Origin of the sequence: Caballeronia sp. LjRoot34 (assembly GCF_964253815.1) — a bacterium.
Taxonomy (GTDB): Bacteria; Pseudomonadota; Gammaproteobacteria; order Burkholderiales; family Burkholderiaceae; genus Caballeronia.
Map to the genome: position 1 here is coordinate 3,226,543 of NZ_CAXUSB020000001.1, position 57,671 is coordinate 3,284,213.

Here is a 57,671-nt window from a genome sequence, read left to right on the forward strand (position 1 = left end):
CCTTCGGCGCGGGCATCGCGGGACTGGGTGGTTGCGCACTCTCGCAGATCGGCAATATCGGGCCGGATCTGGGGCAGAGCTACATCATCGATTCATTCATGACGGTGGTGCTGGGCGGTGTTGGACAACTGGCGGGAACGGTGATCGGCGGCTTTGGACTGGGGCTGGTCAGCAAGACGATCGAACCGTTCTGGGGCGCGGTGCTCGCGAAGATCGCGGTGCTCGTGCTGATCGTGTTGTTCATCCAGAAGCGTCCTCAGGGCATGTTTGCCCTGAAGGGCCGTAGCGCCGAGGTTTGAGATGACTACACCCAACGTCTCAGCCAACCTCGATGTTGCGCCGCAACCCGATGAGCAAGCCCGGCGCGAAGGTTTTGCATTGGGCCTGCCGCCGCGTGCGGCGCTTTTACCCCGCAGCGGCTGGATTGCGCTGATCGCGTTCGTGATCGCAATGGGCATCTGCGTGCCTATCGCCGCGCTCGTGCTGCCGGAGTCGAGCACGTTCCACCTCTCCGCGTATTCGATGACGCTCGTCGGCAAGCTCATGTGCTACGCGATCGGCGCATTGGCGCTGGATCTCGTGTGGGGCTATTGCGGCATCCTGAGCCTCGGGCACGCGCTGTTCTTTGCGCTCGGCGGCTACGCGATGGGCATGTACCTGATGCGCTCGATTGGCCGCGAGGGCAACTACCAGAGCGACCTGCCCGACTTCATGGTGTTCCTCGACTGGCACAAACTGCCGTGGTACTGGCAGGGCACGCAACACCTCTGGTATGCGCTGTTGCTGGTGATTGTTGTACCCGGCGTGCTCGCCTGGATATTCGGTTTCTTCACGTTCCGCTCGCGCGTCAAAGGCGTGTACCTGTCGATCATCACGCAGGCGATGACGTTCGCCGCGATGCTCCTCTTCTATCGCAACGAAACGGGCTTTGGCGGCAATAACGGTTTTACCGATTTCAAGCGTATCGCGGGCTTTCCGATTACGTCGGCCAGTACGCGCACGGTGTTGTTCCTGATGACGCTCGGCGTGCTGATTCTGGCGTTTATCGCGGCACGGGCGATTGTGACGTCCAAGCTTGGGCGCGTGGTGACGGGCGTGCGCGATGGCGAAGCGCGGCTGATGTTCTTAGGTTACAGCCCGCTCGCTTACAAGCTATTTATCTGGACCGTATCGGCCATTTTATGCGGCATTGCGGGCGCGTTGTACGTGCCGCAGGTGGGCATCATCAACCCAAACGAGATGTCGCCGGGCAACTCTATTGAAATGGCGATCTGGGTAGCCGTGGGTGGACGGGGGACCTTGATCGGGCCGATCATCGGGGCGTTCGCGGTGAACGGTGCGAAGAGCTTCTTTACGGCGAACTTCCCTGAATACTGGCTGTTCTTTCTCGGCCTGATCTTTACGCTGGTGCCCTTGTTGTTGCCGAACGGCATCATGGGGCTCATTGATATGGCGCTGCGCCGGAAGAAAGCGGGAGGACATTCACATTGACCGCCTCATTGACTCACTCGCCTAACTCACCTAACGCCTCCAACGCCTTGATCGTGGACCTGCCGCCGCTGCCGGAAATCAACGAACGCAACCAGAACGGCATCACGGGTCTGGGCCACGTGCTCGAACCGGGCGAAATCGATGTCTCGCACGGCACGATCCTGTATCTGGAAGACGTGACCGTGAGCTTCGATGGTTTCCGCGCGCTGAACAAGCTGACGCTGTCTATCGATGTGGGCGAACTGCGTTGCGTAATCGGACCGAACGGCGCGGGCAAGACCACGATGATGGACGTGATCACCGGCAAGACACGGCCCGATTCGGGCAAGGTGTTTCTGGGCCAGACGCTTGATCTGACGCGCATGTCGGAGCCGGTGATCGCGCGCACGGGTATCGGCCGCAAGTTCCAGAAGCCGACCGTGTTCGAGAACCATCCGGTGTGGGAGAACCTCGAACTCGCGATGAAAACCGACAAGGGGTGGTTAGCCTCGCTCAGGTCGAAACTGGACCGCGAGGCACAAGCAAGGATTGAAGAGACGCTGGAATTGATTCACCTTGAAGCCGATGCCACGCGTTATGCCGGCGAGTTGTCGCATGGTCAGAAACAGCGGCTGGAGATTGGCATGTTGCTGATGCAGCAACCAGCACTTCTGTTACTCGATGAACCGGCCGCCGGCATGACCGACCATGAAACCATGCAGCTCGCGGAATTGCTGAACAAACTGCGCGGCACCTGTTCGATGATGGTGGTCGAGCACGACATGGAGTTCGTCGCGGCGCTCTCGGGCGACACGGGGCGGGTGACGGTGATGGCCGAGGGCAGCGTGCTCGCGCACGGCACGCTCGATGAAGTGAAGCGCAATGAGAAAGTGATCGAGTCGTACCTCGGTCGATAGAGGAAATACACATGCTCGAAGTTGATTCCCTCAACCAGTTCTACGGCGGCAGCCACATCCTGCGCGATGTGAAGATGACCGTGCCCGATGGAAAACTCACGGTGCTGCTGGGTCGTAACGGCGTGGGCAAGACGACGTTATTGCGCTGCCTGATGGGCGTGGTACCCACCAAAAGCGGCACGATCTCCTGGCGCGGCGCGAAGATCTCATCGATGCCCACTTACAAGCGCGTCTCGAGCGGCCTGGCTTACGTGCCGCAAGGACGCGACATCTTTGGGCGCCTGACCGTAGAAGAAAACCTGCTGGTGGGCGCGGCGAGTCGCCGAGCGCCATCGAAAGTCCCGGACCGGATCTACGAGCTGTTCCCGGTGCTCAAGGAAATGAAAAGTCGACGCGGTGGCGATCTGTCGGGCGGCCAGCAACAGCAGTTGGCCATCGGCCGGGCGCTGATGAGTGAGCCGCAGCTGCTCATTCTCGATGAACCGACAGAAGGCATTCAACCGTCGATCATTCAGGATATCGGGCGCACGCTGCGTCAACTCGTCGATGAAATGGGCATGACGGTGCTGCTGGTCGAACAGTACTACGACTTCGCGCGCGAGCTTGCCGACCGGTATTGGGTGATGAGCCGCGGAGAAATCGTAGCGGGTGGCGCAGGCGCGGATATGGAAGCGCAGGGCGTGCGGGAGTTGATCGCGGTCTGACGCTCGCCGTAACATGGCGACTCGCTCCCAATCCCAAAAGCCTCATGCATCACGAACCTATAGCCGCACTGCTGCCAGCTACCGTCTCCGATTCCGATTCCGCCGAGTGGCATGGCAAGCTCGAACTCGGCTTCACGCATCAACCGGGGCGCACGGCGTTGACGCATCGGAAACACATAGGGCCTTTGCGCATGCAGCGGCCCTTGTATCCCGAAGGCGAGACCATCTGCCACGCGGTGATCGTGCATCCGCCAGGCGGTGTCGCGGGCGGCGACCGGCTGGCAATTGACATCGACTTAGGCGCGCAAACGCACGCGGTCATCACCACGCCGGGCGCGACCAAGTGGTACAAGGCGAACGGCAAGCTCGCCACGCAACGCATCGATATCCGCGTCGGCGCGAACGCAAAGCTCGACTGGCTGCCGCAGAACAACATCGTGTTCGAGTCATCGAACGTGGCGCTGGATTTCACGTTGACGATAGACCCAACTGCAACCGCCATTGGCTGGGACGCGATGCAACTCGGCCGTCAGGCAGCCGGTGAACGATGGTCGGACGGGCGGCTTGCATCAACGGCACGGATCAAAGACAGCCAGGGCCGGCTGCGCTGGTTCGAACGCGCGCTGCTCTCCGCCGACGACCCTTTACGCCTCGCCCCCCAGGGTCTTGCAGGCTTTCCCGCCTACGGCACGCTCTGGGCGATCGGCCCGGCTTGCGACGACGCGCTGGCGGAATCCCTGAGTGCACGCCTTCCGTTCAATGAAACGCTGCGCGCCGCCGCTTCCTGCGTCGCGCCGGGCGTATTGATCGTCCGCGCAGCCAGCCATTCGATGGAGCCACTCCAACAATTAATGATCGAATGCTGGACTACGTTGCGCCCACTGATTCACGGCGTCGATGCCAGACCATTACGGCTTTGGACAACGTAGCCGGGTAATGCCTCAGAAAATGCGCACCACAAAAGCGCACCATTACGCCCATACTTTGTGCATTGCCAAGACGGGTATCTCGCTAAAGCCTACCCAGAAAGGCGCAAAGGCAATGGCACGACTCTCGCTTTACTCCCTTTCCGACGAGCGCGTCCGTGAATGAGACGCGCCGCGCCAAATCGCGATCCAAGGAAAGACAATCAGATGACCAACACGCTTCGCCGTAACGCTCTTGGCACCGTAGTCGCCGCCCTCCTCGCCATCCCGGCGCTTGCTCTAGTCCCGCTCACCGCCCACGCAGACGCGCTCGATAACATCGCGAAAGCCGGCGTACTGAAAGTCGCCGTGCCGGAGGATTACCCGCCGTTCGGCGCGGTCGGCGGCGATATGCAGCCGCAGGGTTATGACATCGATATGGCCGCGCTGCTCGCCAAGTCGCTGGGCGTGAAGCTGGAACTCGTGCCGGTCAACAGCGCGAATCGCGTGCCGTACCTGACGACGAACAAGGTGGATCTGGTGATCTCGTCGCTGGGCAAGACGCCGGATCGCGAGAAGGTGATGGACTTCTCCGCGGCTTACGCCCCGTACTTCCAGGGCGTGTTCGGCCCCGCCGATATCAAGGTCACCGGCCCCGCCGACCTCACCGGCAAGACGGTCGGAGCCACGCGCGGCGCGCTCGAAGAAATCGCGCTCACGCAAATGGCGCCAAACGCGACCATCAAGCGCTTCGAAGACAACAACGCGACCATCCAGGCGTTTCTCTCCGGCCAGGTTCAGTTGATCGCAGCGGGCAACATTGTGGCTGCAGCGATCCTCTCGAAGAATCCCCCGCGCCGTCCGGAACCGAAGTTCGTGATCAAGAACTCGCCGTGTTTTGTCGGCATGAACAAGAACGAACCGCGCCTGCTGGCTAAAGTCGATGCGGCTATCGCCCAGTCGAAAAAGGACGGTTCGCTCGAAGCCATGTCGCAGAAGTGGTTCAAGGCGCCGCTGCCGGCCGGTTTGTAGTCTCGCGCGTCATTCCGAATAAAGCTTAAATAACAAGGCGCCGATTTAATGGCTTATCAACTCCAGTTCGGCGATCTCGGGCAATACGCCGGGATGTTTGCGAGCGGCGCGGCGGTAACCCTTGGGCTGACCGCCGTGTCCACCGTGCTCGGCCTCGCGGTCGGCATACTCGGTGCGGCGGGCAAAGGCAGCAAGTACCCGGCGGTGCGCTCGCTTGTTGGCGGCTACGTGGAAGCGATCCGCAATACACCGTTCATCGTGCAATTGTTTTTTGTGTTCTTCGGGCTGCCGGCGCTGGGTATCCGTATCGATGAATACGTGGCCGCCGTGCTCGCCATGACACTCAATCTCGGCGCGTATTCGGTGGAGATCATCCGCTCGGGTATCGCGGCCGTGCCGAAGGGGCATCTTGAAGCGGCGGCGTCGCTTGCGATGACACGTGGCGAGACCTTCAGGCACGTGGTCTTGCCGCAAGCCATCGCAAAAGTGTTTCCGGCTCTCACCAGCCAGATCGTCATTACGATGCTGGGCTCGGCGGTGGTTTCCCAGATATCCGTTGCTGACCTGACCTACGCCGCGAGCTACATCCAGTCGCGCAACTTCCGCGCGTTCGAAACGTATTTCCTGATCACGGCCGCTTATCTCGTGATGGCGATCCTCTTGCGCTTCCTCCTCAACGAAGCAGGCAAACGCCTGTTCGCGCGCAATCTGCGAGGTGCCCGATGATCGAATTCACGTTTGAACAGATTCTCACGAACCTGCTGCTTGCTGCGCGCTGGACCATCGTGCTGTCGATTGTTTCTTTCGTGGCCGGCGGCATCGTGGGCTTCGTGCTGCTTGTGATGCGCGTGTCGAGTTCGCGTGTGTTACGGACCATCGTGAAGGTCTACATCGAGATATTTCAGGGCACGCCGCTCCTGATGCAACTGTTCCTCGTGTTCTTCGGTCTGCCGCTGCTCGGCATCGAAGTCCAACCATGGATTGCCGCAACCGTCGGCCTCACGCTGTTCACCAGCGCCTACCTCGCCGAGATCTGGCGCGGCTGCGTTGAAGCGATTCCAAAAGGTCAATGGGAAGCGTCATCCAGCCTTGCGATGAACTACCTCGAGCAACTGCGTCACGTGATTCTTCCGCAAGCCACGCGCATCGCCATCGGGCCGACGGTCGGCTTCGGCGTGCAAGCCGTGAAGGACACGGCGCTGGTCTCGATCATCGGCTTCACCGAACTCACCAAAGCCGGCACGATGATCTCGAACGCGACCTTCAGGCCGTTCGTGGTCTATGGCTTGGTCGCCGTGATCTATTTCGTGATTTGTTATCCGCTTACCCGCTACGCGCGCACGCTCGAAAGGAAATGGAATGCCGCTCGTTGAAACGCAAAACCTCAAGAAGCAGTTCGGCGCGAACCAGGTCCTGAAGGGCATCGATTTTTCGGTGGAGTCGGGACAGGTGGTGGCCATCATTGGTCGTAGCGGCTCGGGTAAAAGCACCTTGCTGCGGACCTTGAACGGACTGGAAAGTATCGACGAAGGGTCGATCGAAATTGACGGCGAACACATGGACGCTCGTCATGCCGATTTGCGCGCGTTGCGCTTGAAAGTCGGCATGGTGTTCCAGCAGTACAACCTGTTCCCGCATCTCACCGCCGGACAGAACGTGATGCTCGCGCAAACGGTGGTAAAGAAGGTTCACAAGGCAAAGGCGCGCGCGACCGCTGAACAGGTGCTTGAACGCGTCGGCCTCGCCGATAAATTCAACGCCTACCCCGAACAACTGTCGGGTGGACAGCAGCAGCGTGTGGCTATCGCCCGAGCGCTCGCAATGAAACCGACGGTCCTGCTCTGCGATGAAATCACGTCCGCGCTCGACCCCGAACTGGTGGGCGAAGTGTTGGCAGTAGTAGAAAGCCTCGCCGCCGATGGCATGACACTCATCATGGTCACGCACGAGATGCGCTTTGCGCGCCGCGTGTCGAACAAGGTCGTGTTCATGCATCAGGGCCGCGTGTGGGAAAGCGGCACGCCGGAGGAAATTTTCGAGCGACCGACGACCATCGAGTTGCGCAAATTCATCCAATGATTCGTCCAATGAAATCGTAGGGTTGCAATGCTAGGATTCTTGCAACACTGACGTTAGCAAAATCGGCCTAATCCGAGACACATTCCGATCCCATGAAGCTCACCCACCGCGAAAAAGACAAGCTGCTGATCTTCACCGCCGCGCTGCTCGCCGAACGTCGACGCGCACGCGGGCTGAAGCTGAACTATCCGGAGGCCATCGCGTTCATCTCGGCGGCGCTCATGGAAGCAGCACGCGACGGCCGTACCGTCGCCGACGTGATGCACTACGGCACCACGCTCCTCACACGCGACGACGTGATGGACGGCGTGCCGGAAATGATTCCGGACATCCAGATAGAAGCCACCTTCCCCGACGGCACCAAGCTCGTGACCGTCCATCATCCGATTCCCTGAACTTGCAGCACTCTTATAAAAGGAGCCGCGCATGATTCCCGGCGAATATCTCATCGACGATGGTGAGCACGAACTCAACGCGGGCCGCGAGACGGTGTCCGTGACGGTATCGAATACAGGTGACCGGCCGGTGCAGGTCGGTTCGCATTTTCATTTCTTCGAAGTCAACACGGCGCTCATATTCGAACGCGACAAGGCGAGAGGCTTTCGGCTGAACATTGCATCGGGTACGGCCGTGCGCTTCGAGCCCGGCCAGGAACGCACGGTCGAACTCGTGGCGCTAGCGGGCGATCGCCGGGTCTACGGCTTCAACGGCCTCGTCATGGGTCCGCTTTGATCTCAACTTCAGGATTATCGAAATGACGCTACGCATCGGACGCCGCGCCTACGCGGAGATGTTCGGCCCGACCACCGGCGACCGCGTGCGTCTCGCCGATACCGACCTGCTGATCGAAGTCGAACGCGACTTCACGACCTACGGCGAAGAGGTCAAGTTCGGCGGCGGCAAGGTGATTCGCGATGGCATGGGCCAGTCGCAACGCGTGCACGCCGACGTGGTGGATACGGTCGTGACGAACGCGCTGATCCTCGATCACTGGGGCATCGTGAAGGCGGATATCGGCATCAAGAACGGGCGCGTGTTTGCGATCGGCAAGGCGGGCAATCCGGATATCCAGCCGGGCGTGAACATTGCAATCGGCGCGGCCACCGAGGTCATTGCCGGCGAAGGGATGATCGTGACGGCGGGGGGTATCGACTCGCATATTCACTTCATCAGCCCGCAGCAGATCGATGAAGCCATAGCTTCAGGCATCACGACAATGCTCGGCGGTGGCACCGGCCCCGCGACCGGCACGAACGCGACGACCTGCACGCCGGGGCCGTGGCATCTCGAACGCATGCTGCAAGCCGCCGATGGTTGGCCGGTGAACCTTGGCTTTCTCGGCAAGGGCAACGTGAGTTTGCCCGCGCCGGCGATCGAACAGATCAAGGCCGGCGCGATCGGGCTCAAGCTGCATGAAGACTGGGGCACGACGCCGGCGGCTATCGATAACTGCCTGTCCGTCGCCGACGATACCGACACACAAGTCGCCATTCACACGGACACGCTGAATGAAGCGGGTTTTGTGGAGACGACGGTCGCCGCATTCAAGGGCCGCACGATCCACACGTATCACACCGAAGGCGCGGGCGGCGGTCATGCGCCCGACATCATCAAGGTCTGCGGCGAGTTGAACGTGCTGCCGTCATCGACGAATCCCACGCGTCCGTACACCATCAATACGCTCGATGAACACCTCGACATGCTGATGGTCTGCCATCACCTCGATCCATCGATTGCGGAAGATATCGCGTTCGCCGAATCGCGGATTCGACGCGAGACGATTGCCGCCGAAGACATCCTTCATGACCTGGGCGCGCTGTCCATGCTGTCCTCTGATTCGCAGGCGATGGGGCGTGTGGGCGAGGTTGTCATGCGAACCTGGCAGACCGCGCACAAGATGAAAACGCAGCGCGGCGCGTTGCCCGAAGACTCATCGCGCAACGACAATTTCCGCGCGAAACGCTACATCGCCAAGTACACGATCAACCCGGCGATCACGCATGGCATCGCGCATGAAGTGGGTTCCATCGAACCGGGTAAATGGGCCGACCTCGTATTCTGGGAGCCCGCATTCTTCGGCGTGAAGCCGTCGATGATCCTGAAAGGCGGCATGATCGCGGTCGCGCAGATGGGTGACCCGAACGCATCGATTCCGACGCCGCAGCCGGTGCATTATCGCGAGATGTTCGCGACTCGCGGCGGCGCGTTGGGAAAGACCTCTCTGACCTTCGTCTCGCAGATGGCGCTGGACGACGGTATCGGCGAACGGTACGGATTGAAGAAGCAAGTGGTCGCGGTGAAGAATTGTCGGAACATATCGAAGGCCGACATGGTTCACAATGCGTACAGGCCGTCCATTACCGTCGATCCGGAAACGTATCAGGTTGTAGCCGACGGCCAGTTGCTCACCTGCGAGCCGGCAACCGTTTTGCCGATGGCTCAGCGCTACTTCCTTTTTTGAGACTTTCATGCGCACGATCGATAAACGTATCGAAGCGAAACTTGCCGCACCACTGATCAAACGCGCGCCTACCTTGACCCTTGCCTTCGATGACCGCTGCAAGAGCCGCCTGGCCGCCACGCTGGATAATGGTGAGGAAGTGGCGCTGGTGCTGCCGCGCGGCACGGTGCTGCGCGATGGCGACATGCTCGTTGCCGACGATGGCGGCCTGGTACGTGTGATTGCAGCGCCGCAAGATGTGCTGGTTGTGCATGCTCACGATCCTATTACCCTGACTCGTGCCGCGTACCACTTGGGCAATCGCCACACGCCGGTTGAAGTGGCTGCGGGACAGTTGAAACTGGAAGCTGATCCCGTGCTCGAAGACATGCTCAAGCGTCTGGGCGCGCATGTGGATCACGCGACGGCGCCGTTCCAACCAGAGACTGGCGCATATGGCGGCGGTCACAAGCATGGGCATGACGAGACGTTTGTGGAGGACTACGCGCTCGCGCAAAAGGTCTTCGATGAACATCATGGGCACTCGCACGGGCACGATCATGGACACGCGCACGGCGCGGGCCACGATCATGGCGACCATTCGCAGTGCGCGCATGGGCACGCGGACCACGAAACTCGCGACCACGCCGCACACGACGACGGCAAGGGCCATGACCACGAAGGCCACGATCACGACCACGGTCATGCGCATCGCTGAACTCACTGCCCTGCTTCATCTGGCATCGCCGGCACTGCCTATTGGCGCGTTCAGTTACTCGCAGGGTCTTGAATCGGCGATAGAACATGGTTTGATCCACGATGGCGACACCGCCCGCGAATGGATCACGAGCGGCTTGACCAATGTGCTCGCACGCGGCGAGTTACCGTTCCTTGCGCACCAGATGGCCCGCTGGCGCAATCACGATGCAGCCGGACTCGCCGCCGCCGATGAAGAATTCCTCGCCAGCCGCGAGTCCTCGGAATTGCGTCGCGAGACGCAGCAGATGGGCTGGTCGCTTGCGCAGTTGTGCACGCAGCTCGAATGGGGCGACGCCGCGCGTTTAGCTACGCTAAACGCTATCAAACCGATCTCGCAGCCCACAGCATTCGCCTTCGCCGCCTATGCTCACGATGCCGCCACCGACGCCGCCCTCGCCGCCTACGCGTTCTCCTGGGTCGAAAATCAGGCCGCTGCAGCGTTAAAAGCCGTACCGCTAGGCCAGATCGCGGGGCAGCGGATCATCGTTGCGTTGCGCGTTGCTATCGATACCGCTGTGGAAAAAGCGCTCGACACATCGCCCGGTGAAATCAACACCTTCGCGCCGCAACTCGGCATTCTCTCGGCGCGCCACGAATCACAATATTCACGCTTGTTCCGCTCTTAAAAAACATGAACGCACCCGTCTATTCCGCCGCTGCCCGCCGCTCCAAGAAACTGCCGCCCTTGCGCGTGGGCGTGGGAGGTCCGGTCGGTTCGGGCAAGACCACGCTGCTCGAAATGCTCTGCAAGGCGATGCGCGAGAAATACGACCTCGTCGCGATCACCAACGACATCTACACAAAAGAGGATCAACGCCTGCTGACGGTTGCGGGCGCGTTGCCGGCCGAACGTATCATGGGCGTGGAAACGGGCGGCTGCCCGCACACGGCGATCCGCGAAGATGCCTCCATCAACCTGGAAGCCGTCGACCAGATGATCGAGCGTTTCCCGGACGCGGATATCGTGTTCATCGAGTCGGGTGGGGATAATCTCGCGGCCACCTTCAGCCCGGAATTATCGGACCTGACCATTTATGTAATCGATGTCGCCGGCGGCGAAAAAATTCCGCGCAAGGGCGGTCCGGGCATCACGAAGTCCGATCTGCTGGTGATCAACAAGATCGACCTTGCACCGTATGTCGGCGCAAATCTCGACATCATGGCCTCCGATGCCAGGAAGATGCGCGGAGAACGGCCATTTGTCATGTGCAACCTGAAAGCGCTGGAAGGGCTCGACGTGGTGGTTCGCTTCATCGAAAAAAAGGGGCTGCTCGCGGTCTGAGTGCTGGTTTCGGCCCCGGGAAGAAACTGTTCCCGGCCGATCGAGTGCGTTAACATGTCGCCTTGCCCTTTTTACGGCCATAGGCCCGCTTCCGGAGACCTCTGATCGATAGTCCCGACACGCTTCTAACTCGCGACGCCGCCGTGCGGCCGACCCCGTCGCCCACAGCGTCCTCGACACTCATGGCGCAACCCTCCAGGCGCATCGCGGTGCTGTTTCACATCGCAGATTTCAACGATGGCGGCATCGAATCGTCGCTGATGCAATGGCTGCGGATCTACGACCGCGCGCGCTTCACGGTGACGCTGTCCGTGATGTTTTCGTCCCCCGCGTTCGAACAGCGCTTTCGCGCGCAGGTTCCGGCGGACGTTGGCGTCGAGATTCTCACCGACAAACCCTGGCTCAACGTGTTCCAGGCACGTCGCTACGCGCATCGGCTGAGCAAGCTCGGCCGTGTCGGGCGCGACGTGTTCAACACGCTCGCCGTGCGTCCCTACGTGAAAGCGCGTGTGGCCGCGCTGGCGCAGCGTCACGACATCATCATCGACTTCGACATGTCGCTGCGCCGGCTGGCTGGCCGCTTCGGCGTGGCGTGGCTCGGCGTGAACCATTTCAGTTTCGATGCACGGCTGGGCGGCCGACGCCGGAAAATGAAACGGCTGCTCGCACAATACGGCCGCTACGACGGGATTGCCGCGCTGAACCGCCAAATGGCCGATGAAGCGAGCGAACTGTTCAATGGCCATCTGCGCAACGTGTTTGTGCTGCCGAATGCGATCGATATCGACCGGATTCGCGAGAACGGCGCGGCTGTGGAAACGCCGCCGTGTTCCGCGCCGTACATCGTTTCCGTGGCGCGGCTCGACGAGATCCAGAAGGATCACCGGACCTTGCTGCGAGCTTATGCACAGCTTGTCGGGACGCGGGATGACGGTGGGGTGCGGGAAGACCTGGTAATTGTCGGCGACGGCGGTTTTCGCCGCGAGCTGGAAGCGCTGGCGGTGGAACTGGGGATCGGGGAACGCGTGCATTTCACGGGGTATCGGAACAATCCGCACGCGGTCGTGGCACATGCGAGTGCGCTGGTGCTCAGCTCGCGTTATGAAGGCATGCCGATGGTGTTGCTCGAGGCGCTGGCGCTTGGCAAGCCGGTGATTTCGACCGATTGCCCGACCGGGCCGCGAGAGATCCTGGACGATGGCCGATTCGGGCTGCTGGTTCCTATCGGCAATGTAGACGCCATGGCAGAGGCGCTGTTGCGGTTGTTATCGGACCACGATCTGCGCGATGGCTTCACGCGCGAAGCGCTGGAACGGGCGCGGGCGTATGGCGTGGAGGCGAGCAATGAGAGGTTCGTTGCTTGCGTGACGCGGATTTTGCAGGAACGCGGTTAGGCAGGGAGGGTTGTTCGCCCCTGCCGCTGAAAGTCACGGTTCCTCTGCTGGCGTGCGCAACAACGCCCCCAGCACCGCCACCGTCCTCGCCGTCGCCCCGCGATGCTTCGCCGCGAACGCCGACGCCGCTGCGCTCATGGCGAGCCGGCGGGGTTTATCGGTGAAAAGATCCCGCAGGCCGCGCGCCAACGCCGCCGGATCGCTCACGCGCAACGCCGCGCCTTCCGTGATCGCATCGTTCGTCGCTTGCGTGAAATTGAAGGTGTGCGGGCCAATCAGCACCGGCACGCCCGCCGCACACGCCTCGATCAGGTTCTGCCCGCCCAGCGGCAGCAAACTCCCGCCAACGAATGCCAGGTCCGATGCCGCGTAATACGCGCTCAGCTCGCCCATCGAATCGCCGAGCAGCACGTTGACGTTCGCTGGCAATACCGGCGCGGCATCGATTCCCGATCCCGCTGCAGCAGTCCTTCCCGCCCAGGCGGAACGCCGCACATAGGACTGCGCGGCGGCATCGATCAACACGGCGACTTCGTCGAACCGCTGCGGATGGCGTGGCACGAGGATCAGCAACGCGTCGGGTAGGCGAGCCCGCAAGGTCGTGAACGCCTGCAGCACCAGCGCTTCCTCGCCCTCGCGCGTGCTTGCCGCCACCCAAACCGGGCGCTCCCCAATCGCCGCGCGCCACGCATGGCCGCGCGCATAGAGTTCGGGCGGCGCGGCCATATCGAACTTCAAGTTGCCGAGCACCGCGACATTGCGCGCACCCAGCGCGCTCAGGCGGTCTGCGTCGGACTGCGTCTGCGCCAGCACGCGCGTAAAACCGCCAAACACTTCGCGCGTCGCATTGCCGAACTTCGCCGCGCGCTTGAACGAACGCGCCGACATCCGCGCGTTGGTCAGCACCAGCGGGATATCGGCCCGTTTGCATTCGTCGATGAGCGTTGGCCACACTTCCGTTTCCATCACGATACCCAGCGACGGCCGCCACGCGCGCAAGAACCGCCGCACGAGCGACGGAGAATCGTAGGGAAGATAACTGCGCGAAATCCGATCGCCGTATAGCTCCACGCCGGTCGCGCGGCCACTCGGGGTCATGTGCGTCAGGAGGATACGGGCATCGGGATGCGCTTGCTGCAACGCTTCGATCAGCGGCTGAGCCGCCCGCGTCTCTCCTACCGACACCGCATGAACCCAGATCAACGGCGCGAGATCGTCAGCTCGGTGAGCGGGGCCAAAGCCAAACCGTTCGCCGATATGCTCGCGATACCCCCGCTCCCGCCGCGAGCGGATCAGCAGGCGCAACACCGCGAGCGGCGCGACGAGCCACCATAACGCGCGATACACGAGCCTCAGCATCGAACGCCCTCGCGGTAGGCGCTCGACAACAATGGCAACGATCGCTCGCCGCGCACGTGAAGCCCCGCGCAAAGGACCGAACCTGCGAAACACTCCCACCGGGCTGCGGCGCTCAAACCAGCGCCCTGCCTTTCAGGCGTTGCAGGATTCCGAGCGGCGCACAGTCTGGCTGGGCCATGGCGCTGACAGGGAGGAAGAAGGTTTGCTCGAGCATGTACTGGCCGGACATGACGGCGTGCGAGGTTTGATCGGAGAAACACACCCACACGCAACCGGGCGGAAACGGCATCTGCTGCTGCGGCGATTTCGCTTGATAGTCGAGATCGGCCTTCATTGCGTCGTGCAGATGGAGCATCAGGTGGTCGTATTCGCTGCGTGGCGTCTTGGTGATATGCAGGAGATTCATGAGCCACGCCGCGCCGGGAACCGGGGCTTGGATTGCTGGCAAGAAGCGTTTTGCCATGTCCTCGAACGGCTCGCCGACGCGCCACACACGCGGCACGCCATCCGGATTGACGTTGGTGAACACGCGCAGGATGCGCTCGCCATAATTCGGCCGCGATGGAAAAGCATCGACGTGAAGGCGGCTGTCGTCCTTGCGCCACGACGTCTCGCGCGTTTCCACGCGATGCAGCCGCAGACTGGTGGGCGCAACCCTTAATTTGCCGCGATATTCAGGGAACAGCCCGTCGACCAGCGAGCGCGCGTTCGCCTGATAGCGCGCGATCAACGCCCGGACGGCAGATTGCGTGACGGCGTCCCCAAGTACACCCGCGAGCGCCCCGCCATTGGGCGCAAGGCTGATGTTCTTGCGCTCGGGGTCGGCGACCTTCGGGTCCAGGAGCGCCCGTTCGCCGCCTTCCACGGTAAATGCCAGATGCGGGAAATACAGGACCTTGCCGCGCTCGACGCCGGCCAGCAACGCCTCGCGCGGCACGGAAAGCTGCTGGCCCTCCCAGTCGGCGGAGGCAACTTCAATAATTTGAGATTCGGTCATGTGCATTCGATTTGTTTTGATAAGCCAGTGAGCGGGCCGATTATCGTCAACCGGCTTCAATGGGCATCAATCGGCTTCAATCAACCTCGATTGGCTTCGATTGACGCATCGGGAAACGTCGCGCCCGGCGAGCGCGGTGCATTTTCGCTCAAACCGACTGCAAAATCCGCCGCGTGAAAGGCTGGCAGTTGATGGACCTCAAACCGCCGGGTTTCACTTGGCATCGCTTGGCTTCGTCAAACGCGCCGCCGGTTTGTCCCGGCGATTGAGCCGATCCTTCGAAGCCGCCTCCTTACCGCGCGCGCTGCGCCGATACCGCTGCTGTGCTCATGCATCAAAGCAACCCGAAGCCTGCGAGGGTCGCTTTGACTTGTTGCAACGTCGGGTGCTGGCTTGCGCTGCCCAGATTCACCACGCGCGGCGACCAGTAACCGCCGGTGCGCCAGGCGGTTGAGAAATTGTACAACTCGATGGTCGGCCGCTTCAGGGCTGCCGCGATGTGCACAAGTCCCGTGTCCACGCCCACCGTCGCCACTGCGCCGTCGATCAAGCCGACCACGGCCGGCAGCGAGAGTTTCGGCGGCACGACCGCTGCTGCGCCGAACTCTTTTGCCAGTTTGTCGCTGGTTTCGCGTTCGGTTTCGCTGCCCCATGGCAGCACGATTGATACCCCGCGCCGGATCAGCGACTGTCCGAGTTCGATCCACGCGGTTTCGGGCCATTGTTTATCGGCGCGGGACGTGGCGTGGACGAACACCACATATGGCACGGGCAGGTTCAGCCCGGCCTGCGATAACGCCAGCGCGGCGCGCCGGGTATCCATGCCGAATGTGATGGCGTCGGTGGCTTCGGGGCGCGGATCGCCGAGCGCGGCCGCGACGAGTTGCCGGGTGCGCTCGACCACGTGCGTACGTGGTTCGATGGGCACGCGTTTATCGTAGAAGAAACGAACGGGCCATTCGTAGCCGGCGCCGTCTGTGCGGTTGCCCAGGCCGACCAGCGTGCCGCGCGCCCAGCTTGCCACCCATGCGGTTTTGATGAGCCCTTGGCAGTCGATGACGAGGTCGTATTTTTCTGCGGCCAGTGTGCGGCGAAAGCGTTGGATTTCGCGCCAGTTATCGAGGGAAAAGAGGCGTTTGCGCCATCGACGTAGCGAGAACGGGATGGCGCGGCGTACGCCATCGACGAGTTCGACGAGATCCGTGAAGCTCTCTTCGACTAGCCAGTCGATCTGGGCATCGGGGTGGAGACGACGGATATCGGCGATGGCCGGCATGTTATGGACGACGTCGCCTAGGGACGACACCCGGACAATCAAGATCTTTTGCACGCTGGACACGGTGAGCGTCGTCGGATTGGACGGCGCGTGGACAATTTGAGATGCGCCGGAGTTTACCGCTGGCGCTTGAGGTTTGGTTTGGTTTTTCGCTCGCGGTTGGGGGTTTTAGGGCGGAGTTTGCAACGGAGCGGTCGGGTTTGGTGCCGGGTTGCCAGGTTTCTGCGTTAGCGGTCGGGGGTCAATGCCGGGTTGGTGCTTTCGGTGTTAGTGGTCTGCTTGAGTTGGATTTTCTCTTTATCACTGTTAGCCACTGTGCGTGGCGGCACGTCATTTCCTGGTCCTTAGCGACAAAGAAACGAAGCAAAGAAAACGCTTTTAAACCACGCTACCCTAAGTATCCACAGCGTGCAGTTTCTATTCATAGGTGCCCCAAAAGCACGGTGCTCGCCAGAGCGAAGGATGTGTGAACCCCTCCTTCTCCGAACACCGATACCACACGCTTCGCCACCAGTGATTGAACCTGCCCAAGGAGCACCCCGCGCTATCCGCGGAGAACCACCCTTCGAATTTGTGCGCACAACGAACCACGCAGCCAACCCACCTGGAAACCAAGCCCCAAAAATGCGCAAGGCCCTAACCCACAAAATGACCATGTGGCCCACGCATCAACGCGCCAAAAAATGAAGCGACCATGATCCCTGGAGATAGCCGTTTCAGACCACTTAGCCAACGGGAAACGCGGCAGCAAAATATGCGCAGGGCTGTGCGGGCTCCTCGGCAACCGGTGCTTGCCCGAGAGCACTGGTGGCGAAGCGTGTTCATGTCAGGATTCGCGAGAAGGAGGGGTTCAAACATCCTCCGCTCTGGCGAGCACCGTGCTTTTGGGGCACCCATGAATAGAAACTGCACGCTGTGGACACTTAGGGTAGCGTGGTTGAAAGCGTTTTCTTTGCTTCGTTTCTTTGTCGCTTTGGACAAAGAAATGACGTGCCGCCACGCACAGTGGCTAACAGTGATAAAGAGAAAATCCGACTCTCGCAGACCGCTAACGCCGAAAGCAGCAACCCGGCATTGACCCCGACCACTACCGCCGAAAGCACCAACCCGGCAATGACTCCAACCACTAACCCGAGAACCTGGCAACCGGACACTATCTCCGACCGCTCCCCCTGGGCATCAACCTCGAGCGCTAGCCCCAGAACCGCCAGCACCCCGACCTCAACACCAACCACCAGCCCCGAAAGACCCTACCCAAACCCAAGTGCGAACACCCTCAGAACGGCAATTGGGCGTCAGCCTTCTCCGCCAGGATCACCCGGCGAAAATCTTCCTGAATCCGCTTGAGCGCTTCCTCACTGTCAGCTTCAAACCGCATAACCACCACCGGCGTGGTATTCGACGACCGCGCGAGCCCGAAACCATCCGGATACTCCACCCGCAGCCCGTCAATAGTCAGCACATCGTCCGCGCCAGTGAACTTCGCGTTCTTCTGCATCTTCGCGATAAGCTCAAAGTTCTCGCCCTCGTTCAGCTTCAGCTGCAACTCAGGCGTGGACAACGAGTTTGGCAAATCATTGAGCAGCTTGCTCGGATCAGCCACCCGCGACAGGATTTCAAGCAGCCGCGCGCCGGTATAAAGGCCATCATCAAAGCCATACCAGCGATCCTTGAAAAACACGTGACCGCTCATCTCACCCGCCAACGGCGCGCCCGTTTCCCGCAGCTTCGCCTTCACCAGCGAGTGCCCCGTCTTCCACATCACCGGCTCGCCACCCTGGTCACGTACCCATTTAGCCAGATTACGCGTGCACTTCACGTCGTAAATAATCTGCCCGCCCTTGTTGCGCGACAACACTTCCTGCGCAAACAACATCAACTGGCGATCCGGATAGATGATCTGGCCGTCCTTCGTGACAACCCCCAGACGGTCGCCGTCGCCATCGAAGGCAAAACCGATTTCCGCATCCGTCTCCTTCAACGCCTTGATCACGTCTTGCAGGTTCTCCGCATGCGCCGGATCGGGATGGTGATTCGGGAACGTCCCGTCAATGTCAGTGAACAGTTCAACCAGCTCGCAACCCAACGCCTTGAACAGACGCGGCGCAAGTTGGCCAGCCACGCCGTTACCCGCATCGATCACGATCTTCATCGGACGCACAGGCTTGATGTCGCTGACAATCCGGTCAAGGTAGACCTGCTGGATATCGTATTCGGTGTATGTGCCCGCACCGCTCGTGAAGTCCTCATTCACAATGCGCTGATACAACGCCTGGATCTGGTCGCCATAGATGGCGGCGCCGCGCAGCACCATCTTGAAGCCGTTGTAGTCGGGCGGATTGTGGCTCCCCGTCACCACAATGCACGAATCCACTCGACGCTCGCCCGAAGGCAGAGCGAGGGGCACGCTAGCCCCGAAATAACCTACGGGGGTAGGCACCATGCCAAGGTCGACCACGTCCACGCCTGCTTCACGCAAGCCGTCAGCAAGCGCGCCAACAAGCTCCGGACCCGACAAACGGCCGTCACGGGCCACGACGACCGAGTCGCCGCCTTGGTTACGGATCTCGCTGCCGAACGCGCGGCCAATGTTGCGCGCGACGCCGGCGTCGACGGTTTTGCCAACGATCCCGCGAATGTCGTAAGCCTTGAAAATGGACTGGGTAACGGGTACTTGCGGCGGTACTTGCGGTGACTGGCTCATGGAATGGCTACCTGACTAATAATTTAAATGGTTCCGGGGCATCCCGAAGCGTCCTGGGTCACGAAGACCCCTTGATACAGACCTGCGGCCAACGATCACGACCTGACTCGGCCAACGCACGAACAGCCAGAAACAATACCGGACGAAACGCAAAAAATAACGAAAGAAATTCGTATCGAGTGATCTCGAACCCGCTGGCACCCCTTCGGAGCCCCCTCAGCGAGTCTCGACCCAACGTCAACCATGCGGTTGTCCGCACTGTTCGCACCTATAATCGCAGTCTTTCCGCGCGGACCTGCGCAAATATTCTAATCCAATGCCCGGACGCTTTTTCACCGCGAAGTACAAACGTCACACCGGATGGCGGGAAACCGCATGGTGGTTGACGGCTCCCGACAGGGCGCCAGCAAGGATCGCAACAAGCCCGGGCGGCTGTTTTACCGCAAGCGCCATGCCTATTATCGCCGTGACAGCCACGGCCACGCGAGGCGCCGCCCGCGGATGCTGAAACGGATCAAGAACCCCGACGTTAGCAAGGCGCTGGCGAACATCGTCTGGCTCGGTCTCGAACGCCTCACGCAGATCGCGGTCGCCGTTGCCATCAGCGGACTGCTCGCGCGCTACTTCGGCCCCGATGTCTTCGGCAAATGGCAATACGCCAACACGCTGCTGCTCGTGCTCTCGCCCATCACCTGGGTGTGCGGCGCCGAGATTCTCGTGCCAACCATCGTGAATCGCCCGCCGGGCCAGCTAGGCACGGTGCTCGGCAACGCGTTCGTGCTGCGCATGGGCGTATCCGCGGCGGCGCTGGTCTTGACTTGGATCGGCATTGCGGCGGGTTTCACTGATCCCCTCGTCGGCGCCATGCTCGCCGGCCTCGCTTTGACCATGCTGTTTCGCGAGCCGTTCGTCGGCGTGATCAACGCGTGGCTGCAAAGCATGACGTACAGCAAACCGCAATTGCTGACCAGCATGCTCACGGCGCTCGCCAAAGCGGCACTCGTATATGTGCTCGTGCGTGCGGCGGCAAGCCCGGCGCGCTTCGGCTGGCTGTGGGCGCTGGAAGCGGCGGTCATCGGCGGGGTATTGATGCTGTACTACATGCATCGACACGGCGGCGAGCTCGGCTGGCACATCGACCGCTCGATGTTCCGCCACTTCGCCAGCGCCGGCACGGTGTTCTGGCTCGGCCTCATTTGTATGTATCTGTTCCTGAAGCTGGACCGGCTCATGCTGGAGCGCCACATTTCGTTCGCCGATCTCGGCCGGTATTCCGCCGCGCAGCAACTCAACGAAAACTGGATCACGCTCGCACTGATGCTCGCGCAGACGATCGCGCCGGCGTTCGTGTATCGCGTGCAGGATGCACTGCAATTGAAGCGCAACATCGGCCGGTTGATCGCCATGACGGCCGCACTGATGATCGGCGGCGCGATAGTGCTGGACCTGCTCGCGGGTGTCATCATTTCGCGCGTGTTCGGACCGGCTTATACCGAATCCATCGGCATTTTCCGCTGGGCCGTGTGGCTATCGGTGCCGGCTGGCATCGAAGCGATCGGGAACCTCGTCGTGCTTAAATACCAGGCGAAATTCGTGTTGCTCGCAAAGTGGCTTCTGGCGCTGGCGGTGGCGTTCGTGGTGAACCTGATCGCGATTCCACGCATGGGCAGCTACGGCGCGCTGATCGGACTGGCGGCGGGATATCTCGCGGCGGCATCGGTCAATTTCTACTACATCCGCTTCAGGCTGCGGGTATGAGCGCCTACTCACCTACCACGCCTATGCCATCACTGACGCTCGACGACGTCACCGTGCTGATCCCGGTGTTCAACGCCCAGCACGACCTGGACCGTACGCTCGCATCGTTCTGCGAGCGTACGCCGGTGCGCGTGCTGATCGTCGATGACGGCAGCCTGCCGCCTATCGTCGCGCCATCGGTTGCGAACCTCGCGATCGATGTGCTGCGGATGCCGCGCAATGGCGGTATCGAGCTTGCGTTGCAAACGGGCGTGGCCGCGCTGGCGGAGCGGGGTGTCAAGTACGCGGCGCGCATCGATGCGGGCGACCTGGCGACGCCGTATCGGCTGGAAAAGCAGCGCGCTTATATGGAGGCGCATCCGAAAACGGCGGCGCTCGGCATGTGGACGCATGTAGTTAGCATGGAAGGCGCGCCGCTGTTCGACCTTCGCCCGCCTGCCGAACCAGCAGTGATTCGCCGCGTCATGCTGCTGCGCGCCTGCTTCTCCCATCCGACGATGATGCTGCGCGTCACCGCCGTGATGGAAGCCGGCAACTATCGCGCGGAGTATCACGCGGCTGAGGATCTCGACCTGTTCCTGCGCCTGATGCAACACCACGACTGCGCGAACCTGCCGGAATTCGGCGTGTATTACGAACTCAACGAGCACGGCATCAGCGCGACGAAACGCCGGACGCAAACGCTGTCTACACTGCGGCTGCAATTGAAATACATGCGTTTGACGAACCTGCCCGACTGGCTCGGTGTAGCGAAAAATATCGCGCATCTGATGCTGCCATACGGCGCGGTGCGCGCGTTGAAGACGCGCTTGTTTCCCGCATGACGTAAGTCCTTGCTTCAAGCCCCGGATTTAAAGCCCGCCGTCCAGCGCCTGACCTACCGTATTTAAAACCGATCGAATGAACGCAGAGAAATCCCGCCTTCGCATTGCCCTCGTCTGCAACACCGCGTGGGCCATCTACACCTACCGGCGCGGTTTGCTGCGGATGCTGATCGAACGCGGCGTCGACGTCTCGGTAATCGCGCCGCGCGACCGGACTTTCGCGCCGCTCGAGGAAATGGGCTGCCGATGCGTCGAGCTGCCGGTAGCGTCGAAAGGCACCAGTCCCCGCGATGACCTGAAGACCCTCGCCGCGCTGGTTCGCGAGTACCGCGCCACCCGGCCGCACATGGTGTTTCACTACACGATCAAGCCGAATATCTACGGTTCGATCGCGGCGAAACTCGCGGGTGTGCCGTCCATAGCGGTCACCACGGGGCTCGGTTATGTGTTTATCCAGAAGAGCCGGACGGCGAGCGTTGCCAAGCGGCTTTATCGTTTTGCGTTTCGCTTTCCGCGCGAAGTGTGGTTCCTGAATCAGGACGACCGGCAGGCGTTCATCGACCAGGACTTGCTGGTTCATCCCGAGCGCGCACGGCTGCTGCACGGCGAAGGCGTCGATCTCGGCGACTACGCGTATCAGCCGCTACCGCGCGCCAACCCGCAGACGGAAGGCTTTTTTTTCATTTTAATTGGCCGTCTGCTGTGGGATAAAGGCGTCGCGGAATACGTCGATGCAGCCCGCCGGCTGCGCGAAAAATATCCGTATGCGCGGTTCCAGTTGCTCGGACCCGTGGGCGTCGACAACCCCAGCGCCATCACGCTCGATGAAGTGCAGGCCTGGCAGCGGGAAGGGGTCATCGATTATCTCGGCGAGGCGCAAGATGTCCGTGCGTTTATCGGCAATGCGGATTGTGTGGTGCTGCCGTCGTATCGTGAAGGCGTGCCGCGGACCCTGATGGAGGCGTCGGCAATGGGACGCCCGATTGTCGCCACCGATGTCCCGGGCTGCCGCGAAGTCGTCGAAAACGGCGTCACCGGCCTGCTGTGCGAAGTAAAAAACGCCGACAGCCTCACACAGCAGATGGAGCAGATGCTTTTGCTGGACCACGCGGCGCGCGCTGAAATGGGCGTGGCGGGCCGCGCGAAGGTCGCGCGCGAATTCGACGAAAACGTGGTCGTCGAGCGTTATAAAGGCACAATACGCGCGGTTACCGGCGTTTCACTCTAAATCACCCTCCGGGAGCGTTATTCATGACTGGTCACACAAGCGCGAAGGGCACGATCCTTGTTACGGGCGGCGCCGGTTTTATCGGCTCGCATACTTGCGTCGAATTGCTTAACGTTGGTTACGGGGTTGTCGTGATCGATAACCTCGTGAACAGCAACGCGCAATCGCTGAAACGCGTCGAGCAGATTACGGGCAAAAAGCTGGCATTCTACGAAGCCGATGTCCGCGATGAAACCACCCTCGCCCGCATTTTTGACGAACACGCCATCACCGGCGCGATTCATTTCGCCGCGTTGAAATCAGTGGGCGAATCGGTGGCGAAACCGATCGAGTATTACCGCAACAACATGGACAGCCTGCTCGTGCTGCTCGACACCATGCGCGCGCGCGACGTGAAGAAGATCGTCTTCAGCTCATCGGCCACGGTATATGGCGTGCCGAAAAGCGTGCCTATCGACGAGTCGTTTCCGCTGTCGGCAACGAACCCCTACGGACAATCGAAACTGATCGCCGAGCAGGTCTTGCGCGATCTGGAAATCTCGGATCCGGCGTGGCGCATCGCGACGTTGCGTTATTTCAATCCGGTCGGGGCGCACGAAAGCGGCTTGATCGGTGAAGATCCGGCGGGCGTGCCGAACAACCTGATGCCGTATGTGGCGCAAGTGGCCGTGGGCAAGCTGGAACGCCTGCGTATTTTCGGCAGCGATTACGCGACCCATGACGGCACCGGCGTGCGCGATTACATTCATGTGGTCGACTTGGCGCGTGGTCACATCAAGGCGCTCGATGCCCTGGAATCGCTCGACAGCAGTTTTGTCGTGAACCTGGGCACGGGTCAGGGTTATAGCGTGCTGGACGTGGTGAAGGCGTTCGAAGCAGCGTCGGGCAAGCCCGTGCCGTATAAACTCGTCGCCCGCCGTCCGGGCGATATCGCCGAATGTTTCGCCGACCCGGCCGCCGCTGCGAAGCTGCTCGGCTGGCAAGCGGAACACGGCATCGAGCGGATGTGCGCCGATCACTGGCGCTGGCAGTCGCAAAATCCACGGGGTTTTGCCTGACGTTCTGGTTCAGGCAACGCCCACGCGGCGCGGCCTGACGCGTTCTTTTTAGTGGTCATTTTTCATGCTCAGTTTTGCGCTCGGTTTTCTCGTTTCGCTATTCATCACGCTGCTGATCGTGCGGTTTGCGCATTTGCACGAAGGTCTCTCCGGCGATAGCGATTTTGCCGGCGTGCAGAAGTTCCACGCGCGGTCCGTGCCTCGCATCGGCGGGGTCGGAATTTTGGTCGGGCTCACCGCCTCGGCCGTGCAGCTTCGATGGACCTATCCGGTCGTATCGAGCGGAATCCTCGCCATTGTTGCTTGCGGGATGCCGGCGTTTATTTCCGGACTCGTTGAGGACCTGACCAAGCGGGTCACGCCGGTCATCCGCCTGGTGTGCACGATGGCCGCAGCCGCGCTTGCGTACTTCTTGCTGGGGATTGCGGTCACGCGTATCAGCGTCCCGCCGCTGGACTTCTTGCTGACCTACGGGGTTATCTCGTGTCTCGTGACCGTGGTGGCGGTGGCGGCTTTGGCTAACGCGATCAATATCATCGACGGCTTCAATGGGCTCGCGTCCATGGTCGCGTTCCTGATGTTTGCGTCGCTCGCGTACGTGGCGTTCCAGGTTCACGACCCGGTGGTGTTGTCCGCATCGCTGATCATGATGGGCGCGGTGATGGGCTTTTTCATCTGGAATTTCCCCGCCGGGCTGATCTTTCTCGGCGACGGCGGCGCTTATTTCATCGGCTTCATGCTCGCCGAGCTGTCCATCCTGCTCGTGATGCGCAATCGCGATGTCTCAGCGTGGTTCCCGGTGCTGCTGTTCATGTATCCGATCTTCGAGACGTGTTTCTCGATCTATCGGAAGAAGTTTATTCGCGGGATTTCCCCCGGGATTCCCGATGGCGTGCATCTGCATATGCTGGTTTATAAGCGCCTGATGCGCTGGGCCGTCGGTGCGCAGAACGCGCGCGAAATCACGCGGCGCAATTCGCTGACGTCGCCGTATCTGTGGCTGCTCTGTCTGGTTGCCGTGATTCCCGCCACGCTGTTCTGGCGGCACACGCTGCATCTGTTCTGCTTCGTCGTGGTATTTGCGATCACTTACGTGTGGCTGTACGTCAGCATCGTCCGGTTTAAATCACCGCGATGGATGGTGTTCCGGCGAGCGCATCCGGTAAAGAAATAACGGTTCCCGCGCCGGCAGTTTTTCGTACCGGCGCGGCCCTTCCTTTTAGCTCGATGCAAACTCGAGCAAGTCCGCGTTCACCTTGTCAGCCTCGACCACGCACATGCCGTGCGCGCCACCCGGATACACCTTGAGCGTCGCGTTCTTGACGATCTTCGCCGACAGTCTTCCGGCTGCATCAATCGGCACGATCTGGTCGTCGTCGCCGTGCAGGATCAAGGTCGGGACATCGAACTTCTTCAGGTCTTCCGTGTAGTCGACCTCCGAAAATTCCTTGATACACAAGTAGTGCCCCAGTATCCCGCCCAACATTCCCTGCGCCCAGAACGTGTCGATCACACCCTGCGATTTCTTGGCGTTATCGCGGTTATAGCCAAAGAACGGTACCGCCAGATCCTTGTAGAACTGTGAGCGATCGCCCACCACGCCTGCGCGGATTCCATCGAATACATCCTTTGGCAAGCCACCCGGGTTCGCTTCCGTCTTCAACATCAACGGCGGCACCGCCCCGATCAACACGGCCTTCGATACCCGCCCGGTCCCATGCCGCCCGATATAACGCGCGACCTCTCCGCCGCCCGTGGAATGGCCCACCAGCATGGCGTCCTTCACGTCCAATGCGTCGAGCACCGCGGCCAGGTCGTCGGCGTAGGTGTCCATGTCGTTGCCTTGTCCCGGCTGGCCGGAACGCCCATGTCCCCGCCGGTCGTGCGCGATGACCCGGTAGCCCTTCTGGACCAGGAACAACATCTGCGCGTCCCACGCGTCCGCATCCAGCGGCCACCCATGCGAGAACACCACCGTCTTGCCGGTACCCCAGTCCTTGTAGAAAATTTCCGTGCCGTCCTTCGTCTTGATCGTGCTCATCGAACGTGCTCCTTAAGGTGAGATAACGCGCTACGTCCGCCGTCCGTCACCTTCGGCATGGGCGCAACGCGTGGGGTTTAGCGAAGGTTTGCCGTGCCTCCGCCATGCGAATCCTGCGCCCTTCATGCGACGTCTTGATGTTTTCTTCAAGCACCGATTTGATCGTATGAAACGGCGAGGAAATTGATCAGATCCCGGTCCGACACGCGGGTGTTCGTACAGGTTAGGCGACGAACGCCGCGTCGCAAAGGCTTGCTGACATCGTCTTGGCCGCCGATGCACGCCATCCCGTCTGCACGCTTCAATCCTGCCGCTTTACTGCATTTTTCCGCCAACTCGAGCCGTCTTTCATGCACACCGTATTAAGCGGGATTCTTCGGGAAAACGCGAATTAATCAATCGCATTGGGCGGGTCCGGTTTATCTCGCCGGAAAGTCAATGCTATAGAAGTTATTACCCATGATTACCTGAAGACTATTGAAAATTCCTGTTTTTACTCATTCAGAACGGTCGAGAGGGGTCGAAGCAAGGATTGCCCTATCGGTACAATTGCTTATGTCTGAACATATCCTATTGCAACTATCTGATCCCTTAACTATCGTGCTAGAGAGGCATCGGTGAGTTAACATTATGAACGAGAACATCATATATTCTTCTCCGCTTTACCCCTTGCTCGTACAAACCACGCTACGACGATTGAGCAGCTTCCCGGCAGCGCTGCCAAGAGGCTATTGAAGCTCGTCTATAAAAAAGCAAACGATAAACAGCGCAAATAAACCAGATTGGAGACCCAGAATGAGCTCGCATACCGGCAGCCCGATTACCGGTTCACCCGGATTTTTTTCTAAAGAAGCAACCATCGCAAAACCTGGATTTTCGCGCTGGATGGTCCCGCCCGCCGCGTTGGCGGTGCATCTGTGCATAGGCCAGGCTTACGCGTTTTCCGTTTTCAACGCGCCACTCACGCGGGTGATCGGGATCACGGAATCGGCTCCGGACGACTGGTCGCTGACCACGCTCGGCTGGATCTTTTCGCTGGCTATCGTGTTTCTCGGGTTGTCGGCGGCATTCGCCGGCAAATGGCTGGAGAAGGTCGGGCCGCGGCGCACCATGTTCACGGCGGCCTGCTGCTTCGGCGGTGGTTTCCTGGTAGCGGCGCTCGGCATCCATTTGCATCAGATCGTGCTGGTCTACCTCGGCTACGGCGTGATTGGCGGGATTGGGCTCGGGCTAGGTTATGTCTCGCCTGTGTCCACGCTGATCCGCTGGTTTCCTGACCGGCGCGGCATGGCGACCGGCATGGCGATCATGGGTTTCGGCGGCGGTGCGATGATCGCGGCGCCTGCTTCGGTGGCGCTGATGAACCACTTCAAGAGCGCGACCAGCAACGGCGTGACCGAGACCTTCGTGGTGCTGGGCGTCATCTATTTCATCTCGATGTCGATCGGTGCGCTCGCCATCCGCGTCCCGCGTTCGAACTGGACGCCAGCGGGCTGGACGCCGCCGGTGACCAACGGCAACAAGATGATCACGCGCAATCACGTGCATATCGACCAGGCGTTGAAGACGCCGCAGTTCTACCTGATCTGGCTGGTGCTTTTCCTCAACGTGACTGCCGGGATCGGCGTGTTGGGCCAAGCGTCGGTGATGATCCAGGAGAGCTTCAAGGCATCGATCACGGCGGCTGCCGCGGCTGGTTTCGTCGGCCTGCTTTCGCTCTTCAACATGGGCGGGCGTTTCGTGTGGGCATCGGCGTCGGACTGGATCGGACGCAAGAACACCTACTTCGTGTTCTTCGCGCTCGGCGCGGTGTTGTATCTGCTGGTGCCGCAATTTGCGCAGAGCGGCAACGTTGCGCTCTTCGTGCTCTCGTATTGCGTGATCCTGTCCATGTACGGTGGTGGCTTCGCGACCGTACCGGCCTATCTCGCCGATATGTTCGGCACGAAATTCGTGGGCGGCATTCATGGACGCCTGCTGACCGCGTGGGCGGCGGCCGGTATCGCCGGTCCTGTGCTGGTGAACTACATTCGCGCGTATGAAGTGGCGCATGGCGTGGTGAAAGCTGAGGCCTATACCACGACGCTGCACATCATGGCGGGACTGCTGGTGATCGGCTTTATCTGCAACTTGCTGGTGAAGCGCGTGCACGAGAAACATCACATGAGCGCGTCCGCACTCGCGGCAGACTGAATCCACTGAACCTACTCTAGCGCGGAGAATGCGATGAACACCCATACTAACCTGAACGCCGAGCTGGACGCGCAGCCGTCCAACAAGCTGCTGCTCGGCGTGTTCTGGATCTATGCAATCGTGCCGCTTGCATGGGGCGTGATCAACACCCTGGTCCAGGCGACCAAGCTGTTTCATTGACGCTGAAGATTCAACGTCTGAAAAACAAAAACGCCGGCTTGAACAGCCGGCGTTTTTTGTTACCACGCTCGAATCTGCACCAACCCTCACGCCTTCAATTCAAGCCGGCGCACCTGCCATGCCGCCCGTGACCTGCCGCGCGACTTCCAGATAACGCTCGGCGGTATCGGCCAACGTAAGACCCCCTAGCGGCCGCTGCGCCCGCCCTTGGCCCAACGCGGTCACCAACGCGCGTGCATAGGCCGAAGTATCCTCTGGATCCAGCAGATGCACAGCCGGAAAATCCGCCGCAAAGCTGAACGGCCGGATGTCGCTGGCGACAATCGGCACGCCCGACGCCAGCGCCTCCAGGAACGCGATGCTATGGCCTTCGAAGCGCGACGGCATCGCGAACACGCTGGCCTTGAAAAGAATGTCGGAGATGTCCGAACGCGGCCCTTCCACCGTGACCCGCTGCTCGAGCCGAAGCTTCGCCACGAGATCCTTTACCGCCGTGAAATACGCTGGATCCTCGACCACGCCGACCAGCAGCAATCGCGCGAGTGGCACCTGCTGCGCAACCTCCTTGAACGCATGCACCGTCTGCAACTGGTTCTTCACCGACGTATAACGCCCGATCTGCACAATCTGCGCATGGTCATTGGCAAGATCGGCATTCAGCCCGGGCGAGAAGCGCGCCATATCGACACCGTTTGGAATCAGCTGCATCGACGGATGCCCGCCAACGGCGGCCACATAGTCGTCGAGATTCGCCGGCGATACCCCGATCACCGCCCGCGCCCGCCGCGACAATACCCGCTCGATGCGCCGGAACAGACCGCGCTCGAAGTCGTTGGTCGCCGAATGCATCACGTACACCACGGGTGCTGATAGTGGCAGTGCGCGCGCATAAAAAGCGGGAATGGTCGCGTGGGCAAACACCACGTCCGGGCGATAATGGTGAACCGTCTGGTACAAATGCCACAGCTTGCCGAACGTGCCATGGAACCCGCTGGGAAACATGCACTCCACGCCGTTGGCATCGAGCTCCTGGCGCAGCGTGAGGAAGTCATCATGTTGCGGCCGCAGCGACGTCACGCCGACCACTTCGCCGCTTCTCTGCTGATGAATCGCGAGATCCTTGGCCAGCACTTCCGCCCCTGAGAGGCGGGGGGCAAGAACAAGATGAAGGATGCGCATTACGCCTCCCTGGCAATTCGGAACAGCATCCAGCCGGCGGCTGCACCAAGGCCGACCGTCATCGCCCAGGCAATGCCCGTGACGCCCCACAAATGGGTGGCGACCGGCACCGTGACCAGCAGCACCACGGCCTGGACGATGGACGCGTGCGTAGCGACCTTCGGCAAGCCCACAGCGCGCAAATACGATACCAGCACGGCGATCATTGCACCGATAGCCATGTTGACCACGAAGATCCTGAAGAGCGGCACGGCGGGCAGCCACGCGGTTCCCAGCACGATCTGGAACAGCGGTTCGGCGGCAAGGCGCAAGATGATCACCAGCACCGCGAGTCCGCCGGCGATCAGCGCAAGATAACGGCGGAACAGCCGGGCAGCGAAATCCGCATCCTTGCGGTGATGCGCGGAGAAGGTCGGAAACAGGTATTGCGACATCGCAATGGCGGCGTCGGCAAGCAGCATCTGGGCGAGCTTCGAGGACATCTGGTACGCGCCCAGTTGAGCCGGCCCGAGCAGCTTTGCCACGATCACCTTGTCGAACTGATTCAGCAGCAGGTTCACCACGCTGCCCGCCCAGATCCAGCGGCTGAAATTCACGTAATGACCAATCCCCTTCCACGACAGCCGCAGCGGCGGACGCGGCGACATGGTGGTCCAGGTCAGGACCGTCTTCAATGATTCTCCCGCCACCATGCCGAGCAGCACCGAATAAGCGCCCGCGCCGCCAAGCGCGAAGGCCAGGCCGATCGCGCAATCGAGGAAAGCCGACGACATCTCCACGCCCGCGATGCGCATGAATCCGCGCTCGCGCGTGACGATGTAATACGCCGGCGACGCCACGCCCCGAATCAGCGGCAATAGCGCCGCGAGTTGCAGCAGCAGCAGCGAGCCGCCAAGATGAAACTGCTGGTCCATCAGCGGCGCAGCGCAGACAATCAGTAGCGCAATCAACCCGCCACGCGACGCCAGCGTGGTCCACACGGCGCCGAGTTGCGAGCGGTTCGGCGTTTCGCGGCCTTGCACCACCGCTTGCGCGAGACCGGTATCGCTGAGCGATTCAGCAATAGCGACCGCCAGCAACGCCACGCTGACGCTGCCGATTGCGGCGGGCCCGAGAATCCGGCCGATCGCCAGGAACTTGACCGCGACGAAGCCGCGCACCACGATTTGTTGCAGTAGGACCCAGATGGCGGCGTCCTGATCGAAACGCACGCTCGCGGTTGAAAACGGTAAGCGAACTGCTCTCACAGACATTCCTCGCGTCGGATCGACTTTTTGTAGTTGGAGCGTGGCAAACGGATTTCCCAAGAGACGTGACTTTGCATTAGCGATATTTGCCCAGGGTTTCCGCAAAGGTAACGTGGTGCGCCCTGTGCCGTGCGCCATCTCGTAGTCGATATCGGCCCTCGTGTGTGCTGGATCACTGTCTTTTTTCGCCAGAGGAATACCCTGACTTTGGCGGTTGCGCAGCGTGTGGCAATGCTAGTGTTGACGTTATCGACTGATGTTTGGCGCCGCGCGCCTGATCGGGCCCCGCTCGCTTTGACCGCCCGGAGAGGACGTTCTGCGCGCGGCCATCCTGATCACGCCCTTTTTGTACGCTTTCAAAAACAATGACCATGGCCAATGACACGCTCGACACCGTGCTGATTGTCGAACCGGATTTCACCGGGCATCGCTGGCGTTATGCCGAGTGGGCCGCAGCCGCTTACATGGAAGCGGGGTATCGGTGCGTGATAGTGACCGACCCGGCGAACGCGGGGCATTCGCTCGCCAAGCGCATCGCTCAGGAGAACCGGCCCGAGTTGCAGATCCAGTTCGTCGAGCCGCTCCAACACGGCCGCCGCGGCTTTGCGAAGGTCAGCTATGTGCGGTTTTTCCGCGATTTCCAGCATGCATTCGACATCGCCAGCCGCAACCGGAAGGTCGCGCTGGTCGTAGTCCCTTACGTCGATTATTTCTTTTACTCGCTGCCGTTCACGGGTTCGCCGTTTGGCGCAACGCCGTGGGTGGGCATTACGATGCGGGCCAATTTTCATCATGCCAAGGTGGGCGTGAAGGCACCGCGCGAACCGTTGATCAACGCGATCAAAGCGCAATTTTTTCTGCGCGCCATTCGTACGCCGGGCTTGAAGACTTTGCTCACCATCGATCCCACGCTTACCGAATGGTACGCGGGGAAGCCGGGGCATCCTGAGCGTCATCAGGCGGCCCGTAGCGCGGCCGTTCAGTATCTCGCCGACCCATTCCCTGACGCGAGGGCTACGGAGCCGCTGGCGGCCCGGCTGCGCCTGGGGCTCGGCGCTGGCAGGCACGTGCTTGTCTATGGAGCAATCACCGAGCGCAAGGGCATTCAGGAGCTGGTCACAGCGCTAGCACAGCGGGCAGGCGCTGACCCGCTGACACTCGTTGTCGCGGGGGCACAGGACGACGAGACTCGCGCGTTCTTTTCTTCAGCGGGTGCGTTATCGCCTGCGGCGGTTTTCATGGACCGGTTCATTACTGCCGAGGAAGAACTCGACCTGTTTTCCGCCTGCGATGTGGTCTGGCTCGGTTATAAAGGGCACTACGGCATGAGCGGCGTACTGGTCCAGGCTTACAGATTCGGCAAGCCCGTGGTCGCCACGGCCGATGGGCTGATTGGATGGTTTTGCCGGACCGGTGAGTTGGGGCCGGTGGTCGAGAATTTATCGGCTACGTCGATTAATCGCGCTTTCGACAAGGTGTTCGAGGAGCGCCCGGCAGGAACGCCAGCCGGGCCGCATTTGTTGGAACGCAATACGTTGGGCTACTTCAAGCAGACGCTGCGGCAAGCGATTATTTGAAGCTTCGTGGTTTGGCGAGCACTTTTAGCATGTTGCAGGCGACCAGCGGTTCAATCAGCAAGCCGCGCCCCTGCCGTCAGACAACATCATGCGGCCCTATCATGCAGCGTCACTGCCGGCCGTGTCGACGGCGCGATGGTTGTTAACCTCGCGCGAATCCGCCTTCGCATTGGCTCTGCAAAATACTGAAAAATCACGGCGCTCAAGCATATTGCGAAGAGCATGGCGATCCATCCATTCGATTGCCTGAACCCAACGATAAACGCCAAGTGCGCTAACGGCACGTGAATGAGGTAGAGAGAATAGCTTGCCTCACCAAGGCGCACGAGCCAGCGTTGATTGAGGAAGCTGATGTTGATTGAGGAAGCTGATGACAGGACGCTCCAACAACACAAGGCCAAGTATGAGCGCAGCGAAGAACGGCGATTCCAGATAGTAGGCGGGAGAAACCGGACACCAGATTACCAGCGCAATAACCGCAACGAGTGCCACGGAAATCAGTGCAACGCCGTGAGAGTGGAGTGAAGTGCCACGCGAGCGCAGCTCATCGAACTTGATCGCGGCAGCTATGCCAACGATGAATTCGAACAGGTGTGTAATCGGGAACTCGGCGACGAGAAAGCCGTGACGACTAGCTGGAAGCGCGTGCTGTAGAAACACGATCCACAGCCCTTGCAGCATCCAGAGTCCTGCACACACGAAGAACAACGTCCTCATTCGCAATGCTCCAGCCTGCGCAGGAGCAGCGGAAACAGCGCGTAGAAGAACGCTTCGCAGGAAATGCTCCATGAAGGCCCGTTCCATGGTTGATGAATTGCCGCGAATGGAAACCATGCATTCAGCAGTAACAGTTGGCAGATCAGGCTGACGGCGAGTGAGATATAAACAGAACTCCTTAGCGCGTACCGATCGAGCATGAGCGATGAATCGCCGCCATTAAGCAGATAAGCGGTGACGAGCGCCGACAGACCCAGTGACAGAAGCACGACCGGATAGATCGGGCGAAGCGGGCGACATAGAAACGCGCCGGGCCGTCGGTACCGATCGTTTTCCGGTACGTATAAGTCAGGATGAATCCGGAGAGCACGAAAAATAGCGATACGGCGGGAGGACCGCCATCGACGAAATCAAAGAACCACTTGGGGGCATTGAGTAAGCCTAGCTCGGTGAAATGCGATAACACCACCGTCAGGGCCGCAAGAAAGCGGATGCTAGTGAGCGCTGGTAGTACCCCACCAGACTGACTTGTCGTTGTGCTCATTTCGACCCCTGTCTTTTTCTCGGAGTGGTAGCAGCATCGGGCTGCAGGGCAGCATCGGCAGGCGAAGTTCAGCTTCGCTTTGGCGGCATTGCACTCGCAAAATAAGCCGGCGGACTGCCTGGCTGAGCCAGCACTGCGCGGGTAGGCGCCGCGCAGGCTCAACTGAAACCGGCATCAAACCCCTTCGGCCCCATCAGCGGCTGCATCCCGTCCAGCCGACACTCTTAAAGGAGCCCTCACTAACCATTCCCGCGCCCATCGTGAGCATGGTTCTTCAACTCGCCTTGCAGTAAAGCGAGCACCGGTATAAGCCACGACTGTAGCGACTGCCATCGATACAGCGAAAACCAGCACGCCGTGATATTCGGCAAAATCATCGACCGCATCGATCTTGACCACGGCACGCACGCCGAGAATCGCGACGAAATGCCAGATATAAATGCCAAAGCTATTACGCCCCAGGTTCCCCAGTGCCGGCGCCTGCAACGTCCGTGGAGAGACGCGCGTCAACAACAACATCACCGCGGCAGTCGCAAGCGCCGCAAATGTCGGCGCAACACCGTGAGCCATCCCGCGCCCGGTACCGGCCAGGAACAACGCGGCAACCATGACCAGTCCACCAGGCACAAGCCATCCGCATGCACGCAATGGCAACACCCTGTCGCCGATCAAATAATCCTTGGCCAGATGCCAGGTCCAGAACCCGACGATAAAACACGGCAATTGCGTAGGCGGCCAGAAATAGAAGAAGTCGTTGTTCACCACACGGCATGCAGGTCCGTCATCGCAAGCGCCGAAATACCAGAACGACGCCGAGAACAACGCGGTCAGTATCGACACGACAATCAGGCCACGCGTAGTCCGGCAAAAGAACACCAGCGCAGGAGCCATCATGTAGAAAAGCATCTCGACGCTGATCGACCAGCCACCCGGAACGACACTGTCAGTCGCCGACGGAACCCACGCATGAACGAAGATCAGGTTGAGGATGACATCGGAAAAATCGTGCGGCAACAGCATGTGGCCGTGCGCGCGACGAACCACGTAATCGACGACCGCGTAACCGATGATCGCCAGGTAGTAAAGCGGCGCGATGCGCGCAAAACGCTTCACATAGAAATTGCGCAACACCTCGCGCGTTGCGCTTAAGCGCTGCGCATCATGCTCGATCGAAGCGAAAATCGTGATCGCGCTGATGACGAAAAAGCACTGGACGCCGTACTGACCGAGATTGGCCAGCGTATCGAGCCATACGGGACTCGTTACCATCCACGGTGCGAGGTGAACCGCAATCACGCCGATCACGGCAAGCGTGCGCCCGACGTCAAGCGCCGCGATGCGCGGAGCCGTTGTCATAGGCGAACCTCCGGATCATCAATGCATGAGCCGATCCCGTCGCTCACGCTGCCCCTCAGGTAGCTTGACGGCCGACACCTCGACACGCATTCGAAGCGGCAGTAATGCAGTGTTTCCATGGTCGTTCCCGGGCAACAAGTTGGCACGGTCCAGGCGAGCACCCGGACGATTCGGTCAATCAGGGGAAAGCGCGCTTAAAGCAAAAGCGCGGTTTCGATAGACGCGCTCAGGACACGTGCGTGCTCACCACGGGCACTTCCATTTCTCCCTTGCGCTTGGCCGGGAACAACGCGTCACGCATCTTGAGGAATGGGAATTCGATTGCACGCGTGGTCACGTAGCCAATCACGATCGCAATGCAAAATTGGGCGCTCAGTACAAGCGCCCAGGCAGCAAGCGACGGAACATGCATGGCAGCCATCTTGCGGATCATGATGTCGGCGGGCGCGAGCGCCAGCGAATGCCACAGATAGATGCCGTACGAATACACACCGATCCACGCCACCGCGCGATACGCAATCGAATCGCGGATAGCCCCGGAGTATTCGACCGACAGGACGATCGCGGCAGTGAAGCCGATAGCCTGGATGGTGTAGCCAATACTTTCGTCGAGCGCATAGTGCGGCGTAGCCAGGACAAGCCATGCAATCAGCCCTGCCACCATGCTGAGCAGCAGCCATTTCTGGCTGGCAAACTTCTTGTAAAGCTCGGGCTTCATCCAGTAGAACGCGGCGAGGATCACGCCGAACAGCAGGCTGTCTATGCGGTACTGCGTCTGGAAGAACGCAGCATCCAGATCACCATTCGACACCACCGCGCAACGCGCGAGCAACACGATGCCGCAGATCCCCAGCAACGTGCCGATGATCGCATTCGCCCCCGCCTTGAAGCGCACGAACAGCAACAGCAACGCCGGCAGGAAAAGATAGAAATGTTCCTCGACTGCAAGGCTCCAGGTCTGATTGATCGACGTACCCAGGTAGTTCTGCAAGTGCGTCAGGTTCTGGACGAGGAAGGTGTCGGTGGGATGGCGGCCGGCGAATACATGGAACAGGATCAGCACGTAATACGCGGGCCAGATCTTGAAGATGCGTCGAATGATGAAGCGCCGGGCATCAATGCGTCCCGCTTCTGAATATTGCTTCAGCAGCAGGCCACCCACGAGAAAGCCGCTCAACGTGAAGAACAGGTTAACGCCCTCGCGGCCGAAACTTTTCAACGGATATTCGATCCAGCTAACAAATGAATAACCGGTCTTGACCGAGTGGAAGTGAAAGCCCATTACGGCGATGATCGCAATGCCCCGCACGAAGTCGAGCTCGATTGTCCGGTTTGATGTTTGTTGTGTACGTGGTGTGCCGAACAAGCCCATGGTGTTCCCCTTTGCGGCGGCGCGTGTGCCCCGCGATTCCGACCTGCCTTTCGGTATTTATTCCTGACGCTTCAGGCAAAATCCTGCGGCCGGACGCATCCGGCCGCGTCCAGACTGGCAGTTCTTGAATCTTCGTCTGAGCACTCCGGTTTCATCCGCCAACATCACGCCATTCACGGCCATGCACTGCGGGCTGTCGCACGCAAGCGACGCCTCGTGCGGATTGCCGGGCAGTGCACCGCCGCGGCAACACTCCAGCGCCCGGAGCCGGCTGTAAATCGGCCGTAAACAACAGCCCCGCCGCGCTTTGCGTGAGGCGGCTCGCATGCCGCAACCCGTCGATTCAAGACGAAGACTAGTGCTTTACCGCCTCCCCGGATGCAGCGGATTCGGCCGCTGATATATTCCGAGCAATCAGCCAGCCGCTTTGGGGAAAGCGCTCCCCATTAGAGACGCGAGATGCAGACCGAATACAGGCCGCGCGTCGAGCGTGCTTCATGGCGAATGTGCGGAACGGAACGATCCATGCGGGTTCGCGACCATCCAGCGTTGGCCCCTTTACGTCGGAAGTAAGCAGCCGTTTGAATTCGCCCGGCCGCTGACCTTGATGATGAGCGCTGAAAACGGGAACCGAACACGTTATGCGAGCCATGCAACGGAAAGGATGCTTTCAGCAAGGCATGCTCAGGAGAACGATCAGGGGAACCACCAGGCCGACATCGCCTGTGTCCGAACCGGGCGCCATGCGCCGCTGAACGTCGAAGTGTCCGCAGCGAAGCCTCAAAACTGAGAGTTGAAGAGAGACAAGCCCATGCGCAATAAATTCACGATCTTATGGATCTGGCTGCTGATATGCCCTCTCGCGCTCGACTACAAGGCGGGACTGGACGACGGCAGCCACGCGATGCAGATCGTCATGACCTTGCCGGCGCTCGCCGCCGGATTGATCCTGTGGCTGATCGCGCCAAGCTTCACTCAGCGCTCGCGATTGCGTTCGATCATTACAGCCGGAACCATCATGACCGTAGCCGGCAGCATCGTGGCCCAGCTCATGCAAGGCAATGACTTCGGCAACTATCTGCGCACCCTGCTGCCCTTCGGGCTGTTCCTGCTTGGCTACCTTGTTGCATGCCGACCGTGGCAAGGCGACCGGATCGAGCAGTTCGAGAAGGCGCTGTTCTGGTCGATGGCCATCTCGCTCGTCTTCACCTTCGCCTTCGGCATAGCGACCAGCGGCGGCCCGCTCGACGACGTACGCTACCGGATCATATCGTCTACCTTCCTCGGCTTGCAGGGCATCCTCCTGCATGAGTTCGTGGTCGCTAAACGCTTTACCAAGATCACCCTCGCCCTGTTCCTCGGCACGATCCTGATCGAACTCCTGAGCGTGACGCGAAGCTTGCTGGTGGGCACCGTCTTGCTGTTCGTCTTCGCGACGTGGCTGTCGGCGCCGTCGGCGCGGCACCTGGCCAAGGCCGGCATGCGCGCGGCATTGACCGGCCTGTTGATCGCCGCGATGGCGGTCAGCGCGGCGTCATTTTTCCCCGATGTCGCCGAACACTGGACACAACGCATCTACGCTTCGAAGGAAACGACTTCGGGCATGGACCCGACCACTATCACGCGTCTCGCGGAGATGAAGGATCAGTACGATCAGGTCACGTCCACGCCGTCATCGCTGATCGCGGGCAAGGGGTATGGCGCGGTGTATCACTATTCGCCCGACTATCTGCCCGACCTTGCCGGACAAATCTCGAAGAAGGACTTCTATGCGATCCAGGAATTTGCCGCAGGCCACAACTTCTGGGTGTACCAGTTCTTCGCTGGCGGTTTGCTGTTCGGTATCTGGATGCCGCTTGCGATACTGCTTGCACTGGGCCTCGGCGGGATGGCGTATCGCGTGTGGCGGCGGCGCGCGCCAGACCTGCTATACCTGCCCGTGATGGGACGTTCGCTGCTGCTGCTCGCGGGCTTGCCGGCTACGTCGATCGGCGGTAATCCACTCGGCCCGCGGTATTCCGGTCTCGTGTTCGGCGTCGCGCTTGGTTTGCTGGTCGCGACCTATACGCGTCTCTCGTATGCCATGCGGGAACGAGACGCCCGGCATCGCGCGCAGCAAGGACTACCGAAGAAGCGCCGGCCTGGAACACCCGCGCCGTCGCCTGCTCCGGTCACTCCCGTCGCCATGCCGACGCCCGTATCCGCCCATGCGCCCGCGCTGAACGAAGGCCGCGATCCCACCACGGGCACGATGTCGCGGTATACATCCGCATGAAGATCGAGCCACGTCGACCACCGATCAATCACCCAAGCGGCGACCGGCAATGAAGATCCTGCATTTGTTATCGACTATCGACCCGCGTGCGGGTGGACCGACTGAAGGCGTCCGGCAAAGCGGCGTCGACATGACCTCGCTGGGTCATGAAGTGGAGGTCGTCACGCTCGACGACCCTGCCGCGCCCTGGCTCGCCGCGTTCCCGCTGACCGTGCATGCGCTCGGGCCGTCGCGTGGCAACTATGGCCTGACGCCGCATCTTGTGCCCTGGCTTAAAACACACGCCACGCAGTTCGATGCCGTGATCATCAATGGCCTGTGGCAATACCATAGCTATGGTGCGTGGAAGGCCTTGCGCGAGCTTGACGTGCCTTACTACGTGTTTCCGCACGGCATGCTCGATCCGTGGTTCAAGCGCACCTATCCGCTCAAGCACCTGAAGAAATCCCTGTACTGGCCGTGGGCGGAATATCGCGTGCTGCGCGATGCGCGGCGTGTGTTGTTCACGGCTGAGGAAGAGCGTGTGCTCGCGCGGCAATCGTTCCGGTTGTATCGCGCGAACGAAGAAGTGGTGGCCTTCGGCACGACTTCGCCGCCAACGTTTTCTGCGTCGGTACGCGATGCCTTTCTCGCGGCTTATCCCGCACTCGATGGCAAGCGCCTGCTGCTGTTCCTCGGCCGCATTCATGAGAAGAAGGGTTGTGACCTGCTGGTCAAGGCGTTTGCCGAGATCCGCGATATTGATCCTTCTGCGCACCTTGTGATGGCCGGCCCGGACAGCGGCGAATGGACACCTGCGCTGCAAAAGCTGGCTGTTGAACTGGGTATCGCCGATCGCATCACGTGGACAGGCATGCTGCTCGGCGACATGAAGTGGGGTGCGTTCCAGGCAAGCGATGCGTTCATCTTGCCATCGCATCAGGAGAATTTCGGCATTGCGGTTGCTGAAGCGCTCGGATGCGGCCTGCCGGCGCTGATCTCCGACAAGGTGAATATTTGGCGCGAAGTGGAAGCGGATGGTGCGGGATTCGTCGCATCGGATACGGTGGCGGGGACGGTATCGAGTCTCAGGCACTGGCTTGAACTGGAACCGTCGTTGGCGGCCGCGATGCGTACGCAGGCCAGGCAGACTTTTCATCGACGCTTCACGGTCGAGGCCATGTCGAAGGATCTGCTGCGGGTGTTGCAGGCCGATGCGGATTTCGCTCGCGCCGGTGGACCGGTTTTGGTGAGCGTGGAGCGGTGATGTCAATGTCCGGGGGTGGGTTTCGGGGCTAGCGGCATAGACCCCGACCGCTAGCCCCGAAACCTCGCAATCCCCCGTCCGCCGGCGCGAGCAAAAAAGAAACCCACCGCCCTACTTCTTCGCCATGAAGGCCAGATCCGAAGGCGGACACAACGTCGACGCAGCGAACGGCAACGTGGTGTCTTCGGACGTCCGGCGCTCAGCGCCCGCGCCAATCGACGTCACTGACGCAAGCGGCGAAATCTCGCCGCGCAACGCCTTCAGCAGATGTTCGGAAAGCCGTAGCGTCATCGCCGCAATCGTAATGGTCGGAAAATTCGCTCCGACCGTCGGAAATACAGAACTGCCGGCCACATACAGATTGCTCATGCCGTGCACCTGGCAGTTGCGGTCAACCACGCCTTGCTTAGGCGAATCGTGCATGCGGGTCGTACCCATGTGATGCCACGTGCCTTCCAGCTGCGCCGGCCACGGCTTGCCTTCCATCGGCTCGTCGAGCTGCACGTCGGCCACGCCGGTTCGCTGCATTTCTTCCGCCAACAAGGTCACGGTCCGATCGAACGTGCGCTTCGCCAACTCGGTCAACTGCCAGTCCACCCGAACGCGATTGATGCCAAGCGCATCCTTCTGCGACGACAAAGTCACCCGGCTATCACGGTTCGGCTCCGCTTCCACGATGGTCTGGAACTTGACGTCGGTGATCAGCGGACGCGGCTGCAACAAACGCGCAAGACCAAAGCAAGCCGTGTCCACGGGATGCATGGCCATGGTCAACAAGTCCCGCGAGAAGTTCCAGTCCGGCTGATCCTTTTGCAACACCGCCTGTTTGCAGCGCACGAGCGCTTCAGCGCCCTCGGTGTTTTCGCCACGAAACACCGAATAGAACCACACGCGTGCGTTAAGCAAACGTTCACGTTCGAGCACCTTCTGCGTCAGCGCAAACTGCGACGAGATGAACTGCCCGTGCGCGGCCACCGAAGCGTTTTGATAGTGATACTTGATGTCGTAAAGCTTGTTACGCGCCCACGGCTTCTTGAACTTGATGCTGCCCTGCATGGTGCGCGGGTGGTCCATGAAATAGCGACCGACCAGGTCGTTGCCATTGCCGAGGCCCGCAGCTTGCACCTTGTTCGACGCCAGCAGCAGCCGGGCGTTTTCAATCCCGCCTGTTGCCAGCACGAAGATCTTCGCAGCCACGGTGAAACGCCGGCCACTCAGCGTCCCCACATCGACACGCGTAACATGGCGCGCTTCGGTGTCAGAGTCGATGTTCGTCGCGTTGGCGTTGAGGAACACGCGCACATGCGACGAACGCTCGAGCACGGCCTTGTACACCTTGCCGAAACGCACCGGCGGGCTGAACTGCGAGATCGTGTCACGAACGGTACCGCTTGGCAGCGGATGACGCCTGACGTCGTCGCGGCCAATGGCGGCTTCCCAATAAGCAGGATCGAAATTATTTTCGCCCAGCTTGAGCAATCCATGCGTGCGTGCATAGTACGGACGCAATTCGTCGAGCCCGAAAGGCCAGCCGCTATCGTTCACCCAATCGCGCTTTTCGAAGTCCCACGAATCGAGCGGCCGGCACCACCCGCCCCAGCAGTTGCTGCTCCCGCCCAGGAAGCGGCTGCGACTGCCATCCGCATAGGTATAAGGAATGCCGACGTTCTCGCCGCGATACAAATCGCGCGTGGCATCGTCAGGCTTGTAGCCACCACTCTCGAGCAGGACGGTGTCTATACCGTGCTTATCCATTTCGAGCGCCAGCGTGATCCCGGCAACCCCTGCCCCAATGATGCAGACCGTGGTTTCAACTATCGCGCGCTGCTCAACATTCCGGCTGTCAATGAACATTCCCCGTGCTCCCTCTCGTGTGCAGCAGTTCGCCCACGTGTTGTGCAGGCTCTCCGCTGTCGTCACCCGTTGTCGAAACGCTTCGCTGCCGGTGCTGCTTCACGCGGCCAATTTGCCGCCGGCACCCGACAGGTTTCGGTCCCTAAATAATCCACGAAGCACTGCGCGAGTTTCAGTCGAAATTACTTGCAGCCAGGAAGTCATGCAAGCCTTACCTGCGTGTAATAATCGTCGGACTCGTGCTTCGTCACCCGCCAAGATAAAGGCACAGACAGCCAAAAGCGCGCTGGTCGACGCGCCCGGCATGCCCCCTACAAATGCGTTTTTCAGCGGCGCACTTTCCTAGTGCCTTTCTGGTGCCTTTCTGGTGCTATACGGTGAACCGCTTCCTGATAAATCGCACCGGATTCCCGCCATATACGCCTTCTGCATCCAGCGACCGATGTACCACCGACAGCGGCGTCACCACTGTCGAGCGGCCGATGGTCACGCCCATTTGTACGACACATTTCGATGTAATCCACACGCCGTCCTCAATCACGATGGGCGCAACACGCAAGTCCATGTTGCTCTCCAGATCGTGTGAACCAGTGGTGAGAAATGCGTCCTGCGAGATGCATACATTCGAGCCGATCCGGATCAGCGCCTGGTTGTAGATCCACGCGTTCACTCCGAACCAGCAGTTGTCGCCCACTTCCAGATTCCACGGCGCCTTCACCCGAACGGGATGAGGCATCCGGCAACCGGAACCAATGCGTGCGCCAAAGCGGCGCAACAGCCAGACGCGTACGGCCGATACCGGTATGAACTTGTTATTGATGACGGCGGCTTCAATAAAGAACCACACGATCTCCGTCAGCACGCCACGCCGGGCCACATAGTTGCCCTTGCCCGCGAGACTGAGGTCGATGACCTTGCCGCTGCCCATAGTGCTTGCGCGGCCCTCGCCATTGAAGCGCGCTGCGCCTTCGGTTGCGCCCGGGGCACTGTGATGCGAGCCCTGACTGGTGGTGGCCTTGTCCTTCGCCACCTGGTCCTCAACGCGAGGTTCGTCGATTGTTCTGAGCATGATTGCCGGCCCCCGAGCCCGTGCAGCGGATTGCATAACCAGTTGCATAACAACGCCGCGTGAAACGATTATCTGCGATACGTCTTGGCGTTCTCGTGCGCCAGCCCACTAATGGCCGCAAGGGAAAGACTTTTGGCGGTATCTGCATGAGCGTGCGCGAGAAGATTTACTACCCTGAAACAAGGGGTGGCAACCGCTCGACACCACGCCGGCTTTGGGATAACAATCAATCTTCATACTCGCCGATTTACTTGCTGATCCTGCGGAGCGCATCATGAAATCAATCAATCGCCAACCCTCGCTTCATCGCGTATTAGCCTTGGCTGTCGTGAGCGCCGCGTGCTTGGCATGGCCTTCTGCCCATGCAGCCGGAGGCGATGCTGGTACGCCCGACCTGGGGGCTGAAGAGAAGTTGCTGGGTGGCCCTGACACCTATGGAGCGACTTATGCCGATCCCTATGGGCAGGCTCCCACTGGCAACCGTGCTAAGGCCGCCGCTGCCACCACGTCCGCTGAGAAGATGATGACCAACAACGCGGACCCGGCTCAGACCAACGCGTCGTTCATCACCCCCGGCGCGGTGGCAATGAAGCCCGGTGCGCGCGTGCAAGTGAAGGACGCAGGCGGCAAGCTCGTGACTACCCCGGAAGACGCTGCGCAGTCCGTGTACAGCACAACCGGCCTCAAGCCGACCGGCAAGAAAACAACGGAGATCTATCGGTCTCCGTATTAAAGGTTCTTGCGTCGTGGGCGTTTTGAGCCGTGCTTCGAACAAGCCTGTGGAACAGACAGTGAAGCAGGTTGCCTGGCTAGCTTCACCAGGCTGATTACACCAGAGCGTAAGCCGCGTCCGGTCCCTGCGGGCCAATGATCAATCGATCTTCTCGATCTCCACCAGCTTCACCGCAGAACCCGTCTTGGGCGATGGGCTTGCCGCGCTGGCCGTCTTCGCTTCCTTGCGTTCGCTCATCCGCCCGGCCGCACCTTCGCCCCTTAATACGCGTAGCTTTTCGTCCAGTCGCCCGAGCACCCACCCCGGCGATAAATTCAGCTCCGCGAATGCACGGCCCTCCGCACCGAGGATGGCGCGCTGCTCCGGATCGGCCACGAGCGTCTCGATCGCATCGGACAAGGCCTGCACATTCTCCGGCGGCACGACTACGCCCCGCGGCGTCACGATGTTATGAAGCTCAGTTCCCGGACGCGCCATGGCAATCACCACGCGTCCGCTCGCGAATATGCCCGTGAGTTTGGACGGCATGACGAGATCGGACGCATCGCCGCGTTGCGGGAGCACGTGGATATCGGCGAGATTGAGCAGTTCGTTCAGGCGTGTGGTCGGTTGCAGCGGAATAAACCGGCAGTTGGACAAATGCTCGCAGCACTTCTCCAACTCCGCCTTGGTCGCGCCATTCCCGCAGAACACGAACACGATGTCCTGGCGCGCAGCTAATGCAGCCGCTGCGCCCGCCAGCACTTCGATGCCCTGCTTCGCGCCCATGTTGCCAGAGTAAAGGACGACCTTCGCGCTCTCGGGTATGTTCAATTCATCGCGATACTTATTCGCGCGATCAAGCGGATAGATCGCGCTGATATCCACCCAGTTCGGCAGGCGGAACACATTGGCAGAGGCAACGCCCTTCGCAATCGCACGCTCGGCCATCTTGTCCGAGATCGTCGAGACAACGTTAAACCGCCGCAAAAGCGCACTTTCGACCGTGCGCGCAAGGCGTCCCGTACGCTGACCCTTGAGCAGGCCGAGATCGAACGCGGCATCTACTTCGAAATCCTGAATATGCAGCCATGAATGTGCACCCGTCAAACGCGCGAGCGCGAGCGCGGCCGGCGCGTTGAGCATGGTCGGGGCAATCGACATCACGACGTCGGGACGCCACCACACCTGCAAGACCAACGCAGGCAGCGAGGCCAGCGCAAATGAAGTGAGATGGATCATGCGCTTGAGACCGCTCGGATGGGCCGGCACCCACAGAGGCGAACGCCAGATACGCACCTGATTGCGTATTTCGCGCGAACCGCGCGAGCCCGAATAGCCTTTGGCAATCTTCCATTCCGGATAATACGGAGGTGCGCACACAACGCGAACGTCGTGCCCCTGGTGCTGCAAAGCCTCCGCCATCTCGGCGGTGTATTTGCCGGTTCCCGTCAACTCGGGCGCGTAATTGAGCCCGTATATAAGGATTCTCATCATGCCTCCACTTCCGCCGGGCGAGCACGCCCCGTCGGAACGGACTTTCGCGAAACGTCAGCTGCGGGACCACGCCCGCGCAACCGCGCTTCGGTGACCCTGCATGCCTCTCTTGGTTCTGGAATCGACCGGCCGCAGCAAAGATCCACGGTCAGTCGCTGAGCATCATCGCGCAGCCCCGCGCAATGTTCGCCGCAGCGGACGGCGGATCGAAACGCTGGATCACGCCCATGCATTGTTTCGCAGCGCCTGCCGTGTCGGCGAACGCCTCGATCGACTTGAGCATCGTGCGTTGCATGGCAGGCACGTCGCCGGCCGGGAACGCATACCCCGACACGCCGTCGATCACCAGTTCCGGTACGCAGCCGCAACTCTCGCTCACCACCGACGGACAGCCGTGGCTCAGCGCCTCGTTGACCACCAGGCCCCAGGGTTCGCTCATGCTCGGCAATACCATGCAGGTAGCGCTGAAATATTCGATCGACAATGGTTCGTCCTGCAGACTACCCAGGAACGTAACGGAATCGGACAGGCCCATTGAGGCCACCTTCGCCTTGAGTTCTTCACCCATCGGACCGGTGCCGACAATGCGCAGCGCTGCATCTGGAATCCGTTCCTTCAACCCGCGGAACGCATCGATCAGCGTGCCAATGCCCTTCTCCGGTGACAGACGGCCGACATACAGGAAAATGGGCTTGTTGCCGGCGCGATAGTGCAACCGGTCCGGCAGCGCGCGCTCCGGCGAAAACGAGCGTGGCAGTGCGGCAGCCTGGCACGGGATGAAGATCTTTTCCTGCTTCGCGCCAAGCGACATCAAATACTCGCGGCTACGTTCACCGAACCCGAAATAGCCGTCGCATAATGAGAAAAACACGCGCTTCGGAATGGAAGTCATCATCCTGCGCGGCCGGTCGCGTGCGGTTGAATCGCAGAACACGGCGCGACGCTTGCCCGTCAGGATGCATGCGGCCATCATCGCCCAGTACTCGGGCCGGTGATAGCCCGGCAGCACCACCAGGTCTGTCTTGGCCTTCAGCACTTCCCACGTGAGGCGAGCCGTCATGCGCCAGGTCGGCACGTCTTCATAGCAGCCGTTGTAGAGCTTGCGCATCGGATAGCTGTGGAACGAATAGTCCACGTCAGAGAAGCCGATGCGGTCATGCTCCGTGTCGGCAATCTGAACCATCGAATACTTGATCGTTCCGGACCCGGATATGTTGTACAGCGCGGAGAGCACTGCACCTTTGTGCCGCGACCAGACGACGTTATGAAAAATAGTGACCGTAGCGTTCATGTTGTACTTGTCCCCGATTGGTAGCGCGCGTGTGCGAAGCAATAGTCCACTTCAGGCTCACGCATGTGCCGGTTGCTGGCTTAGCGCCTCGTAGCGCTGCAGGAAATCCTGGTAGGTCGCCCGGATGCCCTGTTCGAGCCCCGTCGACGCGACCCAACCCATCTCGCCCAGCTTTGACACATCCAGCAGCTTTCTCATCGTGCCGTCGGGCTTGCTCGCGTCGAACACGAGCTGTCCCTGGAATCCGACCACGCGGCAGACCGTCTCCGCGAGATCGTGAATAGACAGGTCCTCGCCCACGCCCACGTTGAACACGCCTTCGGTACGTCCGCTCTCCATCAGGAACACCGCCGCCCCGGCCAGATCGTCCACGTGCAGGAACTCACGGCGCGGCGTGCCCGATCCCCACACCGTCAGCGTGCTTTCGCCATTCAGCTTCGCTTCGTGCGCCTTGCGGATCAGCGCCGGCAGCACGTGGCTGCTCTTCAGGTCGTAGTTGTCGTTCGGACCATAGAGATTCGTCGGCATCAGCGAGATGAACTTGCAACCGTACTGGCGGTTATAAGCTTCGCAAAGCTTCAACCCGGCAATCTTCGCGATGGCGTACGCCTCATTGGTCGGCTCAAGTGCCGAGGTCAGCAAATACTCTTCCTTGATCGGCTGCGGGCAGGCCTTCGGATAGATGCAGGAAGAACCGAAGAACACCAGCTTCGACACATTCCAGCGGCAGGCCGCATGAATCACGTTGGTTTCGATCGTGAGGTTCTCGTAGATAAACGATGCCGGCAGCGTCGAATTCGCAAGAATGCCGCCGACCTTCGCTGCGGCGAGCAACACCACGTCGATGCTCTCCTTCTCGAAGAACATGTTGACCCCGACCTGGTCGGTCAGGTCGAGTTGCGACTTCGTGCGCGTGATGATGTTGCGATAACCCTCACCGGTCAGGCGCCGGACCAACGCCGAACCGACCATGCCGCGATGACCCGCTACAAAAATGCGTGCGTTTTTATCCATGATTTTCACTCGTGGTGTTCAAGTGCCTTGAATCCGGCCATCGTGACAAGCGCGTCACGCCGTGCTATCTGAAAATCGGAACGAACCATTTCCTTCACGAGCGAGGAGAATGTCGTGGTGGGGCGCCAGCCCAGTTTCGCGTGTGCCTTCGACGGATCACCAAGCAGCGTTTCCACTTCCGTCGGACGGAAATAGCGCGGGTCCACGCGGACGATCACGTGGCCCTTGGCCATCTTCGTTTCGCGCCCCTCGACCTGGTCCACGATGCCCACTTCGTTCACGCCTTCACCTTCGAAGCGCATGTGAACACCCAGCTCGGCTGCCGCCTGGATCACGAATTCGCGCACGCTGTGCTGCTCGCCGGTAGCGATCACGAAGTCTTCCGGCTGCTCCTGCTGCAGCATCAGCCATTGCATCTCGACGTAGTCGCGCGCATGGCCCCAGTCGCGCATGGCGGACAGGTTGCCGAGATACATCTCGTCCTGCATGCCGACCGCGATGCGCGCAAGCGCCCGGGTGATCTTGCGGGTGACGAAGGTCTCGCCGCGCACGGGAGACTCGTGATTGAACAGGATGCCGTTGCACGCATACATGCCATACGCTTCGCGATAGTTCACCGTCATCCAGTACGCGTACAGCTTGGCCGCTGCATACGGACTGCGCGGATAAAACGGCGTGGTTTCCTTCTGCGGCGACTCTTGCACGAGACCGTAGAGCTCAGACGTCGACGCCTGGTAGAAACGCGCTTTCTTTTCCATGCCGAGAATGCGGATCGCTTCGAGAATACGCAGCGCGCCGAGTCCGTCGGCGTTGGCCGTGTATTCGGGCTCCTCGAATGACACCTGCACGTGGCTCTGTGCGCCGAGGTTATAGATCTCATCGGGCTCGGTGCGTTGAACAATCCGCGTGATGCTCGAGGTATCCGTCAGGTCGCCGTGGTGCAGGACGAACTTGCGATCCGACTCGTGCGGATCGCTGTACAGGTGGTCGATGCGGTCCGTGTTGAACAGCGAGCTACGGCGCTTGATGCCGTGCACTTCATAGCCTTTTGCGAGCAGCAGCTCGGCCAGGTAGGAGCCGTCCTGTCCGGTAATGCCGGTGATCAAAGCGACCTTGCGTTTCATCGTGTGCCTCTCGTCTCTCAGATTGGATATGCGGCGCGTGCCCCGCGCGCCGCAACGTCTTCGCGTCCAGGCATCACTCAGGGATGCTCTCGTAGCCGTAGTAGTTCGTGTATGCGCTGCCGGACATCAGTCTCGATTGCGGTACGTCGGTCAGCAGCACGCCCTTCATGTTCACGCCGCCGTGATGCAGGCGCTTCATCGTTTCGCCAATCTCTTCCACCTGGTTGCGGCCGTGGCGCACCACCAGCAGGCTCGTGCCGGCATGCTTGCCGATCACGGTTGCATCGGTCACTGCCAGGACCGGCGGGGTGTCGATAATCACCAGGTCGTACTTGTGCTTGAGCACTTCCAGCACTTCATGCATGCGGTCGCTCATCAGCAGTTCCGACGGATGCGACGGCAGCGAGCCCTTGGTCAACAGGTCGACGCCCGGCAGCACGTCATGCAGCACCGCCGCTTCGATATCCGAGCCCATCAACACGTCGGACAAGCCCGGCATATGGCGCACGCCGAAGTGAGAGTGCACGTCGCCGCGACGCATGTCGCCGTCGATCAGCAGCACACGCTTTCTCGTCGATGCCACCAGCGTCGCCAGGTTGACCGAGAGGAACGACTTGCCTGCATCCGGGCGCGAGCCCGTCAGCATCACCACGTTGTTACGTGCATCGGCCATCTGCAGCTGCAGTGACGTGCGCAGACCGCGAATCCCTTCCACCGCCGCGTCTTCCGGCGAGGTCGCGGCGAGGACATGAAGACCCTGGCTGCGCGAACCGACCTTCTGCTGCAGGCGCAATTGCTGGCTGCTGCGCGGCACGATGGCGAACACGCGCACGCCCAGGCGATTTTCGATTTCTTCCGGACGTTCCACGCCGCCATACAACGATTTGCGGATGAACGCCACGAGGATGCCAAGCACCAGGCCACCGGCCAGGCTGATCAGGATCACGAGCACGCGCTTCGGGCGCACAGGATCGTCAGCCGGTTCGGCGAAGTCGACCACCCGAACGTTGCCTACTTGCCCCGCCTTCGCCACGCGCAACTGCTGCGCGCTGTTAAGCAGGTTCGTATAGAGCTCGGTATCGACCCGTACGTCTCGCAGCAGGCGCAGCGCCGTTTGTTCGGTATCGGGCAGCACGGAAACGTTCTTGGTCAGTGAACCTTGGGCAGCCTGCAATTCACCGATCTGCGCGTCAAGCGCGGCCACCGACGGATGGTTCGCGGTGAAACGCTGCGAGAGTTCGGCGCGTTGCTGTTGCAGGTCCATCAGCTTCGACTTGTTGTCGACGACTTGCTGGAGCAACAGGCGGCTTTCTTCGCTCAGGTCGACCGTGCCTTGCTTGTTACGGAAGTTGTTGTACTTCTGCTCGGCCTGGTCGAGTTGTGCGCGTACTTCCGGCAACTGTTGCTCGAGGAACGCGAGCGTCTTGCCGGCTTCCGCCGAGCGCGTGTCGAGATCCTGTTGAATGAAGCGGCGCGCGATGTTATTCACGATCTGCGAGGTCAGCTTGCTGTCGTGACCTTCAAGGCTCAACGCGATGATGCCGGACTGCAGCGTTGTTTCAGCCACCGTCAGGCGCTTTTGCAACGCATCCACGGTACCGAGCGTGGATGCACGCGTCAGTTCGAACTTGGCGCCCGGCTCGCCGCTCATGTTTTCAACCAGCAGCGTGACAGGCCCAAGCGCGCTCGTACCGCTCGCTTCCTGGCCGACCTTGCCGTTCAGGATCGCGATGCCGTCCGGGTCGCTCAGGACATAGCTGCCGTTTTCGCCGGCAGTGAGGATGTACGTCTTGTCGTAGGCTTCCTTGGGCGTGTCGAACTTCGGCACCGAGATGCTTTCGTTGCCCCAAGCGAAACCCGACAGCCAGCTCACGGGCGCCTGGCCGTTACGCGTGCCCAGGATGTCGCTGATCATGCCGCCCACGATCGGGAAGTAGCGCGGACGCGCGCTGATATCCAGATGCAGCTTGTTGACCGTGTCCTCGACCACCAGCCGCGAACGCAGCAACTCGATTTCGGCCGCTGTCGTCGACTTCGCGTCGAACATCTGCGACACGGTCTGCACCGCGTTGGCATTGTTGTTATTGGCGTTGTTTCCGGGATTGCTTTCGGTCACCTGGATCATCGCGTCGGCGCGATAAACCGGCGACGCAATGAATGCGTAAGCCGTGCCGAGCGCAACCACAACCAGGGTCACCAGGGCGATGATCCGCCAGCTTCCCAAGATGGCCGCCAGGTAGTCGGACAAGCGCAACTCGTCCCCTGTCGACACCACGTCCGCGTAACGGTTTTCGAAATTGATGGCCATTTTTTGTCGCTCACTCAAACGAACAATCGAAACGGGCCGGCGCCCAACGTCACTTTCTTCACCTTCGTGATCTTCATGACGTCCGGCACCGGACGCAGCTCCAGGACTACTTGGTTACGATCGCGGCAGTCAGGCCCGCGTTGATAGCCGGCAACAACAGGTTCAATACGCGGTTGGCGCGGACGAGACCGCTGTTGTCAACATAGACAACGTCCTTCGATTCCAACGGAAACTGGTTCGCAAGCAGCATGGATACCGGCGAGCGTGCGTCGAGGCGATAGATCACCGGCGAGTCGCCGGTCGACTGGCGGACCACGAAAAGCTGCGCCGCATTGGAGGTGTCCTGGTTTATCTGGCCCGCCTGCACGATGGCCTCACCCAGCGTGAGCGTGCCGTCGCGCAACGGCGACACGGCGGTGGGCTTGGTCACTTCGCCCATCACGTAGACGGTGTTGTCGTCGCGGGAATCCACATGCAGCATGTCACCCGGCTGCAGCATGATGTCGGCGGGGTTCTTGCCCTGCTTCATCATCTGCGCGACGTTCACGGGATACGCCACGCCGTTGCGCGTGATCGTCACGCGGCTTTGATCGGCCGTCGGCGCAAAGCCGCCCGAACGGTTGACGGCTTCGGTCAACGTCATCGGAATGTCGTTGATCGTCTGCGCGCCCGGAGCGCGCACATCACCATCCACATAGACTTGCGACGAACGGAACGAAGCCACGCGAACCGTCACTTGCGGCTTGACGAACACCTTGCTCAGGTCCGCATAGATTTCGCGCTGGACCTGCTCGGCGGTCTTGCCCTCGGCGTGGATGGCGTGAGTCACGTACGGAAACTGGATGTTGCCTTCGCTGTCGACTACAAAACCGGGCGCCGCATCACTGGGCTTGGTGTTCTGCGCCGGCTGGCCGAGCGCTGCCGCGAGTTCCGGGTGATCCCAGACGACGATCTGCAGCACGTCACCCGCGCCGAGCTTGTAACCCGAGGGCTTGGCGAACAGGTTGAGCTGCGCCTGCGCCGTGGTGCTGCTCTTTTGCTCCGCCCGAATCTGGCGGATCAGCGTCAGGTCGATCTGCTTGATCGGGATCTGCATGTCGCTCGTCACGTCACCGTTATCGGCCGTCGTGACCGGCAACGCAGCCGGCGTGACCATGTGTTGGCCCGGTACGAGCGAACACGCGGACAGCATGGCGGCAATCGCCAGGGAGAGTGCCACACGCGTTCCGGGAACGGCATGGCTGTTTTTGTTCGGCACCGCGGCACCGGATAGTTGTTGGCTGTTCATGTTGTCGTCCCCTGCCTCAATAAGCGTTGGTGTGGCGCAAACCCTTGAAGATCGTCGCGAAGATAATTTTCATATCCAGTCCGAACGACCAGTTCCCGAGGTAGTACAAATCGTGTGCTACGCGTCCCTCCATTTTTTCGATGCGATCGGTTTCGCCGCGAAAGCCGTTTACTTGCGCCCACCCGGTAATGCCCGGTTTGATCCGGTAGCGGTGGATGTAACCCGACACGACCTTCTGATAAAGATCGTCGTGTTCGAGCGCATGCGGACGCGGTCCGACCACCGACATGTCGCCGCGCAGTACGTTGAAGAATTGCGGCAGTTCGTCCAGGCTCGTGCGCCGCAGGAAACCGCCTACGCGCGTGATCCGCGGGTCGCCGCGCTTGGCCTGTTCGAGCACGCCCTCTTTCTGCGCATGCAGGCGCATGGTGCGGAACTTGTAGATGGTGAAGACGCGGCCATCCGCGCCTTTGCGGCGTTGCTTGAAGAACACAGGGCCACGCGAACTGAGCTTCACTGCGATTGCACAGGCAAGCAGGACCGGCGAGACCGCGAGCAAGGCGCCCAGCGCAAAGAAGCGATCGAAGATCTCCTTCTGCATCATCGCGTTCGGCGGCAACGGCGACGCCGCCAGGTTGATGGTCGGCACGCCAAGCAGGTTCGTCACGCTGCCTTCGAAGAGCGCGAGCGTGCGCACGTCGGGCATGAAACGAATGTTGATCAGATCATTGCGGAACTCGTTGACGAGCTTGAGGATCGTGCGTTCTTCGGTCAGCGGCAGCGCGAGCCAGACCTCACCCACGTTCTGCGTACGCACGTAGTTGGCAAAGGCTTCGTGCTCTTCGAACACCGGCACACGCGTGTTCATCGTGGTACCGGCCTGTACGTTGTAGGCTGCCGTCGCACGAAAGCCTGCTGCCGGCGCGGTGTCGATCTTGCGAACGATCTCGTCGCAATGTTCGCCGCATCCAGCGACTGCGACCTGCTGCAAATTCAGGCCCGCGTTGCGCACGCGTCCCAGCACGCTGTGCGTGATCAGGCGGCCGGCGATCATCGCGGCGCCTGCCATGCCGGTCCAGTAGACGAACCAGAGACGCGACACGAAGTCGATACGATGCAAGGAGAACATCAGCACCATCGCGCAGGCCTGCACGACGAGCCAGCTCAGCGCGACCTGGCCCGCGAGTGCCCCCTTCGAGCGGCCACGCCATGAGGCATACACACCGAACGCAGGAAACACAGCGAGAGAAAACGCCGCTGCGAAAGCCACAAACGCCAGATAGAAACTACGCTGCGAGATGTCGTCGAAACGGATTTGCGACGCCACGAGCGCACCCAGCACGATCATCGCAACATCGAATATTCGCGCCAGCAGGTCTGTTATTCCGCGCATTTTATTCTCCCCGAACCACACACTTTTTTGCTTGACGGTTGTTTAACTGCACCGGCCGTACTTGTCGTCGAATCTGACGATGTCGTCTTCGCCGAGGTAGGTCCCAGACTGCACTTCAATGATTTCAAGCGGCACGCGACCGGGATTCTCAAGGCGGTGACGCACGCCGAGCGGGATATAGGTCGATTCGTTTTCGCTCAGCAGAAATTCTTCTTCTCCCCGCGTGACGAGCGCTGTGCCGCTTACGACGACCCAATGCTCCGCGCGGTGGTGATGCATTTGCAGCGACAGGCGCGCCCCCGGATTCACCACGATGCGCTTCACCTGGAACCGCTCGCCGTGATCGATGGAATCGTAGAAACCCCACGGGCGGCGAACCTTTCTATGCGCGTCGGCTTCCGGCGACTTCGCAAGCTTGATGCGCGATACAAGTCCCTTGATGTCCTGCACGCGTGAGCGATCGGCCACCAGCACCGCGTCGTCGGTCTCCACCACAATCAGGTTCGTCGTGCCCACACACGCCACGAGCCTGCCGCCTTCCGAGCGCGCGTAACTCGCGGTCGAGCCTTCGAACAGGACCCGCCCGCTCGCCGCGTTGCCGGATTCGTCCTTCTCCATCGCGTCCCAGACCGCGTCCCACGAACCGAGATCGGACCAGCCGGCTTCGAGCGATACGACCACACCCTTGAACGGCGAACCGGGCTTGCCGAGGTGCTCCATCACCGCGTAGTCGATCGAATCGGAGGGTGACTTCGAGAACTCCGCAGCGCATGGACGCAAGTATCCGTCTGCGTTATTCAATTGTTCGTACGACAAGACACATGCCGCGTGCATCTCCGGCTGGAGTTGTTCGAGTACGGCAAGCCATACCGATGCGCGCACGACGAAGATGCCGCTGTTCCACCAGTAATTACCGGCTGCCACGTATTGCGTAGCCAGTTCCGCGGGCGGCTTTTCGACGAAGCGGTCAATGCGATGCGCGCCGTCTTGCAGTGCGTCGCCCAGGCGGATGTAGCCGAAGCCGGTGTCGGGGCGCGTTGGAGGAATGCCGAGCGTGGCGATGTCGCCGGCCTGCGCAAAACGCGCGGCAGTTTCGATGGACGCATGCAGCGCATCGAGATCGGCAATGGCATGGTCGGCCGGCATGGCCACGAGGATGGCGTCCTGGCCGTCGGCACAGGCGGCCAGTGCGGCAAGCGTGAGGGCGGGGGCGGTATCGCGGCGGGCAGGCTCGACCACGATGCGCGCAGTCACGCCACTTTCACGCACCTGCTCGGCGGTTGCGAAGCGATGTTCTTCGCCGCACACGATGACCGGCTCCGGCACCACGTCCCATGCTGCGGGGAAGTGCTTCATGCGCTGCACGGTGGCCTGTAACAACGACTCGGTGCCGATCAGGCCAATCAGCTGCTTCGGAAATTGCTCCCTCGACACCGGCCACAGGCGTGTGCCTGACCCGCCCGCGAGAATCACCTGCACGAGACGACGGCACTCCGTGTTCACTCCCGGAGCGGTAATCGTCTCAACGGTTTCCTCGATGTCCTGCCTGACCTTGCTGTCCATTTTAGTATTCCTATATTCTTTAACCCGTTCCCCGGGCGGAGCTGCACGCGCCATTTGCACCGATCGTCGACTCCGGTTCAGCCGAACCGCTTGCGTCTCAACGCTCCGTGACTACGGTCAAAAAAACCTGGCCTTATCCCCATCAGGCGCCGGCATCGCGACGGCTTTGCATCCGGTATTCGGTTGGTGAAATGAGAAGGCGCTTGCGGAAGATCTTGGCGAGACGGTCGCCGTTGCCCATGCCGCTGCGGCGCGCGATCTTGTCTACCGGCAGTTCCGAATCAGTGAGCAACGTGCAGGTCACGGCAAGGCGTGCTTGCAGCAGATAGTCCGAGGGCGTGATGCCCATCTCGATCTTGAAGCGGCGCAGGAAGTTGCGTTCGCTCATGGCCGCCACTTGTGCTGCATCGACGACCGAGATCGGCCGCTCGCAGTTGTCCTGGAGCCAGCGCGCGGCGGTGCGGATCTTGTCGCCGGCAGAGGCCGTGCCGCTATCGCCGAGCAACGGAACGAGCTTGGAGGCCGAGCCGGGCATGAGACGTTCCGCAACCCCGCGCGCCACGTCCACGCCGAGGTCGCGCTTGATCATCAGCAACGCGCCCTTCATGGATTCGTAGCGGTCTCCCGCTTCGCTCGCCTGCTCTTCGCGTACGGCGTGCATCATCGAATGACCAACGCGGATCTGCGTCTCGGCCGCGTGGCCGATGCCCGCGGCATCGAGCACCTTGCGCCCTTCCGCGATCGACTTGACCACCGTGGTCTTGGAATGCACGCGGCGCAGCCATTCCACGATGCGTTCGTCGCCCGCCGCACCGTCCGCGCCCTTGCCGCCGGCTACGAACAATGCGTCGAAGCCGCCATAGTGGCGTGCATCGAGGCCGTCGGTCCACACTCGTACCGACGACGAACACGCCACGTTGCCGCCTTCGACGGACAGGAAACGCACGTCGTAGGTCCAGTCGTTGCGCGCTCTCAGGACGGCCAGTTCATTCGCGACATGGAAGACCTCCGCGACAATCCCGGCGCCGAGCAGCGAGAAGCCGTCGAACAGCAGGATCGCGATACGGCGGATCTCCGCCTGCGCGGTGCGGGGGGCCGGCTGTAGCCATCCCATTACGGCGGGTTCAAGACTGGCGTACGGCATGGCGTTCCCCTGCGAACTTGTTGAATCCAACGTGACTGGATAGTGGGTTCTCATTGCGGTGCATCATAGACACCCTCAAGTTTTATTAGGTTGTCGTGACTGAAAGTAGCGAGATGTTGGCGGAAAAATTCCGGCGTCGCCATTCAAATCCTTTTCAGTGCGTGCGCTGCCTATCATTCGGTAAATTTGAATACGTTCGTTCGGTAATTTTGTAAATAAATTGAATGACCGGGATTTTGATTTCGAATGGCACATTGCAAGAGGAATGCCAGTCCAATTCGACCGCACATATCGGACAGGGCTGTCCAACGCCGCGAATGTCATACAAATCAACGTTCCGCGCGGTTTATAAAGGCCCGCGCGGTAAGGCTTCCCGCGGCATTCTCGGGTCCGGCGCAGACGCGGCCAGAGCGTGAGTAGCAGTAAACGTTGCGTGAGTGAAACATGACAAACCACGATTAAAAACACGTTTCACGAAGACTTGCCTTTTTAACTCTCTGTTTAAGGCTTGAAAAAACACTTCTAATTAAAATACAAGTGTTAAATCATGCCTTCAAAGCGCCATCGCAATTAGCAACATAATCCGGCAATGTGTGGTGGCGCACATACTTCGATTCTTTTCTTATATTTACCAAAATGACGTTTCACGATAGAAACAAAATCATTTCATCTGATAAAACCCCGTACAACGTCAAAATGAAATACCTCCAACTGGCAGTCGCCGGCAACGAATCCGGCTCGGACGGGGCGTGCGGGTTCATTGAATGAGGATCAAATGAACTAGGAGGCCCGCAGAGGCCAAGCGAAAAAATCCGCCAGCGTGGCGGCGGATGACGACTCGGCGCAACCATTCACATACCAGTTGTCAGCAGCCCTGCGCTTGCGTGGTTACGTGTGATCGCCCGCCTACGCTCGGACGGCGTATCCCGGAGCAGCCCCCGCTGGTTTTGATACAGATTAGTTACGCATGCGCCGGTTGGCCGAAGGAGCACCCAACAATGCCGGATCGGCCAGATTGTCGCGCTATCCCGCCACCCATATACGCCCGGATGGTTCGATACCGTCAGCATCCGACAACGTCCATCGCCACGACTGGCGTGTTCGTTGCAGCTCGCCTATCCTCAGCGCAATCGGAAGCGGCACGAGCAGGTACTCCTGGCGCCGCGCGCCTGCTCGCAGCACCTTTGAACAGTGCCTTATGTTGCATCGCGAGATAGAAACTTGCAGGCATTTACCGGGTGATTGGGCATCGCAGCGCAGCGCATACGAAAACGTTTCATTCAGGTAGCACGAAGGTGGAG

50 protein-coding genes (1 of these 50 running past the window's edge) are annotated in these 57,671 nt (G+C 60.6%); 27 read left to right on the forward strand and 23 right to left on the reverse strand.

Annotation, left to right across the window (positions count from 1 at the left end; genetic code table 11):
- From urtB to ACSQ36_RS14610, 16 genes are all read left to right on the forward strand, one after another.
- Nucleotides 1-299, forward strand: the 3' portion of a protein-coding gene (urtB, locus tag ACSQ36_RS14535; RefSeq protein ID WP_436182403.1) for an urea ABC transporter permease subunit UrtB. It extends 1,321 nt beyond the left edge of the window; 299 of the gene's 1,620 nt are visible here — the last part of the coding sequence; its start codon lies beyond the left edge, outside the window; it ends in the stop codon at nt 297-299.
- Between the two features lies 1 nt (nt 300).
- The gene (urtC, locus tag ACSQ36_RS14540; protein WP_436182404.1) at nt 301-1,491 is read left to right on the forward strand and encodes an urea ABC transporter permease subunit UrtC; all 1,191 of its coding nucleotides are present in this window, start codon (nt 301-303) and stop codon (nt 1,489-1,491) included.
- A gap of 68 nt (nt 1,492-1,559) precedes the next feature.
- On the forward strand, nt 1,560-2,387 hold the full coding sequence (gene urtD, locus ACSQ36_RS14545) for an urea ABC transporter ATP-binding protein UrtD (RefSeq protein WP_436183183.1): 828 nt from the start codon (nt 1,560-1,562) through the stop codon (nt 2,385-2,387).
- 11 nt (nt 2,388-2,398) lie between these two features.
- The gene (gene urtE, locus ACSQ36_RS14550; protein ID WP_436182405.1) at nt 2,399-3,091 is read left to right on the forward strand and encodes an urea ABC transporter ATP-binding subunit UrtE; all 693 of its coding nucleotides are present in this window, start codon (nt 2,399-2,401) and stop codon (nt 3,089-3,091) included.
- A gap of 44 nt (nt 3,092-3,135) precedes the next feature.
- Nucleotides 3,136-4,020, forward strand: a complete 885-nt coding sequence (locus ACSQ36_RS14555; protein WP_436182406.1) for an urease accessory protein UreD — start codon at nt 3,136-3,138, stop codon at nt 4,018-4,020.
- 204 nt (nt 4,021-4,224) lie between these two features.
- Nucleotides 4,225-5,028: a transporter substrate-binding domain-containing protein gene (locus ACSQ36_RS14560; RefSeq protein ID WP_436182407.1), complete on the forward strand. Its 804-nt coding sequence runs from the start codon at nt 4,225-4,227 to the stop codon at nt 5,026-5,028.
- 48 nt (nt 5,029-5,076) lie between these two features.
- Nucleotides 5,077-5,754: an amino acid ABC transporter permease gene (locus ACSQ36_RS14565; RefSeq protein ID WP_436182408.1), complete on the forward strand. Its 678-nt coding sequence runs from the start codon at nt 5,077-5,079 to the stop codon at nt 5,752-5,754.
- Nucleotides 5,751-6,401 carry an amino acid ABC transporter permease gene (locus ACSQ36_RS14570; protein ID WP_213768738.1) on the forward strand — a complete coding sequence of 217 codons (651 nt, stop codon included), beginning with the start codon at nt 5,751-5,753 and terminating at the stop codon, nt 6,399-6,401. The genes ACSQ36_RS14565 and ACSQ36_RS14570 overlap by 4 nt, the downstream gene beginning before the upstream one ends.
- Nucleotides 6,388-7,107: an amino acid ABC transporter ATP-binding protein gene (locus tag ACSQ36_RS14575; RefSeq protein ID WP_047844901.1), complete on the forward strand. Its 720-nt coding sequence runs from the start codon at nt 6,388-6,390 to the stop codon at nt 7,105-7,107. The genes ACSQ36_RS14570 and ACSQ36_RS14575 overlap by 14 nt, the downstream gene beginning before the upstream one ends.
- 92 nt (nt 7,108-7,199) lie before the next feature.
- Nucleotides 7,200-7,502 carry an urease subunit gamma gene (locus tag ACSQ36_RS14580; protein WP_031362362.1) on the forward strand — a complete coding sequence of 101 codons (303 nt, stop codon included), beginning with the start codon at nt 7,200-7,202 and terminating at the stop codon, nt 7,500-7,502.
- A 31-nt stretch (nt 7,503-7,533) separates the two neighbouring features.
- Nucleotides 7,534-7,839: an urease subunit beta gene (locus ACSQ36_RS14585; protein ID WP_213768737.1), complete on the forward strand. Its 306-nt coding sequence runs from the start codon at nt 7,534-7,536 to the stop codon at nt 7,837-7,839.
- Nucleotides 7,840-7,861: 22 nt separating this feature from the next.
- Complete coding sequence (gene ureC / locus ACSQ36_RS14590; protein WP_436182409.1) at nt 7,862-9,568, forward strand: urease subunit alpha; 1,707 nt, start codon at nt 7,862-7,864, stop codon at nt 9,566-9,568.
- Between the two features lie 7 nt (nt 9,569-9,575).
- Entirely contained in the window at nt 9,576-10,265 is a 690-nt protein-coding gene (gene ureE / locus ACSQ36_RS14595; RefSeq protein WP_436182410.1) for an urease accessory protein UreE, read from the forward strand.
- Nucleotides 10,252-10,932, forward strand: coding sequence for an urease accessory protein UreF (locus ACSQ36_RS14600; protein ID WP_436183184.1), 681 nt, complete (start codon nt 10,252-10,254; stop codon nt 10,930-10,932). Before ureE ends, ACSQ36_RS14600 begins: the two co-directional genes overlap by 14 nt.
- 5 nt (nt 10,933-10,937) lie before the next feature.
- Nucleotides 10,938-11,588 carry an urease accessory protein UreG gene (ureG, locus tag ACSQ36_RS14605; RefSeq protein WP_436182411.1) on the forward strand — a complete coding sequence of 217 codons (651 nt, stop codon included), beginning with the start codon at nt 10,938-10,940 and terminating at the stop codon, nt 11,586-11,588.
- Nucleotides 11,589-11,770: 182 nt separating this feature from the next.
- Nucleotides 11,771-12,982, forward strand: coding sequence for a glycosyltransferase (locus ACSQ36_RS14610; protein WP_436182412.1), 1,212 nt, complete (start codon nt 11,771-11,773; stop codon nt 12,980-12,982).
- Nucleotides 12,983-13,015: 33 nt separating this feature from the next.
- Here ACSQ36_RS14610 and waaA read toward each other — a convergent pair whose 3' ends face one another.
- The 4 genes from waaA to ACSQ36_RS14630 form a co-directional block, all read right to left on the reverse strand.
- Nucleotides 13,016-14,341 (reverse strand): lipid IV(A) 3-deoxy-D-manno-octulosonic acid transferase, encoded by a 1,326-nt coding sequence (gene waaA, locus ACSQ36_RS14615; RefSeq protein ID WP_436182413.1) that lies wholly within the window; start codon nt 14,339-14,341, stop codon nt 13,016-13,018.
- A 112-nt stretch (nt 14,342-14,453) separates the two neighbouring features.
- Entirely contained in the window at nt 14,454-15,338 is an 885-nt protein-coding gene (locus ACSQ36_RS14620) for a Kdo hydroxylase family protein (protein ID WP_436182414.1), read from the reverse strand.
- Nucleotides 15,339-15,672: 334 nt separating this feature from the next.
- Nucleotides 15,673-16,668 carry a lipopolysaccharide heptosyltransferase I gene (gene waaC / locus ACSQ36_RS14625; RefSeq protein ID WP_436182415.1) on the reverse strand — a complete coding sequence of 332 codons (996 nt, stop codon included), beginning with the start codon at nt 16,666-16,668 and terminating at the stop codon, nt 15,673-15,675.
- A gap of 1,222 nt (nt 16,669-17,890) precedes the next feature.
- Entirely contained in the window at nt 17,891-19,318 is a 1,428-nt protein-coding gene (locus ACSQ36_RS14630; protein ID WP_436182416.1) for a phosphomannomutase/phosphoglucomutase, read from the reverse strand.
- A gap of 501 nt (nt 19,319-19,819) precedes the next feature.
- On the opposite strand from ACSQ36_RS14630, the gene ACSQ36_RS14635 reads away from it, so the two are divergent.
- The 5 genes from ACSQ36_RS14635 (at nt 19,820) to ACSQ36_RS14655 (ending at nt 25,360) form a co-directional block, all read left to right on the forward strand.
- Nucleotides 19,820-21,076 carry an oligosaccharide flippase family protein gene (locus ACSQ36_RS14635; protein ID WP_436183185.1) on the forward strand — a complete coding sequence of 419 codons (1,257 nt, stop codon included), beginning with the start codon at nt 19,820-19,822 and terminating at the stop codon, nt 21,074-21,076.
- Nucleotides 21,073-21,900: a glycosyltransferase gene (locus ACSQ36_RS14640; protein WP_436182417.1), complete on the forward strand. Its 828-nt coding sequence runs from the start codon at nt 21,073-21,075 to the stop codon at nt 21,898-21,900. Before ACSQ36_RS14635 ends, ACSQ36_RS14640 begins: the two co-directional genes overlap by 4 nt.
- Before the next feature lie 76 nt (nt 21,901-21,976).
- Entirely contained in the window at nt 21,977-23,128 is a 1,152-nt protein-coding gene (locus ACSQ36_RS14645; protein ID WP_436182418.1) for a glycosyltransferase family 4 protein, read from the forward strand.
- A gap of 23 nt (nt 23,129-23,151) precedes the next feature.
- Nucleotides 23,152-24,186, forward strand: a complete 1,035-nt coding sequence (galE, locus tag ACSQ36_RS14650) for a UDP-glucose 4-epimerase GalE (protein WP_436182419.1) — start codon at nt 23,152-23,154, stop codon at nt 24,184-24,186.
- A gap of 64 nt (nt 24,187-24,250) precedes the next feature.
- A complete protein-coding gene (locus ACSQ36_RS14655) occupies nt 24,251-25,360 on the forward strand; it encodes an MraY family glycosyltransferase (RefSeq protein WP_436182420.1) in 1,110 nt (369 codons plus the stop codon).
- 45 nt (nt 25,361-25,405) lie between these two features.
- Here the strand turns inward: ACSQ36_RS14655 and ACSQ36_RS14660 are convergent, their stop codons facing one another.
- Nucleotides 25,406-26,227: an alpha/beta fold hydrolase gene (locus ACSQ36_RS14660; RefSeq protein ID WP_436182421.1), complete on the reverse strand. Its 822-nt coding sequence runs from the start codon at nt 26,225-26,227 to the stop codon at nt 25,406-25,408.
- A gap of 795 nt (nt 26,228-27,022) precedes the next feature.
- Between ACSQ36_RS14660 and ACSQ36_RS14665 the strand changes: the two genes are divergently transcribed.
- The gene (locus ACSQ36_RS14665; protein WP_436182422.1) at nt 27,023-28,420 is read left to right on the forward strand and encodes an L-lactate MFS transporter; all 1,398 of its coding nucleotides are present in this window, start codon (nt 27,023-27,025) and stop codon (nt 28,418-28,420) included.
- Nucleotides 28,421-28,453: 33 nt separating this feature from the next.
- Nucleotides 28,454-28,600 carry an MFS transporter small subunit gene (locus ACSQ36_RS14670; RefSeq protein WP_213768721.1) on the forward strand — a complete coding sequence of 49 codons (147 nt, stop codon included), beginning with the start codon at nt 28,454-28,456 and terminating at the stop codon, nt 28,598-28,600.
- 99 nt (nt 28,601-28,699) lie between these two features.
- Here ACSQ36_RS14670 and ACSQ36_RS14675 read toward each other — a convergent pair whose 3' ends face one another.
- Entirely contained in the window at nt 28,700-29,779 is a 1,080-nt protein-coding gene (locus ACSQ36_RS14675; RefSeq protein WP_436182423.1) for a glycosyltransferase family 4 protein, read from the reverse strand.
- Complete coding sequence (locus ACSQ36_RS14680) at nt 29,779-31,026, reverse strand: oligosaccharide flippase family protein (protein WP_436182424.1); 1,248 nt, start codon at nt 31,024-31,026, stop codon at nt 29,779-29,781. Before ACSQ36_RS14680 ends, ACSQ36_RS14675 begins: the two co-directional genes overlap by 1 nt.
- A 365-nt stretch (nt 31,027-31,391) precedes the next feature.
- Here ACSQ36_RS14680 and ACSQ36_RS14685 point away from each other — a divergent pair, with 365 nt between their 5' ends.
- Entirely contained in the window at nt 31,392-32,603 is a 1,212-nt protein-coding gene (locus tag ACSQ36_RS14685) for a glycosyltransferase (protein WP_436182425.1), read from the forward strand.
- 312 nt (nt 32,604-32,915) lie between these two features.
- On the opposite strand, the gene ACSQ36_RS14690 is transcribed toward ACSQ36_RS14685, so the two are convergent.
- The 5 genes from ACSQ36_RS14690 to ACSQ36_RS14710 all read right to left on the reverse strand — a co-directional run bounded on the left by ACSQ36_RS14690 (nt 32,916) and on the right by ACSQ36_RS14710 (nt 36,592).
- On the reverse strand, nt 32,916-33,284 hold the full coding sequence (locus ACSQ36_RS14690) for a hypothetical protein (RefSeq protein WP_436182426.1): 369 nt from the start codon (nt 33,282-33,284) through the stop codon (nt 32,916-32,918).
- 32 nt (nt 33,285-33,316) lie between these two features.
- Nucleotides 33,317-33,589 carry a hypothetical protein gene (locus ACSQ36_RS14695; RefSeq protein WP_436183227.1) on the reverse strand — a complete coding sequence of 91 codons (273 nt, stop codon included), beginning with the start codon at nt 33,587-33,589 and terminating at the stop codon, nt 33,317-33,319.
- Entirely contained in the window at nt 33,499-33,864 is a 366-nt protein-coding gene (locus tag ACSQ36_RS14700) for an acyltransferase family protein (protein ID WP_436182427.1), read from the reverse strand. Before ACSQ36_RS14700 ends, ACSQ36_RS14695 begins: the two co-directional genes overlap by 91 nt.
- 174 nt (nt 33,865-34,038) lie before the next feature.
- Nucleotides 34,039-35,220 (reverse strand): acyltransferase family protein, encoded by a 1,182-nt coding sequence (locus tag ACSQ36_RS14705; RefSeq protein ID WP_436182428.1) that lies wholly within the window; start codon nt 35,218-35,220, stop codon nt 34,039-34,041.
- Between the two features lie 226 nt (nt 35,221-35,446).
- Entirely contained in the window at nt 35,447-36,592 is a 1,146-nt protein-coding gene (locus ACSQ36_RS14710; protein WP_436182429.1) for an acyltransferase family protein, read from the reverse strand.
- Between the two features lie 811 nt (nt 36,593-37,403).
- On the opposite strand from ACSQ36_RS14710, the gene ACSQ36_RS14715 reads away from it, so the two are divergent.
- Together ACSQ36_RS14715 and ACSQ36_RS14720 are read left to right on the forward strand one after the other, a co-directional pair.
- Nucleotides 37,404-38,867 carry a hypothetical protein gene (locus tag ACSQ36_RS14715; RefSeq protein ID WP_436182430.1) on the forward strand — a complete coding sequence of 488 codons (1,464 nt, stop codon included), beginning with the start codon at nt 37,404-37,406 and terminating at the stop codon, nt 38,865-38,867.
- Between the two features lie 49 nt (nt 38,868-38,916).
- Nucleotides 38,917-40,113: a glycosyltransferase gene (locus ACSQ36_RS14720; RefSeq protein ID WP_436182431.1), complete on the forward strand. Its 1,197-nt coding sequence runs from the start codon at nt 38,917-38,919 to the stop codon at nt 40,111-40,113.
- 111 nt (nt 40,114-40,224) lie between these two features.
- On the opposite strand, the gene ACSQ36_RS14725 is transcribed toward ACSQ36_RS14720, so the two are convergent.
- Both ACSQ36_RS14725 and ACSQ36_RS14730 read right to left on the reverse strand, forming a co-directional pair.
- Nucleotides 40,225-41,967: an FAD-dependent oxidoreductase gene (locus ACSQ36_RS14725; protein ID WP_436182432.1), complete on the reverse strand. Its 1,743-nt coding sequence runs from the start codon at nt 41,965-41,967 to the stop codon at nt 40,225-40,227.
- 370 nt (nt 41,968-42,337) lie between these two features.
- On the reverse strand, nt 42,338-42,895 hold the full coding sequence (locus ACSQ36_RS14730) for a putative colanic acid biosynthesis acetyltransferase (protein WP_436183186.1): 558 nt from the start codon (nt 42,893-42,895) through the stop codon (nt 42,338-42,340).
- 415 nt (nt 42,896-43,310) lie between these two features.
- Here ACSQ36_RS14730 and ACSQ36_RS14735 point away from each other — a divergent pair, with 415 nt between their 5' ends.
- Nucleotides 43,311-43,769: a hypothetical protein gene (locus ACSQ36_RS14735; protein WP_436182433.1), complete on the forward strand. Its 459-nt coding sequence runs from the start codon at nt 43,311-43,313 to the stop codon at nt 43,767-43,769.
- A gap of 138 nt (nt 43,770-43,907) precedes the next feature.
- Here ACSQ36_RS14735 and ACSQ36_RS14740 read toward each other — a convergent pair whose 3' ends face one another.
- From ACSQ36_RS14740 to ACSQ36_RS14780, 9 genes are all read right to left on the reverse strand, one after another.
- Nucleotides 43,908-45,242 (reverse strand): glycosyltransferase WbuB, encoded by a 1,335-nt coding sequence (locus tag ACSQ36_RS14740; protein ID WP_436183187.1) that lies wholly within the window; start codon nt 45,240-45,242, stop codon nt 43,908-43,910.
- 151 nt (nt 45,243-45,393) lie between these two features.
- Complete coding sequence (locus tag ACSQ36_RS14745; protein WP_213768943.1) at nt 45,394-46,536, reverse strand: glycosyltransferase family 4 protein; 1,143 nt, start codon at nt 46,534-46,536, stop codon at nt 45,394-45,396.
- A 57-nt stretch (nt 46,537-46,593) separates the two neighbouring features.
- The gene (locus tag ACSQ36_RS14750) at nt 46,594-47,550 is read right to left on the reverse strand and encodes a GDP-L-fucose synthase family protein (RefSeq protein WP_436182434.1); all 957 of its coding nucleotides are present in this window, start codon (nt 47,548-47,550) and stop codon (nt 46,594-46,596) included.
- Nucleotides 47,551-47,555: 5 nt separating this feature from the next.
- Entirely contained in the window at nt 47,556-48,674 is a 1,119-nt protein-coding gene (gene gmd, locus ACSQ36_RS14755; RefSeq protein ID WP_436182435.1) for a GDP-mannose 4,6-dehydratase, read from the reverse strand.
- Between the two features lie 73 nt (nt 48,675-48,747).
- Nucleotides 48,748-50,982, reverse strand: a complete 2,235-nt coding sequence (locus tag ACSQ36_RS14760; protein WP_436182436.1) for a polysaccharide biosynthesis tyrosine autokinase — start codon at nt 50,980-50,982, stop codon at nt 48,748-48,750.
- A gap of 106 nt (nt 50,983-51,088) precedes the next feature.
- On the reverse strand, nt 51,089-52,270 hold the full coding sequence (locus tag ACSQ36_RS14765; protein ID WP_436182437.1) for a polysaccharide biosynthesis/export family protein: 1,182 nt from the start codon (nt 52,268-52,270) through the stop codon (nt 51,089-51,091).
- A gap of 16 nt (nt 52,271-52,286) precedes the next feature.
- Nucleotides 52,287-53,663: an undecaprenyl-phosphate glucose phosphotransferase gene (locus ACSQ36_RS14770; RefSeq protein WP_436182438.1), complete on the reverse strand. Its 1,377-nt coding sequence runs from the start codon at nt 53,661-53,663 to the stop codon at nt 52,287-52,289.
- A gap of 42 nt (nt 53,664-53,705) precedes the next feature.
- On the reverse strand, nt 53,706-55,226 hold the full coding sequence (locus ACSQ36_RS14775) for a mannose-1-phosphate guanylyltransferase/mannose-6-phosphate isomerase (protein ID WP_436182439.1): 1,521 nt from the start codon (nt 55,224-55,226) through the stop codon (nt 53,706-53,708).
- 142 nt (nt 55,227-55,368) lie between these two features.
- Nucleotides 55,369-56,370: a GlxA family transcriptional regulator gene (locus ACSQ36_RS14780; protein ID WP_436182440.1), complete on the reverse strand. Its 1,002-nt coding sequence runs from the start codon at nt 56,368-56,370 to the stop codon at nt 55,369-55,371.
- Nucleotides 56,371-57,671: the final 1,301 nt, after the last annotated feature.

Excerpts from the sequence above, each read along its gene's own strand:
- urtC (WP_436182404.1), top strand. The coding sequence starts at position 301 with ATGACTACACCCAACGTCTCAGCCAACCTCGATGTTGCGCCGCAACCC.
- urtE (WP_436182405.1), top strand. The coding sequence starts at position 2,399 with ATGCTCGAAGTTGATTCCCTCAACCAGTTCTACGGCGGCAGCCACATC.
- ACSQ36_RS14555 (WP_436182406.1), top strand. The coding sequence starts at position 3,136 with ATGCATCACGAACCTATAGCCGCACTGCTGCCAGCTACCGTCTCCGAT.
- ACSQ36_RS14560 (WP_436182407.1), top strand. The coding sequence starts at position 4,225 with ATGACCAACACGCTTCGCCGTAACGCTCTTGGCACCGTAGTCGCCGCC.
- ACSQ36_RS14565 (WP_436182408.1), top strand. The coding sequence starts at position 5,077 with ATGGCTTATCAACTCCAGTTCGGCGATCTCGGGCAATACGCCGGGATG.
- ACSQ36_RS14570 (WP_213768738.1), top strand. The coding sequence starts at position 5,751 with ATGATCGAATTCACGTTTGAACAGATTCTCACGAACCTGCTGCTTGCT.
- ACSQ36_RS14575 (WP_047844901.1), top strand. The coding sequence starts at position 6,388 with ATGCCGCTCGTTGAAACGCAAAACCTCAAGAAGCAGTTCGGCGCGAAC.
- ACSQ36_RS14580 (WP_031362362.1), top strand. The coding sequence starts at position 7,200 with ATGAAGCTCACCCACCGCGAAAAAGACAAGCTGCTGATCTTCACCGCC.
- ACSQ36_RS14585 (WP_213768737.1), top strand. The coding sequence starts at position 7,534 with ATGATTCCCGGCGAATATCTCATCGACGATGGTGAGCACGAACTCAAC.
- ureC (WP_436182409.1), top strand. The coding sequence starts at position 7,862 with ATGACGCTACGCATCGGACGCCGCGCCTACGCGGAGATGTTCGGCCCG.
- ureE (WP_436182410.1), top strand. The coding sequence starts at position 9,576 with ATGCGCACGATCGATAAACGTATCGAAGCGAAACTTGCCGCACCACTG.
- ACSQ36_RS14600 (WP_436183184.1), top strand. The coding sequence starts at position 10,252 with ATGCGCATCGCTGAACTCACTGCCCTGCTTCATCTGGCATCGCCGGCA.
- ureG (WP_436182411.1), top strand. The coding sequence starts at position 10,938 with ATGAACGCACCCGTCTATTCCGCCGCTGCCCGCCGCTCCAAGAAACTG.
- ACSQ36_RS14610 (WP_436182412.1), top strand. The coding sequence starts at position 11,771 with ATGGCGCAACCCTCCAGGCGCATCGCGGTGCTGTTTCACATCGCAGAT.
- waaA (WP_436182413.1), bottom strand. The coding sequence starts at position 14,341 with ATGCTGAGGCTCGTGTATCGCGCGTTATGGTGGCTCGTCGCGCCGCTC.
- ACSQ36_RS14620 (WP_436182414.1), bottom strand. The coding sequence starts at position 15,338 with ATGACCGAATCTCAAATTATTGAAGTTGCCTCCGCCGACTGGGAGGGC.
- ACSQ36_RS14630 (WP_436182416.1), bottom strand. The coding sequence starts at position 19,318 with ATGAGCCAGTCACCGCAAGTACCGCCGCAAGTACCCGTTACCCAGTCC.
- ACSQ36_RS14635 (WP_436183185.1), top strand. The coding sequence starts at position 19,820 with ATGCTGAAACGGATCAAGAACCCCGACGTTAGCAAGGCGCTGGCGAAC.
- ACSQ36_RS14640 (WP_436182417.1), top strand. The coding sequence starts at position 21,073 with ATGAGCGCCTACTCACCTACCACGCCTATGCCATCACTGACGCTCGAC.
- ACSQ36_RS14645 (WP_436182418.1), top strand. The coding sequence starts at position 21,977 with ATGAACGCAGAGAAATCCCGCCTTCGCATTGCCCTCGTCTGCAACACC.
- galE (WP_436182419.1), top strand. The coding sequence starts at position 23,152 with ATGACTGGTCACACAAGCGCGAAGGGCACGATCCTTGTTACGGGCGGC.
- ACSQ36_RS14655 (WP_436182420.1), top strand. The coding sequence starts at position 24,251 with ATGCTCAGTTTTGCGCTCGGTTTTCTCGTTTCGCTATTCATCACGCTG.
- ACSQ36_RS14660 (WP_436182421.1), bottom strand. The coding sequence starts at position 26,227 with ATGAGCACGATCAAGACGAAGGACGGCACGGAAATTTTCTACAAGGAC.
- ACSQ36_RS14665 (WP_436182422.1), top strand. The coding sequence starts at position 27,023 with ATGAGCTCGCATACCGGCAGCCCGATTACCGGTTCACCCGGATTTTTT.
- ACSQ36_RS14670 (WP_213768721.1), top strand. The coding sequence starts at position 28,454 with ATGAACACCCATACTAACCTGAACGCCGAGCTGGACGCGCAGCCGTCC.
- ACSQ36_RS14675 (WP_436182423.1), bottom strand. The coding sequence starts at position 29,779 with ATGCGCATCCTTCATCTTGTTCTTGCCCCCCGCCTCTCAGGGGCGGAA.
- ACSQ36_RS14685 (WP_436182425.1), top strand. The coding sequence starts at position 31,392 with ATGACCATGGCCAATGACACGCTCGACACCGTGCTGATTGTCGAACCG.
- ACSQ36_RS14690 (WP_436182426.1), bottom strand. The coding sequence starts at position 33,284 with ATGCTGCAAGGGCTGTGGATCGTGTTTCTACAGCACGCGCTTCCAGCT.
- ACSQ36_RS14700 (WP_436182427.1), bottom strand. The coding sequence starts at position 33,864 with ATGAGCACAACGACAAGTCAGTCTGGTGGGGTACTACCAGCGCTCACT.
- ACSQ36_RS14705 (WP_436182428.1), bottom strand. The coding sequence starts at position 35,220 with ATGACAACGGCTCCGCGCATCGCGGCGCTTGACGTCGGGCGCACGCTT.
- ACSQ36_RS14710 (WP_436182429.1), bottom strand. The coding sequence starts at position 36,592 with ATGGGCTTGTTCGGCACACCACGTACACAACAAACATCAAACCGGACA.
- ACSQ36_RS14715 (WP_436182430.1), top strand. The coding sequence starts at position 37,404 with ATGCGCAATAAATTCACGATCTTATGGATCTGGCTGCTGATATGCCCT.
- ACSQ36_RS14720 (WP_436182431.1), top strand. The coding sequence starts at position 38,917 with ATGAAGATCCTGCATTTGTTATCGACTATCGACCCGCGTGCGGGTGGA.
- ACSQ36_RS14725 (WP_436182432.1), bottom strand. The coding sequence starts at position 41,967 with ATGTTCATTGACAGCCGGAATGTTGAGCAGCGCGCGATAGTTGAAACC.
- ACSQ36_RS14730 (WP_436183186.1), bottom strand. The coding sequence starts at position 42,895 with ATGGGCAGCGGCAAGGTCATCGACCTCAGTCTCGCGGGCAAGGGCAAC.
- ACSQ36_RS14735 (WP_436182433.1), top strand. The coding sequence starts at position 43,311 with ATGAAATCAATCAATCGCCAACCCTCGCTTCATCGCGTATTAGCCTTG.
- ACSQ36_RS14740 (WP_436183187.1), bottom strand. The coding sequence starts at position 45,242 with ATGAGAATCCTTATATACGGGCTCAATTACGCGCCCGAGTTGACGGGA.
- ACSQ36_RS14745 (WP_213768943.1), bottom strand. The coding sequence starts at position 46,536 with ATGAACGCTACGGTCACTATTTTTCATAACGTCGTCTGGTCGCGGCAC.
- ACSQ36_RS14750 (WP_436182434.1), bottom strand. The coding sequence starts at position 47,550 with ATGGATAAAAACGCACGCATTTTTGTAGCGGGTCATCGCGGCATGGTC.
- gmd (WP_436182435.1), bottom strand. The coding sequence starts at position 48,674 with ATGAAACGCAAGGTCGCTTTGATCACCGGCATTACCGGACAGGACGGC.
- ACSQ36_RS14760 (WP_436182436.1), bottom strand. The coding sequence starts at position 50,982 with ATGGCCATCAATTTCGAAAACCGTTACGCGGACGTGGTGTCGACAGGG.
- ACSQ36_RS14765 (WP_436182437.1), bottom strand. The coding sequence starts at position 52,270 with ATGAACAGCCAACAACTATCCGGTGCCGCGGTGCCGAACAAAAACAGC.
- ACSQ36_RS14770 (WP_436182438.1), bottom strand. The coding sequence starts at position 53,663 with ATGCGCGGAATAACAGACCTGCTGGCGCGAATATTCGATGTTGCGATG.
- ACSQ36_RS14775 (WP_436182439.1), bottom strand. The coding sequence starts at position 55,226 with ATGGACAGCAAGGTCAGGCAGGACATCGAGGAAACCGTTGAGACGATT.
- ACSQ36_RS14780 (WP_436182440.1), bottom strand. The coding sequence starts at position 56,370 with ATGCCGTACGCCAGTCTTGAACCCGCCGTAATGGGATGGCTACAGCCG.